General features: G+C 71.5%; 46 protein-coding genes. 21 read left to right on the top strand and 25 right to left on the bottom strand.

The annotated features are described in order from the left end of the window. Positions 1-55: 55 nt before the first annotated feature. The 3 genes from fdhF to ACLBYE_RS09455 form a co-directional block, all read right to left on the bottom strand. Positions 56-3025, bottom strand: a complete 2970-nt coding sequence (fdhF, locus tag ACLBYE_RS09465; protein ID WP_447693958.1) for a formate dehydrogenase subunit alpha — start codon at positions 3023-3025, stop codon at positions 56-58. A 55-nt stretch (positions 3026-3080) separates the two neighbouring features. Then, on the bottom strand, positions 3081-4799 hold the full coding sequence (locus ACLBYE_RS09460; protein ID WP_447693957.1) for an NAD(P)H-dependent oxidoreductase subunit E: 1719 nt from the start codon (positions 4797-4799) through the stop codon (positions 3081-3083). A gap of 62 nt (positions 4800-4861) precedes the next feature. Continuing rightward, positions 4862-5188 carry a hypothetical protein gene (locus ACLBYE_RS09455; RefSeq protein ID WP_447693956.1) on the bottom strand — a complete coding sequence of 109 codons (327 nt, stop codon included), beginning with the start codon at positions 5186-5188 and terminating at the stop codon, positions 4862-4864. A 250-nt stretch (positions 5189-5438) separates the two neighbouring features. On the opposite strand from ACLBYE_RS09455, the gene mobB reads away from it, so the two are divergent. The 3 genes from mobB to ACLBYE_RS09440 all read left to right on the top strand — a co-directional run bounded on the left by mobB (position 5439) and on the right by ACLBYE_RS09440 (position 7710). Continuing rightward, positions 5439-5957, top strand: coding sequence for a molybdopterin-guanine dinucleotide biosynthesis protein B (gene mobB / locus ACLBYE_RS09450; protein ID WP_447693955.1), 519 nt, complete (start codon positions 5439-5441; stop codon positions 5955-5957). Between the two features lie 4 nt (positions 5958-5961). Beyond that, positions 5962-7218, top strand: coding sequence for a molybdopterin molybdotransferase MoeA (locus ACLBYE_RS09445; protein ID WP_447693954.1), 1257 nt, complete (start codon positions 5962-5964; stop codon positions 7216-7218). A 138-nt stretch (positions 7219-7356) separates the two neighbouring features. Beyond that, a complete protein-coding gene (locus tag ACLBYE_RS09440; RefSeq protein WP_447693953.1) occupies positions 7357-7710 on the top strand; it encodes an avidin/streptavidin family protein in 354 nt (117 codons plus the stop codon). A 252-nt stretch (positions 7711-7962) separates the two neighbouring features. On the opposite strand, the gene ACLBYE_RS09435 is transcribed toward ACLBYE_RS09440, so the two are convergent. From ACLBYE_RS09435 to ACLBYE_RS09400, 8 genes are all read right to left on the bottom strand, one after another. Beyond that, on the bottom strand, positions 7963-9174 hold the full coding sequence (locus ACLBYE_RS09435) for an acyl-CoA dehydrogenase family protein (protein ID WP_447693952.1): 1212 nt from the start codon (positions 9172-9174) through the stop codon (positions 7963-7965). 309 nt (positions 9175-9483) lie between these two features. Further along, positions 9484-11637, bottom strand: a complete 2154-nt coding sequence (locus ACLBYE_RS09430) for a PAS domain-containing sensor histidine kinase (protein WP_447693951.1) — start codon at positions 11635-11637, stop codon at positions 9484-9486. Positions 11638-11794: 157 nt separating this feature from the next. Beyond that, on the bottom strand, positions 11795-13489 hold the full coding sequence (locus ACLBYE_RS09425) for an AMP-binding protein (protein ID WP_447693950.1): 1695 nt from the start codon (positions 13487-13489) through the stop codon (positions 11795-11797). Between the two features lie 62 nt (positions 13490-13551). Further along, entirely contained in the window at positions 13552-14466 is a 915-nt protein-coding gene (locus ACLBYE_RS09420; protein WP_447693949.1) for a hydroxymethylglutaryl-CoA lyase, read from the bottom strand. Next, positions 14463-16481, bottom strand: coding sequence for an acetyl/propionyl/methylcrotonyl-CoA carboxylase subunit alpha (locus ACLBYE_RS09415; protein WP_447693948.1), 2019 nt, complete (start codon positions 16479-16481; stop codon positions 14463-14465). Before ACLBYE_RS09415 ends, ACLBYE_RS09420 begins: the two co-directional genes overlap by 4 nt. 10 nt (positions 16482-16491) lie before the next feature. Further along, complete coding sequence (locus ACLBYE_RS09410) at positions 16492-17280, bottom strand: enoyl-CoA hydratase-related protein (RefSeq protein WP_447693947.1); 789 nt, start codon at positions 17278-17280, stop codon at positions 16492-16494. Positions 17281-17290: 10 nt separating this feature from the next. Beyond that, entirely contained in the window at positions 17291-18835 is a 1545-nt protein-coding gene (locus ACLBYE_RS09405; RefSeq protein WP_447693960.1) for a carboxyl transferase domain-containing protein, read from the bottom strand. A gap of 79 nt (positions 18836-18914) precedes the next feature. After that, complete coding sequence (locus ACLBYE_RS09400) at positions 18915-20084, bottom strand: isovaleryl-CoA dehydrogenase (RefSeq protein ID WP_447693946.1); 1170 nt, start codon at positions 20082-20084, stop codon at positions 18915-18917. A gap of 172 nt (positions 20085-20256) precedes the next feature. Between ACLBYE_RS09400 and ACLBYE_RS09395 the strand changes: the two genes are divergently transcribed. Beyond that, positions 20257-20859: a TetR/AcrR family transcriptional regulator gene (locus ACLBYE_RS09395; RefSeq protein ID WP_447693945.1), complete on the top strand. Its 603-nt coding sequence runs from the start codon at positions 20257-20259 to the stop codon at positions 20857-20859. Positions 20860-20889: 30 nt separating this feature from the next. Here ACLBYE_RS09395 and ACLBYE_RS09390 read toward each other — a convergent pair whose 3' ends face one another. Next, positions 20890-21087, bottom strand: a complete 198-nt coding sequence (locus ACLBYE_RS09390; RefSeq protein WP_056530425.1) for a hypothetical protein — start codon at positions 21085-21087, stop codon at positions 20890-20892. 270 nt (positions 21088-21357) lie between these two features. Here ACLBYE_RS09390 and ACLBYE_RS09385 point away from each other — a divergent pair, with 270 nt between their 5' ends. Beyond that, positions 21358-21576, top strand: coding sequence for a DUF6894 family protein (locus ACLBYE_RS09385; RefSeq protein ID WP_447693944.1), 219 nt, complete (start codon positions 21358-21360; stop codon positions 21574-21576). Here ACLBYE_RS09385 and ACLBYE_RS09380 read toward each other — a convergent pair. Then, positions 21564-21710 carry a hypothetical protein gene (locus ACLBYE_RS09380; RefSeq protein WP_447693943.1) on the bottom strand — a complete coding sequence of 49 codons (147 nt, stop codon included), beginning with the start codon at positions 21708-21710 and terminating at the stop codon, positions 21564-21566. The genes ACLBYE_RS09385 and ACLBYE_RS09380 overlap by 13 nt on opposite strands. 500 nt (positions 21711-22210) lie before the next feature. Between ACLBYE_RS09380 and ACLBYE_RS09375 the strand changes: the two genes are divergently transcribed. Next, entirely contained in the window at positions 22211-22579 is a 369-nt protein-coding gene (locus tag ACLBYE_RS09375; protein ID WP_447693942.1) for a response regulator, read from the top strand. Between the two features lie 119 nt (positions 22580-22698). On the opposite strand, the gene ACLBYE_RS09370 is transcribed toward ACLBYE_RS09375, so the two are convergent. Both ACLBYE_RS09370 and ACLBYE_RS09365 read right to left on the bottom strand, forming a co-directional pair. Then, entirely contained in the window at positions 22699-22905 is a 207-nt protein-coding gene (locus ACLBYE_RS09370; protein ID WP_020094825.1) for a hypothetical protein, read from the bottom strand. Positions 22906-23063: 158 nt separating this feature from the next. After that, positions 23064-23615, bottom strand: coding sequence for a PAS domain-containing protein (locus ACLBYE_RS09365; protein ID WP_447693941.1), 552 nt, complete (start codon positions 23613-23615; stop codon positions 23064-23066). Between the two features lie 476 nt (positions 23616-24091). Between ACLBYE_RS09365 and ACLBYE_RS09360 the strand changes: the two genes are divergently transcribed. Together ACLBYE_RS09360 and ACLBYE_RS09355 are read left to right on the top strand one after the other, a co-directional pair. After that, positions 24092-25987: a hypothetical protein gene (locus tag ACLBYE_RS09360; RefSeq protein ID WP_447693940.1), complete on the top strand. Its 1896-nt coding sequence runs from the start codon at positions 24092-24094 to the stop codon at positions 25985-25987. Continuing rightward, complete coding sequence (locus ACLBYE_RS09355) at positions 25984-26943, top strand: UDP-glucuronic acid decarboxylase family protein (protein ID WP_447693939.1); 960 nt, start codon at positions 25984-25986, stop codon at positions 26941-26943. The genes ACLBYE_RS09360 and ACLBYE_RS09355 overlap by 4 nt, the downstream gene beginning before the upstream one ends. Before the next feature lie 135 nt (positions 26944-27078). Here ACLBYE_RS09355 and ACLBYE_RS09350 read toward each other — a convergent pair whose 3' ends face one another. Further along, entirely contained in the window at positions 27079-27435 is a 357-nt protein-coding gene (locus tag ACLBYE_RS09350; RefSeq protein ID WP_447693938.1) for an ArsR/SmtB family transcription factor, read from the bottom strand. 106 nt (positions 27436-27541) lie between these two features. Between ACLBYE_RS09350 and ACLBYE_RS09345 the strand changes: the two genes are divergently transcribed. Further along, complete coding sequence (locus ACLBYE_RS09345) at positions 27542-28288, top strand: glucose 1-dehydrogenase (RefSeq protein WP_447693937.1); 747 nt, start codon at positions 27542-27544, stop codon at positions 28286-28288. 216 nt (positions 28289-28504) lie between these two features. Then, positions 28505-29011 (top strand): lipocalin-like domain-containing protein, encoded by a 507-nt coding sequence (locus ACLBYE_RS09340; RefSeq protein WP_447693936.1) that lies wholly within the window; start codon positions 28505-28507, stop codon positions 29009-29011. 143 nt (positions 29012-29154) lie between these two features. Here the strand turns inward: ACLBYE_RS09340 and ACLBYE_RS09335 are convergent, their stop codons facing one another. After that, complete coding sequence (locus ACLBYE_RS09335; RefSeq protein ID WP_020094818.1) at positions 29155-29895, bottom strand: glucose 1-dehydrogenase; 741 nt, start codon at positions 29893-29895, stop codon at positions 29155-29157. An 81-nt stretch (positions 29896-29976) separates the two neighbouring features. Here ACLBYE_RS09335 and ACLBYE_RS09330 point away from each other — a divergent pair, with 81 nt between their 5' ends. Next, entirely contained in the window at positions 29977-30672 is a 696-nt protein-coding gene (locus tag ACLBYE_RS09330; RefSeq protein WP_447693935.1) for a TetR/AcrR family transcriptional regulator, read from the top strand. Positions 30673-30894: 222 nt separating this feature from the next. Here ACLBYE_RS09330 and ACLBYE_RS09325 read toward each other — a convergent pair whose 3' ends face one another. Continuing rightward, entirely contained in the window at positions 30895-31308 is a 414-nt protein-coding gene (locus ACLBYE_RS09325) for a hypothetical protein (protein WP_091978554.1), read from the bottom strand. Positions 31309-32066: 758 nt separating this feature from the next. Between ACLBYE_RS09325 and ACLBYE_RS09320 the strand changes: the two genes are divergently transcribed. The 3 genes from ACLBYE_RS09320 (at position 32067) to ACLBYE_RS09310 (ending at position 34666) form a co-directional block, all read left to right on the top strand. Then, positions 32067-33989, top strand: a complete 1923-nt coding sequence (locus ACLBYE_RS09320) for a hypothetical protein (protein WP_447693934.1) — start codon at positions 32067-32069, stop codon at positions 33987-33989. Positions 33990-34091: 102 nt separating this feature from the next. Beyond that, positions 34092-34331, top strand: coding sequence for a hypothetical protein (locus ACLBYE_RS09315; RefSeq protein WP_042674370.1), 240 nt, complete (start codon positions 34092-34094; stop codon positions 34329-34331). A gap of 53 nt (positions 34332-34384) precedes the next feature. Then, complete coding sequence (locus ACLBYE_RS09310) at positions 34385-34666, top strand: hypothetical protein (RefSeq protein ID WP_447693933.1); 282 nt, start codon at positions 34385-34387, stop codon at positions 34664-34666. A 278-nt stretch (positions 34667-34944) separates the two neighbouring features. Here the strand turns inward: ACLBYE_RS09310 and ACLBYE_RS09305 are convergent, their stop codons facing one another. Continuing rightward, positions 34945-36642, bottom strand: coding sequence for a methyl-accepting chemotaxis protein (locus ACLBYE_RS09305; protein WP_447693932.1), 1698 nt, complete (start codon positions 36640-36642; stop codon positions 34945-34947). Between the two features lie 685 nt (positions 36643-37327). On the opposite strand from ACLBYE_RS09305, the gene ACLBYE_RS09300 reads away from it, so the two are divergent. From ACLBYE_RS09300 to ACLBYE_RS09290, 3 genes are all read left to right on the top strand, one after another. After that, on the top strand, positions 37328-38263 hold the full coding sequence (locus tag ACLBYE_RS09300) for a site-specific integrase (protein ID WP_447693931.1): 936 nt from the start codon (positions 37328-37330) through the stop codon (positions 38261-38263). A gap of 220 nt (positions 38264-38483) precedes the next feature. Next, positions 38484-39449, top strand: a complete 966-nt coding sequence (locus tag ACLBYE_RS09295; RefSeq protein ID WP_447693930.1) for an alpha/beta fold hydrolase — start codon at positions 38484-38486, stop codon at positions 39447-39449. A gap of 166 nt (positions 39450-39615) precedes the next feature. Further along, positions 39616-40035, top strand: coding sequence for a RidA family protein (locus tag ACLBYE_RS09290; RefSeq protein WP_447693959.1), 420 nt, complete (start codon positions 39616-39618; stop codon positions 40033-40035). On the opposite strand, the gene ACLBYE_RS09285 is transcribed toward ACLBYE_RS09290, so the two are convergent. Then, positions 40036-40830, bottom strand: coding sequence for an ABC transporter permease (locus ACLBYE_RS09285; protein WP_447693929.1), 795 nt, complete (start codon positions 40828-40830; stop codon positions 40036-40038). It abuts the gene before it with no gap. Positions 40831-41176: 346 nt separating this feature from the next. Next, the gene (locus tag ACLBYE_RS09280) at positions 41177-41758 is read right to left on the bottom strand and encodes a DUF308 domain-containing protein (RefSeq protein WP_447693928.1); all 582 of its coding nucleotides are present in this window, start codon (positions 41756-41758) and stop codon (positions 41177-41179) included. 165 nt (positions 41759-41923) lie between these two features. Between ACLBYE_RS09280 and ACLBYE_RS09275 the strand changes: the two genes are divergently transcribed. After that, complete coding sequence (locus ACLBYE_RS09275) at positions 41924-42823, top strand: AraC family transcriptional regulator (RefSeq protein ID WP_447693927.1); 900 nt, start codon at positions 41924-41926, stop codon at positions 42821-42823. Between the two features lie 40 nt (positions 42824-42863). Here the strand turns inward: ACLBYE_RS09275 and uraH are convergent, their stop codons facing one another. Further along, positions 42864-43229, bottom strand: a complete 366-nt coding sequence (gene uraH, locus ACLBYE_RS09270; protein WP_447693926.1) for a hydroxyisourate hydrolase — start codon at positions 43227-43229, stop codon at positions 42864-42866. 276 nt (positions 43230-43505) lie between these two features. Between uraH and ACLBYE_RS09265 the strand changes: the two genes are divergently transcribed. From ACLBYE_RS09265 to uraD, 3 genes are read left to right on the top strand one after another with little or no spacing between them, the layout of a single operon-like run. Further along, positions 43506-44765, top strand: coding sequence for a urate hydroxylase PuuD (locus ACLBYE_RS09265; RefSeq protein ID WP_447693925.1), 1260 nt, complete (start codon positions 43506-43508; stop codon positions 44763-44765). 40 nt (positions 44766-44805) lie between these two features. Further along, on the top strand, positions 44806-45762 hold the full coding sequence (puuE, locus tag ACLBYE_RS09260; RefSeq protein ID WP_447693924.1) for an allantoinase PuuE: 957 nt from the start codon (positions 44806-44808) through the stop codon (positions 45760-45762). Then, a complete protein-coding gene (uraD, locus tag ACLBYE_RS09255) occupies positions 45759-46268 on the top strand; it encodes a 2-oxo-4-hydroxy-4-carboxy-5-ureidoimidazoline decarboxylase (protein ID WP_447693923.1) in 510 nt (169 codons plus the stop codon). The genes puuE and uraD overlap by 4 nt, the downstream gene beginning before the upstream one ends. A 10-nt stretch (positions 46269-46278) precedes the next feature. Here uraD and ACLBYE_RS09250 read toward each other — a convergent pair whose 3' ends face one another. The 3 genes from ACLBYE_RS09250 to ACLBYE_RS09240 all read right to left on the bottom strand — a co-directional run. Further along, on the bottom strand, positions 46279-47208 hold the full coding sequence (locus tag ACLBYE_RS09250; protein WP_447693922.1) for a LysR family transcriptional regulator: 930 nt from the start codon (positions 47206-47208) through the stop codon (positions 46279-46281). Between the two features lie 238 nt (positions 47209-47446). Continuing rightward, on the bottom strand, positions 47447-48463 hold the full coding sequence (locus tag ACLBYE_RS09245; protein WP_447693921.1) for a hypothetical protein: 1017 nt from the start codon (positions 48461-48463) through the stop codon (positions 47447-47449). Between the two features lie 25 nt (positions 48464-48488). After that, positions 48489-49681, bottom strand: a 1193-nt coding sequence (locus tag ACLBYE_RS09240; RefSeq protein ID WP_447693920.1) for a c-type cytochrome, incomplete at its 5' end; no start/stop codon positions are given.

The raw sequence follows: 49681 nt of genomic DNA, 5'->3' as shown, positions 1-49681 counted from the left end.
ACCCCGGCGCAGGGTCCGGCGGCACGCCTGGGCGCGCCGCCGGAGGTCACGCCGCCTACTCGGCGGCCATGGCCGTGTGGACGGCGGAGGCCCGGGCCGCGCAGAACTTGAACTCCGGGATCTTGCCCATCGGGTCGAGCGCCGGGTTCGTCAGCAGGTTGGCCGCGGCCTCGGCGTAGCAGAACGGCATGAAGATCATGCCGACCGGCACGTCGCGGTCGGAGCGCACCTTCAGGTGGACCGCGCCGCGGCGCGTCTCCAGCTTCATCGTGTCGCCGGGCTCCAGCCCGAGCCGGTAGAGCTCCTTCGGGGCCATGAAGGCGACCGCCTCGGGCTCCAGCGCGTCGAGGACGCCGGCGCGCCGGGTCATCGATCCGGTGTGCCAGTGCTCGAGCACGCGGCCGGTCGACAGGACCATCGGGTATTCGTCGTCCGGCAGCTCGTCCGGGGGCACCACGGCGGCCGGGACGATCTTCGCGCGCCCGCTCTCCGTGGGGAAGCCGGCGTAGAAGATGATCTCGTTGCCGGGCTGGTCCGGCGCGTCGACCGGGTAGGTCACGGCGCCCTCGCGCTCCAGGCGCTCCCAGGTGATGTTGTTGAACGACGGCATCACCATGGCCATCTCGCGGAAGATGTCGGCCGGGCCGCCGTAGTTCCAGGGCAGGCCGAGGCGCTTCCCCAGTTCCTGGATGATCCACCAATCCTGCCGCGCGTCGCCCGGCGGCGACACCACCGGCTGCGAGATCTGCACGCGACGGTCGGTGTTGGTGAAGGTGCCGGCCTTCTCGGCGAAGGCGGAGGCCGGCAGCACCACGTCGGCGTGGAAGGCGGTCTCCGTCAGGAACAGGTCCTGCACGACGAGGTGGTCGAGCATCGCCAGGGCGTGCCGGGCGTGGTTCAGGTCCGGGTCGGACATCGCGGGGTTCTCGCCCTCGACGAACATGCCCTTGATCTCGCCGGCGTGGATCGCCCGCATGATCTCGACGACGGTGAGGCCCTTCTGCGGGTCGAGCTTCTGACCCCAGAACTCCTCGAACATCTCCCGCACCGCGGCCTTCTCGACCGACTGGTAGTCCGGGTAGACCATCGGGATCAGGCCGGCGTCGGACGCGCCCTGGACGTTGTTCTGGCCGCGCAGCGGATGCAGGCCGGTGCCGGGGCGCCCGATCTGCCCCGTGACGAGGGCGAGCGCGATCAGGCAGCGCGAGTTGTCCGTGCCGTGGACGTGCTGGCTGATGCCCATGCCCCAGAAGATGATCGAGGACTTGGCGCGGGCGTAGAGCCGGGCGACCTCGCGCAGGGTCTCCGCGTCGATGCCGCAGACCGAGGCCATCTTCTCCGGCGTGAACTCGACGATCTTCTCCTTGAGCGCCTCGAAGTTCTCGGTGTAGCCGGCGATGTACTGCTCGTCGTAGAGCCGCTCCTCGATGATCACGTTGAGCATCGCGTTGAGCATCGCCACGTCCGAGCCGGGCTTGAACGCGAGGTGCTTGTAGGCGTGCCGCGACAGCACCTGCCGGCGCGGGTCCATGACGATCAGCTTGGCGCCGCGCTGCTTCACGGCGTTCTTGAGGAAGGTCGCCGCCACCGGGTGGTTCACGGTCGGGTTGGCGCCGATCACGATGATGACCTCGGCGTCGAGCGCCGCCGAGAACGGTGCCGACACGGCGCCCGAGTTCAGCCCCTCCATGAGGGCGGCCACCGACGAGGCGTGGCACAGCCGGGTGCAGTGGTCGACGTTGTTCGAGCCGAACCCGAGCCGGACGAGCTTCTGGAAGAGGTAGGCCTCCTCGTTCGAGCCCTTCGCGGAGCCGAAGCCGGCGAGCGCCTTGCGGCCATGGGTGTCGCGGACCGTCCTGAGGCCGCCGGCGGCGCGGTCGAGCGCCTCCTCCCAGGTCGCCTCGCGGAAGTGCGTCCACGGGTTGGCCGGGTCGACTTGGTCGTTGGCGTCCTTCGGGACGTTGTCCAGGCGGATCAGCGGCGCCGTCAGGCGGTGGGGGTGATGGACGTAGTCGAAGCCGAAGCGGCCCTTCACGCAGAGCCGGTTGTGGTTGGCCGGGCCGTTCACGCCTTCGGCGTAGACGATCCGCTCGTCCTTCACCTTGTAGGAGACCTGGCAGCCGACGCCGCAATAGGGGCACAGCGAGGTCACCTCGCGGTCGGGATAGACCGTCCGGGTGTTGTGCTCGGCGTCGAGGTAGGCGGACGGCATCAGCGCGCCGGTCGGGCAGGCCTGGACGCACTCGCCGCAGGCCACGCAGGTCGAGCCGCCCATCGGGTCGTCGAAGTCGAACACGACCTTCGCGTCGGCCGAGCGGTAGGCCATGCCGATGACGTCGTTGACCTGGACCTCGCGGCAGGCGCGGACGCAGAGGTTGCACTGGATGCAGGCGTCGAGATTGACGCTCATGGCCGGGTGGCTGAAGTCGCCGGTCCAGCGCTCGGCCGCGGGGAAGCGGCTCTCGGACACGTCGAGGAAATCGGCCTGCACCCAGAAGTGCGATGTCGGGTCGTGCGAGGTCGCGCGCTCGGGCTGGTCGGCCACGAGCAGCTCGAGCACCATGGCGCGGGCCTTGGTGGCGCGCTCGGTCGCGGACTTGACCTTCATGCCGACGGCCGGCGTGCGCTTGCACGAGGCGGCCAGCACGCGCTCGCCCTCGATCTCGACCATGCAGGCGCGGCAATTGCCGTCCGGGCGATAGCCGGGCTCGGGCTTGTGGCAGAGGTGCGGGATGTGGGTGCCGAGGCGCTTGGCGACGGCCCAGATCGTCTCGCCGGGGGCGGCCTCGACCTGCTGGCCGTCGAGTTCGAACGCGATGGTCGGGGGCGCGGTCGGCCGCTCCTTCAGCTCGTGCAGGCCCGACGGCTCAGGGGCCGCCTGGCCGCCCGCCTTCGCCCCTTCCGAGTAGGAGCCGCCGGCCCCCGGCTTCGGGCCCTGGGCGGGGCCGCCCGCATCCTGAAGCCCGTCGGCCCGGATCTCGGCCTTCTCGGTCTTGTCGCCGCGCTGTTCGGGGGCGTTGCTCATGCGGCCGCTCCTGGCTCGGACATCGGGTTAGGGTTCGCCGGCACCATCGGTTGCCTCACTCGGCAGCCGCGGCGCGCGGGGCGGGGAACAGGTCCGGGAAGTACTTGATGACGCTGCTGAGCGGGTTCGAGGCGGCCTGGCCGAGGCCGCAGATCGAGGCGTCCCGCATGCACTGGGACAGTTCGCCCAGGAGCTCGGTGTCCCAGACGCCCTGCTCCATCAGGATGCGGGCCTTCTGGGTCCCCGAACGGCAGGGGGTGCACTGCCCGCAGCTCTCGTCCTCGAAGAACTTCATCAGGTTCAACGCGGCGCCGCGCACATCGTCCCGGTCGGACAGGATCACGACGGCGGCGGAGCCGATGAAGCAGCCGTACTTCTCCAGCGTCCCGAAATCGAGCGGGATGTCGTTCATCGACGCCGGCAGGATGCCGCCCGACGCGCCGCCCGGCAGGTAGGCCGCGAAGGTGTGGCCCTCCGCCATGCCGCCGCAATACTCGTCGATCAGTTCCTGGATGGTGAGGCCGGACGGGGCGAGCTTCACCCCCGGCTCCTTCACGCGCCCCGAGACCGAGTAGGAGCGCAGGCCGACGCGGTCGTTGCGGCCGTGGCTCTTCCACCAGTCGCCGCCCCGCTCGATCAGGTCGCGGACCCAGAACAGCGTCTCGATGTTGTTGATCAGCGTCGGGCGGTTGAACAGGCCGACCTGGAACGGGAACGGCGGCTTGTGCCGCGGCAGGCCGCGCTTGCCTTCGAGGGACTCGATCAGCGAGGATTCCTCGCCGCAGATGTAGGCGCCGGCGCCGCGGCGCAGGTGGATGCGCGGGCCGCCCGCGGGGAGCTTCGCGATCTCGCGCGTCAGGATCTCGCGGGAGATGGGATACTCGTCGCGCAGGTAGATGTAGACCTCCGGCGCCTCGACGACGTGGGCGCCGATCAGCATGCCCTCGAGGAAGCGGTGCGGGTCGGTGTTGAGGTAGAGCTGGTCCTTGAAGGTGCCGGGCTCGCCCTCGTCGCCGTTGACCGCCATCAGCCGGGGCCCGGGCTCGCCGCGCACCGAGCGCCACTTGCGCCCCGTCGGGAAGCCCGCGCCGCCGAGGCCGCGCAGGCCGCCGTCGTCGAGCACCTTCAGGACGTCGTCGACCGGAAGGTCCCCGCTGCGGAGCCGGTCGAGGGTCGCGTACCCGCCGGCGGCCCGATAGGCCTCGTAATCGACGTAGTCCGGGACGTGGGCGTGCGTGTCGCCGGCCTCGACCGCGGCCCGCACGGAGGCGAGGTCGGCCTTGTGCAGGAAGTTGTGCCCGACCTCGACGGCGGGCGCGTGGTCGCACAGGCCCACGCAGGGCGCGCGCACGACGCGGACGGCGTCGGAGGCGAGCTCCCGCTGGAGCGTCTCCAGAAGCTCGTCGGCGCCGAACATCGCGCAGGTGATGCTGTCGCAGACCCGGACGGTCAGCCGCGGGATGGCGGCGTCACCCTCCTTCACGACGTCGAAATGCGCGTAGAAGGTCGCGGTCTCGAACACCTCGGCGAAGGCCAGGGCCATCTCGTCGGCGAGCGCCGCCAGGTGCTCGGCGCTGATCTGGCCGTAGGTGTCCTGGATCAGGTGCAGGTGCTCGATGAGCAGGTCGCGCTGGCGCGAGCGGGAGCCGAGAAGCTCCTCGATCTCGACCTTCGCCCGCGGCTCGACCTGGCGCCCCTTGGGAACGCTGCGCGCCTTGTTCCGCCCCCGGCCGGGATGCGAGAAAGTCCTGACTGTCCCCGGTGCCTCACTCATGCGGTATCTGATTTCCAACTGCTGGGACGGGTGGTCGCGGTGTCCTGAGGTCCGGTCGGGGGCTACTGGCCGCCGAAGGCCCGGAGCGGCTGGCCGGCCTCGGACCGCGGCTTCATCGTGGCCGCGCCCGTCGCCTCGTCCAGGGACGTGACCCTGGGTCCGACGACGGAGCTGAGCTCGGTCTCGAACGCGTCGAGGGCGTCGTTCAGGCGGTCCATCAGGGAGCCCGGCGCGTCTCCGGCCGGCGACGCGACCGCCTGGGCGACCGCCTGGGCGAGCGCGTCGCGGACCCGGCCGGCGAGTTCCTGCGTGAGCGGCGGCTTCGCGTCGGCGCAGTAGGCGTCCGTCACGATGGCGGCCCAGTCCGCCGCGGAGGATGCGTCGCCCATGCTCAGGCCTGCGCGATCGAGGGACGGTTGAAGTCGTGCATGGCGTGCCCGTTCGGGTCCGTTGGCGTGGCGCTCGCTCGTGGCATACCAAATGGCAGCCGTTATAGCGGAGGTGTTATATCGTTTTTGAAGTCGTTTCAATTTGCGTGACGCCGGGGTCACGCGTCCCGGCGGCGCGGCCGACGCTTGCCCTGAGCCCCCGCGCGGGGCAGTGGGAACGGCACGAGGGGGGCTGTCAGCGGTGTCCGGCATGCGCGTAATCGGACTCGCCGGGTGGAGCGGGGCCGGCAAGACCAGCCTGCTGGTCCGGGCCATCCCCCTGCTCGTCGCCCGCGGGGTGCGGGTGGCGACCATCAAGCACGCCCATCACGACTTCGACACGGACTGGCCCGGGAAGGATTCCTACGAGCACCGCAGGGCGGGCGCGAGCGAGGTTCTGATCTCGTCGGGCCGCCGCTGGGCCCAGGTCCACGAGCTGCGCGACGAGCAGGAGGCGAGCCTGGGCCAGCTCCTGCGGCGGATCAGCCCGTGCGACCTCGTCGTCGTGGAAGGGTACAAGCGGGAGCCGATCCCCAAGATCGAGGTCCATCGCGCCGAGAACGGCCGCCCGCCCCTCCATCCTCTGGACCCCACCATCGCGGGCATCGCGAGCGACGTCGCGTTTCCGGCCTCGGGCATTCCCGTCGTAGATCTGAACGACGCGGCGGCGGTGACGGGGCTGATGCTCGACGTGGCCGTTCCCTTCGAAGACGTCCTCGGGAGGCTCTAGCCGGATGGCCCAGCTCAGCGACGACTGCTTCGCGTTCGGCGGCCCTCTGATGACCATCGAGGACGCGCACGCGCTGTTCGGCGAGCGCCTCGCAGCGATCGTCGGCACCGAGGATGTTCCCGTCCCGGACGCCGACGGGCGCGTCCTGGCCGAGGATTGCGTCGCGCCCATCGACGTCCCGCCGTTCCCCAACTCGGCCGTCGACGGCTACGCGGTCCGTTTCGCGGACCTGCGCGCCTCCGATGCGACGATCCTGCCGGTCGGCGCGGTCGTCGCGGCCGGCGCCTCCCCCGAAGGCGTGTCGGTGGCGGGCTCGGCCGCCCGGATCTTCACCGGGGCCCCGATGCCGGCGGGGGCCGACACCGTCTTCATGCAGGAGGACGTGCAGGTCCTGCCCGACGGCCGGGTGTCCCTGCCGCTCGGGCTGAAGCGGGGCGCCAACAGCCGCGACGCCGGCGAGGACGCGGCGAGGGGCTCGACGATCATCGCGGCCGGCCGGCGTCTCCGGCCGCAGGACCTGGCCCTGGCGACCGCGGTCGGCCTGCGAACGGTGAAGGTCCGCCGCACCCTGCGGGTCGGCGTGTTCTCGACGGGCAACGAACTCGTCGAGCCCGGAGCGCCCCTGGGGCCGGGCGCGATCTACGATTCGAACCGCGTCCTGCTGCTCGCTCTTCTCCGGCGGATGGGCGTCGCGGCGCGCGACCTCGGCGTCATCCGCGACGACCCGGCGGCCCTCGCGGCCAGGCTCTCGGCGGCGGCCGCCGAGCACGACGTGATCCTGACTTCAGGCGGCGTGTCGACCGGCGACGAGGATCACGTGAAGACCGCCGTCGAGAGCATCGGGCGCCTCGTGTTCTGGCGGCTGGGGATCAAGCCGGGACGGCCGGTCGCGATGGGCATGATCGACGGCAAGCCGTTCCTGGGCCTGCCGGGCAACCCGGTGGCGGTCTACGTCACCCTGCTGTTCGTGGTGCGGCCGCTCCTCGCCCGGCTCGCCGGCGAGGCCTACGCGCCGTCGCGCGGATTCACCGTCAGGGCGGCCTTCCCCTATCGGAAGCGCGCGGGCCGCAGGGAGTTCGTCCGGGTCAGCCTCGCCCGGGACGCCGACGGCGCCTGGGAGGCCCGGAAGTTCCAGCGCGACGGCGCGGGCATGCTGTCATCGCTCACCGAATCCGACGGCCTCGTGGAGCTGGAGGATGACCGGACCGAGGTCGTGCCGGGCGACGCCGTGCGGTTCCACCCGCACGGGGCCCTCTGGTAGCGGGGCCGCGCTCAGGGCCTCACGAGACGCGGACCGCGCCCCAGCATTGCCGGGCTGGCGCATCCGTTATATCAAATCTGCTATATCGCTTGTGATGGGCCGTGCGAGCGGCCGCTCGATCGGCGGGCTTGAGCAACGATGTTCGATGGTGTCTGGCGGAGCCAAGCCGGCGCGGAACTCCGCCTCCTCCAGATGGGCGAGGCGGTCTCCGGGACCTACACCGCCGCCGATCCCGGCTACGCGCAGACGCATCGAAGCCGCATCCTCGTCGGCACGGCCGAGGGCGACATCATCGGCTTCGTGACCAGCACGTCGTCGCGCCAGGAGATCACGGCCTGGACCGGGCGCCTCGTCCGGACCGACGAGAAGACGGCCGAGGCGATCCACGCGGTCTTCCACGCCGTCGAACGGTCCTCGCAGCCCAAGGCCGTGGCCGATCACGTCGCGCTCGAGACGACCATCTTCTCGAAGGTCGAGAACGCCTGTTCGTGATGCCAGGGCCGCTTCCCTCCTCGGTAGGGTCCTGAGGAACGGGGGCGACCGTGGCGCGAGGAGCCGGCGGCGCTAGAGACGTATCCGACCATGTTGCAACGGTCGGGAAGGACGGCGAGCCCGGTCTCGCCAGCCGCGCCAGGCCCCCTCTCCCGCACGGGAGAGGGGACCCGCGCCTCGTTCGGCACGGGCTCGCCCATCGCCTGCGTCCCAACCCGATCGGGAACGGCTCTAGCGTGATCGGCGACGGCTCTAGATGAACGGAGCGTCGGCTTCGAGGCCCAGAAGGATGCGGCCGGTCGGCACGAGCAGCCGGTCCTGATAATGCATGTGCTGGCAGGTCGCTGAGACATCGCGGAGCTGGCGCGCGAACGGCAGGTCTTCGAGGACGGCGGAACTGCCGGCCGCCTCGTACATGCTCGTGACCACCTGCTTCCCGACATGGCCCGCGTACCAGCAGGCCCGCCGAAGCTTGGCCTGCCACGCGGGCGTCATCGGACGGCCGTTCTCGGCTTCCCACCAGAATTCGGAGACCGTGTCCCGGGCGAAGGCGCGCGCGGCACCGAGGCTCGTCTCGGCACGCGCGATCGCGACCTGGACGTCCTCGCGAAGTCTCAGGGGCACCTTGCCGCCATGCGGCGTCTTCGTCTGCGCGAGATCGACGAACGCGTCGATCGAGGCCCGGGCGATCCCGAGGGGAACACCGATGGCGGCGATCGCGGCCGCCGATGCCATGGGCAGCATGTAGAGGGGCTTCCTGTCGCGAGGCATCATGAGGCTCGCGCCGGCGATGGTCTGCTCGTTCGGCACCCAGATGTCGGTGCACGCGATGTCGTGACTCCCGCTGGCCCGGAGCCCCCCGGCATTCCAGTTGCCGACGACCTCGACATCCTTCGAGGCGATGAAGACGCCGCGCAGCGACGGCCGCCCGTTCTCGTCGAGCTTCGGCCGCTCCCCCTCGCTCTCCACACACATCAGTGCGGACACGGAACTGTAGCGGCAGAAGCTCGCCCAGGACCAGCGTCCGTTGATCCGCCAGCCGGATCCGTGGCGAACCGCTGTTCCCGTCGGTTGGCCGCTCCCGCTGCCCGAGAACTTCCTGCCGGCAGGGATGAGCGAGCGCATCACGTCCGCGTCGATCAGGTCGGCGAAGCGTGACGGCCCCCCGGACGAGATCGCGGCGCACCAGGCGACCGAACCGTCGAGTTCCGCCAGAGCTTCGATCGCCGCCAGGACGCTCAGCGGATGCGCTTCAGGACCGCCCAGGCCCCGCGGAAGCCAGAGCTGCGCGAGACCGGCGTCGATGAGCGCCTCCGCGACCGGCTCCGGCAGGTCCGGGCCGACAGCGAGGACCGACCGGTGCTCCGCGATGAGGGGCCGAAGCGCCGCAACGGTCGCGAGAAACGCCGCGTCCGGATCTCCGGCTCGCGCGGCAGGGCGGATCGAGGGGGCGACACCGTTCATTCTCAGACCTCATGACTGTCCGAGATGCATATTAAGTTCGGTGATCGGCCGCTTTCGTGTCTGTCGGAAGAGTTTTTGGTTACGGTCGTAACTTAGAGGTCCGTCAGGTGAGATTGTCTGCCGAGTCGGGTGCGGACGATCGTGCGATGATCGCGGGCGTTGCGTTTTTCCGCGCTGGATCCGGATCGATGATGCTCGAATGCTTCGCGTGGTCGGTCTCATGACCGTAGAAGCCGACGACGGGCGTTGAAGTGCCGCGCGCGAACCGCCCCGAGCGACACGTGCAGGCGGTCGCGGCCTTCGCGCAGCCTAGGACACCGGCATCTCGATGCGGCAGCGCACGCCGTCGCGGTCCAGCGCGTACTCGACCGTGGCGCCCAGGGCATATGCCAGCGCCTCCTGGATCAGCTCGGTCCCGTAGCCGCGGCGGGTGACGCGCGCCGCCTGCTCGGGCAGGCCGCTCTCGATCCAGCGCAGGGCCAGTCGGCGGCGCTCGCGCCGGTCGCGCACGATCTCCCAGGTGACGCTGAGATGGCCGGTCCCGGTCTTGAGCACCCCGTGCTTGACCGCATTGGTCGTCAGCTCGTGGACGGCGAGGGCGAAGTTCTGCACCTGTCGCGCGGTCAGGTGCACCTCGGGGCCGGCGACGGTCATGCGGTCGGTCGCGCCGTCGACGTAGGCGGCCAGCTCGGCGCGCACCAGCGCGCCCACCTCGACCGAGTCGCTGCCGTACTGGCTGAGCAGGCCCTGCGCGCGGCTGAGCGCCTGCAGCCGCGCCTCGAACGCCTCGACCGAGCTGCCCTGCCGCAGTGTCTTGCCCGCCACGGCGCTGACGACGCCGAGGAGGTTGCGCGTGCGGTGCTGCAGCTCGTTGATCAGCACTTCCTGGCGCGCCAGCAGCCTGTGGTGGTCCGTGACGTCGATGTTCACCCCCGACCACTTGCGGATCGACCCGTCGGGGTTCGTGATCGGCACCGCGCGGACGTTCGACCACCGCCACGACGCGCTCGGGGCGTGCCACAGGCGATACTCGTGGTCGACCGCCGTCCGCGTCGCGACGGCCTGCCGCCACTTCGCTTCCGTGAGCGCCCGGTCGTCGGCGTGGATCGCGTGGACCCAGCCGCGCCCGAGCCACTCGTCCGGTCGCTGCCCGGTGAACGCGCGCCAGCCCGGGCTGTCGACCTCGATGAGGCCCTCGGCCGAGGCCTCCCAGCTGAACTGACCGAACCCCTCGACCAGCCCGCGGAACCGCTCCTCGCTCGCGCGCAGGTCGTCCTCCACCCGCTTGCGCGCGGTCACGTCGCTGGCGGCGCCGAACCACTCCCGGATCTCGCCGTCATCGTCGAGCAGCGGCACGGCCCGGGACAGCGCCCAGCCCAGGCTCCCGTCCGCCTGCCGGACGGGGTGCTCCAGCTCGAACATCGTCTTGGATCGGATCGCCCGCTGGATGGCCTCGCGCAGGCGCGGCTGGTCGGCCGGATCGATGTAGGCGGTGAGCCAGTCGTCGTTCGGGGTGACGGTGTCGGCCAGGAAGCCGCGGCCCTCCAGGACGCGCAGCTCGCTCCAGTCCGGGCTCATGCGGTAGATGACGTCCGAGCTGGCCGTGACGAGGGCGCGGAACCGCTCCTCGCTCGCGCGCAGCCGGTCCTCGGCGCGCTTGCGCTGGAGGATGTCCTTGAACAGGACCGCCACCTGCCGCCGCTCCGGCGCCCCGATGGGGAAGGCGTAGACCTCGTACCAGCGCCCGAGCGCGTCGGCGCGGTCCTCGAAGCGTTCCGCCTTGCCGGTTCGGACGATCCGGCCGTAGGTCTCGAACCAGTGCGGCTCGAGGTCGGGCGCCAGCGCCCGGACCGTCCGGCCGACCGCGTCGCGGAGCCCGGTCTGCTGCTCGAAGGCCGCGTTCACCGACAGGAAGCGGTAATCGACCGCCCGCCCGGCCGCGTCGAACAGGACCTCGATGGTGCAGAAGCCCTCGTCGATGGCGTCGAAGAGGTGGCGGTACCGGGCCTCGCTCGTCCGCAGCTTGGCCTCGGCGCGCAGGCGCTCACCGATCTCGAAGCCGGTCATGTGGACGGCCACCACCTGCCCGTCGGCGTCGCGCACGGGCACGAGGAGCGCGTCGAAGACGTCCTCCGCGGCGCCCTCGCCGCGGGTGTCCAGCGGCTGCCCGGCCACCTGCACGGCCTCGCCCGCGAAGGCGCGCGCGTAGAATTCCGCGACGGTCGCCCACCCCTCCGGGAACGTGCGCGCGAGCGGCCGGCCGAGACCCTCGGGGTGCCGGGCGCCGTAGAGCCGGGCGGCGGCGTCGTTGTAGATCAGGAGGCGCTCGGGCCCGCAGACGAGGGACGCGACCAGCGGGCTGGCGAGCACCTGCTCGACCATCACCTTGAGGCGCTCCGGCCAGCGGGCGGCCGGCCCCAGCGGCGTCCGCTCCCAGCCGAAGTCGCGGATGCGCGCGGCCATCTCGCCGTCGCCCTGTGGCCATGCCGACACTGATACGCCGCCTCGGTGATGTCGCGCGCCAGCATGTCCGCTCGCGGCGCGCGCAGCAACGTTCAAGCCCGATCGGACGACGAAATCTTCGTTCCGCCGGGCGATGACAGCATTCGCCGGGACCGGCTCAGGCCGTCTCGGATCGCGCGAGGCCCAGCTGCTCCTCCACGCACCGACGCATCACGAATTTCTGGATCTTTCCGGAGACCGTCATCGGGAAGGCGTCGACGAACTGGATGTATTTCGGGATCTTCTGATGCGCGATCTGCCCCTCGCAGAACGCGCGCACCGCCGGCTCCGACAGGGTCTCGCCGTCGCGCAGCCTGATCCAGGCACACAGCTCCTCCCCGTATTTCGGGTCGGAGACCCCGAAGACCTGGACATCCTGGATCTGCGGATGCCGGAACAGGAATTCCTCGATCTCGCGCGGATAGATGTTCTCGCCGCCGCGTATGACCATGTCTTTGATCCGGCCGACGATGTTGCAGTAGCCCTCCGCATCCAGCGTCGCGAGGTCGCCGGTGTGCATCCATCCGGCGTCGTCGAGGACCTCCGCGGTCCGCGCGGCGTCGCCCCAGTAGCCGAGCATGACCGAGTAGCCGCGCGTGCACAGCTCGCCGCGCGCGCCCCGCGGGGTCACGCGTCCCTCGGGATCCACGATCTTGACCTCGAGATGCGGGTGGATCCGGCCGACGGTCGTGACGCGCCGCTCCAGCGGGTCGTCGCTCGAGCTCTGGAAGCTCACCGGGCTGGTCTCGGTCATGCCGTACGCGATGGTGACGTCGCGCATGTTCATCTGCTCCACGACCCGGCGCATCACCGCGATCGGGCACGGCGCGCCCGCCATGATCCCGGTCCGCAGGGAGCGGAGATCGAACTGCGCGAAATCGGGATGGTCGAGCTCGGCGATGAACATGGTCGGCACGCCGTAGAGCGCGGTGCAGCGCTCGGCCTGCACGGTCTCCAGCGTCGCGCGCGGGTCGAACCCCTCGCCCGGGAACACCATGGCGCAGCCGTGGGTCAGGGCCGCGAGATTGCCCATCACCATGCCGAAGCAATGGTAGAGCGGCACCGGGATGCAGATCCGATCCTCGGCGGTCAGCCGCATCGCGCGGCCGACGAAGTGGCCGTTGTTGAGGATGTTGTGGTGGGTCAGCGTCACGCCCTTCGGGGCGCCCGTCGTGCCGCTGGTGAACTGGATGTTGGCGGCGTCGTCGAACTGCATCGCGTCGGCGAGGTCGCGCAGGGCGCCGGTGCCGGCCGCGTCGCCCCGGGCCGCGACCGCGTCGAACGGGACCGTCCCCGGGGCCGGCGGTCCGCCGATCTGGATCACCGTGCGCAGGTGCGGCAGGCGGGCGGCGGACAGCCGGCCCGGCCCGGAGGCCGCGAGCTCGGGGGCCAGGGTGCCGAGCATCCCGAGATAGTCGCTGGTCTTGAACGCCGTCGCCGTCACCAGGGCGGTGCAGCCGACATTGTTGAGCGCGAATTCCAGCTCCGTCAGCCGGTAGGCCGGATTGATCGTCACCAGGATCAGCCCCGCACGGGCGGCGGCGAACTGGGTCAGCACCCACTCGGCGCGGTTGAGCGACCAGATCCCGATACGGTCGCCGGGCCGGAGGCCGAGGGCGAGCAGGCCGGCCGCGAAGGCGTCGGCGCGGTCCCTCAGCTCGCGCCAGGTCCAGCGGAGGCCCTGGGCGTGCGCGACCAGCGCCAAGTGATCCGGCCACGCCGCGGCGGCGCGATCCAGGGCCTGGCCGATGGTCAGGCCGAGCAGGGGCTCGCCGGTCGCCCCGTGGACATAGCTCACCGCCCGGTCGCTCATGTCGTCCTCCCTCGTTCCTCCGAACGCGCGCGGCCGCGGCGCTGTCCGAGGCCGCCCTTCGATCAGGGTGTCGGCGGCGGCGCGGCGGCCAGCGCGCGGGCGACCTTCGAGGCCGGTTCCCGGCCGAGCTGGGACGCGATCGACCGCCCGGCCGCGGCGAGGGCATCGAGATCGATCCCGGTCTCGATGCCCATGCCCCGCAGCATGTAAACGACGTCCTCGGTGGCGACGTTGCCGGCGGCCCCCGGCGCGTAGGGGCAGCCCCCGAGTCCCGCCACCGCGGCGTCCACGACCGACACGCCGAGTTCCAGGCAGGCGAGGATGTTGGCCAGGGCCTGCCCGTAGGTGTCGTGGAAGTGCAGGGCGATGGCCTGCAGCGGCACGTCGGCGGCCACCCGCTCGACCAGCCGCCGGGCCGCGCGCGGCGTGCCGGTCCCGATCGTGTCGCCGAGGGCGATCTCGTGACAGCCCATCGCGTGCAGGGACGCGGCGACGCGGGCGACCGCCTCCGGCGCGACCCCGCCCTCGTAGGGGCAGCCCAGGACGCAGGACACGTAGCCCCGCACCTGGAGGTCTTTCGCGCGCGCCGCCTCCAGCACCGGGGCGAAGCGGTCGAGGCTCTCGGCCACCGAACAGTTGATGTTGCGCCGGGAAAAGCTCTCCGAGGCGGCGGCGAACACCGCGACGTGCCGGACGCCGGAGGCGAGGGCCCGCTCCAGGCCCTGCAGGTTCGGGACGAGCACCGAGTGGCCGACCTCGGGCCGGGGGCGCAGCCGCGCCACGACGTCCGCGGTGTCGGCCATCTGCGGCACCCATCGGGGCGACACGAAGCTGCCGGCCTCGATGCGGGTCAGCCCGGCCTCGGCCAGGGCCTCGATCAGCGCCACCCTGGCGGCGACCGGCACCCGCGCGGGCTCGTTCTGGAGCCCGTCCCGCGGCCCGACCTCGACCACCTGCACCCGGGCCGGATAGCTCATGCGGGCCGCTCCTCCGCCGCGAAGGCGACGATCTCGGTGCCCTCCTCGACCATGTCGTCGACGGCGTGGCGGATCTCGGCGACGGTGCCGGCCTGCGGCGCGCGGAGGGTGATCTCCATCTTCATCGCCTCGATCACCGCGAGCGGCGCGCCCTTCTCCACGGCATCGCCGGGCCGGACCCAGAGCTGGGTCACGCGGCCCGGCACGGGCGCCGTCACCCGGTCGCTGCCGGAGGCCTCGGTCCGGGGCGGGGCGAGGGGATCGACGTGGACCAGCGTCGCGTTCCGCCCGCCGACGATCACCGTCAGCTCCGCGCCGCGGCGGACCGCGCGCAGCCGACGCCAGACGCCGTCCAGCATCAGCCGCTCGCCCTCGGCGTCCTCGGCGAGCGCCGCCAGGACGGTGCCGCCCGGCAGGTCGAGGCGGGCGCTGCCGTCGGGGAGTGGGTACGCCCGCACGGCGACGGGCGGATCGTCGCCGTGGCGGAACTGCAGGTCCTGGTAGCCCGCCCCGTTCATCCGCCACGCATCCGGATCGGCCCAGGGCGACCACGGGTCGCCGCTCGCCCGCGCCTGCGCCGCGACGGCCGCGCGCCGGTCTCGCAGGATGGTGAGGGCGGCGGCGGCCCAGAGCGCGGGATCGACCGCGCCGGTCGCAAGCGGCGCCAGCAGGTCGTCGGCGTGGCGGCCGATGAAGCCGGTGTCGAGGTCGGCCGCGCGGTAGGCGGGGTGGCCGGCGACGGCGCGCAGGAGATCCAGATTGGTCGTCACGCCGACCACCTCGTAGGCGGCGAGCGCGGCCGCGAGCTGCCGGATCGCGGCCGCCCGGTCCTCGCCCCAAACGACCAGCTTGGCGATCATCGGGTCGTAATCCGGGGTGATCCGGTCGCCCTGCACGATGCCGGTCTCGACCCGCACCCGCCCCGGCACCTCCGGCGGCTGGCGCAGGTGGGCGAGGGTGCCGACCGCCGGCAGGAAATCGCGCGCCGGATCCTCGGCGTAGACCCGCGCCTCGATGGCGTGGCCGCGCAGGGCCAGGTCTTCGGCGCCGAGCGGCAGCCGGTCGCCCGCGGCCACGCGCAGCTGCCACTCCACCAAGTCGAGCCCGGTGACCATCTCGGTCACCGGATGCTCGACCTGGAGCCGGGTGTTCATCTCCATGAAGTAGAAGGTCTCGCCGTCGGCGATGAACTCCACCGTGCCGGCGCCGACATAGCCGACCGCCCGCGCCGCCGCGACCGCGGCCTCGCCCATCCGCGCGCGCCGGACCGGGTCCATCCCGGGGGCCGGCGCCTCCTCGATCACTTTCTGGTGGCGGCGCTGGATCGAGCAGTCGCGCTCGAACAGCGAGACGGTGTTGCCGTGGCCGTCGGCGAAGACCTGGATCTCGATGTGCCGGGGGCGGGTCAGGTACGCCTCGATCAGCACCCGGTCGTCGCCGAAGGACGCCTGCGCCTCGCGCTGGGCACCGGCCAGGGCGGACTCGAACGCCGCGGCGGCCTCGACGACGCGCATGCCCTTGCCGCCGCCGCCGGCCGAGGCCTTGATCAAGACCGGGTAGCCGATCCGGGCGGCCGCCTCCTTCAGCGCCGGGAGATCCTGCGCGGCGCCGTGATAGCCCGGCACCAACGGGACCCCGGCGCGCGCCATCAGCGCCTTGGACTCGGCCTTGGAGCCCATGGCGCGGATCGCCGCCGGGGGCGGGCCGACGAACACCAGGCCGGCCCCGGCGCAGGCGTCGGCGAAGTCCGCGTTCTCCGACAGGAAGCCGTAGCCCGGATGGATCGCCTCCGCCCCGGCGCGCCGGGCGACGTCGAGGATCCGCTCGCCCACGAGGTAGCTCTCGCGCGCCGGGGCGGCCCCGATCGGCCACGCCTCGTCGGCCATCCGGGTGTGGCGGGCGCCGGCATCCGCCTCGGAATAGACCGCGACCGTGCCGATGCCGAGGCGCCGGGCCGTGGCGATCACCCGGCAGGCGATCTCGCTGCGGTTGGCGATGAGGATCTTGCCGAACATGGCCGCCCCCTCAGTCCCGCCGCCACGGGGGCGGCCGCTTGTCGAGGAAGGCGGCGATGCCCGCCTGCCCCTCCTCCGAGGCCCGGCGCCGGGCGATGCGCCGGCCCGTCTCGCGCCCCAGGTCGGCGTCCACCGGCCGCCCCTCGCGCAGGAAGACGAGGTCCTTGGCCTCGGCCTGCGCGCCCGGGGCGCCCCGGAGGATGTCGCGCAGCACCTCCGCGCCGGCCGCCCCGAGCCGGTCGTCGGGCACCACCTCGTGCACGAGGCCGATCGCCCGGGCGCGCTCGGCGGAGAAGACCTCCGCGGTCTGGAACAGGCGCCGGGCCCAGCGCGGGCCGATCGCGTTGACCACGTAGGGGCCGATCGTCGCCGGGATCAGGCCGAGCCGCACCTCGCTCAGGCAGAACCGCGCGCTCTCGGCCGCGATGGCGACGTCGCAGCAGGCGGCGAGCCCGACGCCGCCGCCGTAGGCCGCCCCGTGCACGAGGGCGAGCGTCGGCTTCGGCAGCCGGTCGAGACTGTGCATCAGCCCCGCGAGCCCGGCGGCGTCGGCGAGGTTGCTGTCGAAGGACTGGCCAGCGATCCGGCGCATCCAGGCGAGGTCGGCGCCCGCCGAGAAGCTCTGGCCGGCGCCCGCCAGGACGACCGCCCGGATCCCGGGAGCGGCGCCCAGCCGGTGCAGGGACGCGGTGAGGGCGGCGATCAGGCCGTCGTCGAAGGCGTTGTGCTGCTCCGGACGGTTGAGCGTCAGGGTGGCGATCCCGCGCTCGTCGACCGTCTCCAGCAAGGTGCCGCTCATCCCGCGCCTCCTACATCCGGAACAGGCCGAAGCGGGTCTCAGGCGTCGGCGCGTTGAGGCTCGCCGAGAGACCGAGCGCCAGGACGCGGCGCGTGTCGGCCGGGTCGATCACCCCGTCGTCCCAGAGCCGGGCGCTGGAATAATAGGGGTGTCCCTGCTCCTCGTACTGCGCCCGGATCGGCGCCTTGAACGCCGCCTCGTCCTCCGCCGACCACGTGCCGCCGCGGCCCTCGACACCGTCGCGCCGGACCGTGGCCAGGACCGAGGCGGCCTGCTCGCCGCCCATCACGCCGATCCGCGCGTTCGGCCACATCCAGAGGAAGCGCGGCCCGTAGGCCCGCCCGCACATGCCGTAATTGCCGGCCCCGAAGCTGCCGCCGATCAGGACGGTGAATTTCGGCACCGCGGCGGTCGCGACGGCGGTGACCATCTTGGCCCCGTCCTTGGCGATGCCGCCGGCCTCGTAGCGCCGGCCGACCATGAAGCCGGTGATGTTCTGGAGGAACACCAGGGGCACGCCGCGCTGGGCGCAGAGCTCGACGAAGTGGGCGCCCTTCAGGGCACTCTCCGAGAACAGGATGCCGTTGTTGGCGACGATCCCCGCCGGGTAGCCCCAGATATGGGCGAAGCCGCAGACCAGGGTCTGGCCGTAGAGGCGCTTGAACTCGTCGAAGTCGCTGCCGTCCACCAGCCGGGCGATGACCTCGCGCACGTCGTAGGGCGTCCGGCGGTCCGCCGGCACCGCCGCGTAGATCTCCTCGGCGGCGTAGCGCGGCGGCTCGGGCTGCCGCAGCGCGAGCGCGGGGCGCTTCACCGCGTTCAGATTGGCCACGATGCGGCGGGCGATGCCGAGGGCGTGGGCGTCGGTCTCCGCCATGTGGTCGGTCACGCCCGAGATCCGGCTGTGCACCTCGGCGCCGCCGAGATCCTCGGCGCTGACCACCTCGCCGGTGGCGGCCTTCACCAGCGGCGGCCCGCCGAGGAAGATCGTCCCCTGGCCGCGGACGATGATCGACTCGTCGCACATGGCCGGCACGTAGGCGCCGCCGGCGGTGCAGGAGCCCATCACCACGGCGATCTGGGCGATGCCCTGCGCCGACATCGTCGCCTGGTTGTAGAAGATGCGGCCGAAATGGTCCCGGCCCGGGAAGACCTCGTCCTGGCTGGGCAGGTGCGCGCCGCCGCTGTCGACGAGGTAGAGGCAGGGCAGCCGGTTCTGCTGCGCGATCTCCTGCGCCCGGAGGTGCTTCTGCACCGTCATCGGGAAGTAGGTGCCGCCCTTCACGGTCGCGTCGTTGGCGACGATCACGCACTCGCGCCCCGCGATGCGGCCGATGCCGGTGACGATCCCGGCCGAGGGGACCTCGCCGCCGTAGAGGCCGTGCCCGGCGAGCTGGCCGATTTCCAGGAAGGGCGAGAACGGGTCGATCAGCGCCCGGATCCGGTCCCGGGGCAGGAGCTTGCCGCGGGCGCGATGCCGCTCCCGCGCGGCCTCCCCGCCGCCGAGGCGGACGCGGTCGGCGGTCGCGCGCAGGTCCGCCACCAGGGCGCGCATGGCCTCGGCATTGGCGCGGGCCTCGGGGGCGCGCGGATCCAGAGCGGATTCGATCACCGGCACGGCGCCCGCTCCCCGCTCAGGCCGTCTCGGCGAACAATTCGCGGCCGATCAGCATGCGCCGGATCTCGCTCGTGCCGGCGCCGATCTCGTAGAGCTTGGCGTCGCGCAGCAGGCGGCCGGTCGGATAGTCGTTGATGTAGCCGTTGCCGCCGAGCGCCTGGATCGCGTCGAGGGCCACCGCGGTCGCGCTCTCGGCCGCGAACAGGATCGCGCCCGCGGCGTCCCGGCGCGTCGCCCGCCCGCGGTCGCAGGCCCGCGCCACGGCGTAGACGTAGGCCCGGGCGGCGTTCGTCGCCGTGTACATGTCGGCGATCTTGCCCTGCATGAGCTGGAACTCGCCGATCGGCTGCCCGAACTGCCGCCGCTCGTGGAGGTAGGGCAGGACGACGTCGAGGCAGGCGCGCATGATGCCGAGCGGCCCGGCGGCCAGCACGGCGCGCTCGTAGTCGAGGCCCGACATCAGCACGCCGACGCCGCGCCCGACCGCGCCCAGGACGTTCTCCTCCGGTATCTCGCAGTCCCGGAACAGCAGCTCGCAGGTGTTCGAGCCGCGCATGCCGAGCTTGTCGAGCTTCTGCGCGGTGGAGAAGCCGGGAAAATCCTTCTCGACCAAGAACGCCGTGATCCCCCGCGGGCCGGCCTCGGGATCCGTCTTGGCGTAGACCACCAGGACGTCGGCGTCGGGACCGTTGGTGATCCACATCTTGGTGCCGTTCAGGACGTAGCGGTCGCCGCGCCTGTCGGCCCGCAGCCGCATGGAGACGACGTCGCTGCCGGAGCCCGGCTCGGACATCGCGAGCGCGCCGACATGCTCGCCCGCGATCAGCCTCGGCAGGTAGCGCCGCTTCTGCGCCTCGGTGCCGTTGCGGCGGATCTGGTTCACGCAGAGGTTGGAATGCGCGCCGTAGGACAGCCCGACCGAGGCCGAGGCCCGGCTGATCTCCTCCATGGCCACCGCGTGCTCGAGGTAGCCCATGCCGGCGCCGCCGTAGGTCTCCTCGACGGTGACGCCGAGCACGCCGAGGGCGCCGAGCTTGCGCCAGAGGTCCGCGGGAAACGCGTTGCTGGCATCGATCGCCGCCGCGCGGGGGGCGATCTCGGCGCGCGCGAAGCGCTCCACCTCGGCGCGCAGGGCGTCGGCCGTCTCGCCCAGGCCGAAGTCGAAATCCTGCAGGCCGATGGGCATCGCGCGTCTCCTCGCCTGAGAATCGGGCACTCGCCTCTCTGAAACGAACGTACGTTCGTTAAGCGGTGCTGGCAAGGCGATTTACGAACGGTTGTTCGTTAGCCTATAGCGGGGATCGGCGTGAGCATTCCCCGGTGTCTGTTGCGCTCTGAACTGTCTTCGGAGTGTCTTCGTGGGTCGCACCGCCGGATCGAACGGGCCGCGCACGGCCGCCGCCATCCGCCGGGCCGGGCTTCGGCTCATCTATCGCCACGGCTACGAGGCGATGACCCTGCGCGCCCTGGCGGCCGAGGTCGGGATCCAGGCGGCCTCGCTCTACAACCACATCCGCAGCAAGCAGGATCTGCTGTTCGACATCGTCCGCGACCACATGGAGACGCTGCTGGCGCGGACCGACGCGGCGCTGGCGCTGGCGTCCGGCACGCCGACGGACCGTCTCCGCGCTTTCGTGGCGCACCACGTCACGTACCATCTCGAGAAGAAGCAGGAAGTCTTCATCGCGAATTTCGAGCTGCGCTCGCTCGACCCGCCGCATTACGCGGCGATCGTCGCCCTGCGCCGGGCCTACGAAGACCGATTGGTCGCGCTGCTCGAGCGGGGATCGGAGGCGGGGGAGCTGGACGTCCGGGACGCGCGGGTCGCCGGCTACGCGATCCTCGGGATGCTCACCAGCGCCTGCACGTGGTACAGGCCCGACGGCCGGATGACCAAGGCGGAGATCGTCGCGCTGCACACCGACATGGCGCTGCGGGGTTGCGTCAGGCGTCAGCCATAGACCCCGTCGCGCCGGGGAACGGCGGTCGCCTCAGATCAGGCCGCCCGGCGGTGCGGCGGTGAGGGTCCTGCCGGCCCGCGTGACGAGCTTGGCGAAGGCCAGCGCGGCCGCCGAGGCCTGGGCTTCCGAGGGGAACGTGCGGTCCGATGTCAGGACCGGCATCTGCGTCGCATCGAGGAGGACCCAGGTCCACAGACGGGTGTCGGTCGCGCGGATCTCGAAATGCATGGCGAACTCGTCGGGCAATGGCACATGCCCGCACAATGCGCCCCGAAAAGGCCTGACGCGTTAAGAGCTTGACCGGCGCAACAACCTGCGTCAGCGCGCACCGGCCTTGCCCCCGACATCCTCGCAGATCACAGGCGTGAACCTGCGCCGCCCCGGGCGGATAGCGCGCCGGGCGGCCCCGACTTGGCATGCCAGCTTGGCTTTATCCGGCCATTCGATGCTACCCTCGCGCGGTCGGCATGCCGTGCCGACGGCGTGAGCAGGAGCGACATGGTAGAGCGGTACCATTTCCGCCTGAGGGGGCCGGGCGAGGTCATCGAGGACGAGGAGGGCGTGCTGGCAAACTCGATCGAGATCGCCGTGGCCGAGGCGACGCAGCTGATCGCCGAGATGCACGCACGGGGCGAGTTGCCCGATCCCGACGAGCGCTGGTGCGTGGAGATCCACACCGCCGACGGTGTCGTGCTCCGTTCCCTTCAGCTGTACTGAGCGCTGGGCGCGGGGCGCGGGAGCTTGCGCAGGATCAGGCGGATGTGTTCGCGGAGGATGATCGCCTCGGGCGGCGGACCGGCACCCGGAGGCTCGACCGCTATCTCCGGACCACCCAGCACCGAGGCGTACATCGAGCTCTCCACGCTTTTCGCGAGCAGTAACCATCAGCCGTAGCAAACCGTTGCAAGCATCATAAGTCAGGTTTCGCCCTACAGGACGCGGCCGCTTCTACGTCGACAGGGGCACCCGGCCCGATGGGCGACTTCCGGACATGAAGTCTCTCTCGGACGAGGCAAGCATTTCGGCGGCCGCGTGGCCGGCTGAGCGAGGTATTCGACCGGACAGGTCGGCGCGACACCGGAGGCGCGTGCCGCATCGGTCGAAGACGAGGCTGCGGCGGCGCCCGCTGATCTCGGCGGCGGCGCTCGGAAGCCCGGCAAGCGCGGCGATGACTGGCCGGATCGGCGACCGAAGCGTTCGGCCCGGGTCGCGCAGGGTTGGCCTCGTGCGCCGCGTGCGCGGTCGGGCGGTCGACCGCCTCCGGCGCGCAGGATCTGTCGACAGGGTCGCAGGCGTCGGAAAATTCCCGGCCACGCTGAAACAGGCGATCCGGCGATGCCGTTGCCGCTGCATGTCAGGACCTCGCCCCATCGCCGTCCTCGCCGAGGACGAAGAGTTCAGCCGCCTCGTCGCGGCCGACATGCTGACGGCGCTGGGGTTCGAGGTGCTGGAGGCGGAACACGCCCAGGGCGCGCTCCGGCATCTGGAGGCCTGTGACGGGGCCGTCCTGCTCTACACCGACATCAACATGCCCGGCACGATGGACGGCCGCGCGCTCGCGCACGCCGTCCGGGCACGCTGGCCGGAGACCCGGATCATCGTCTGCTCGGGCTGCGATCCGCGCGAGGCGACCGCGCTGCCCGCGGAGGCCCATTTCATCGCCAAGACCTGCGGGGAGAAACTGGTGCGCGAGGCGCTCAAGGCCCTGCACCTGCACTAGGGCCGCTGCCGACCGGGTCGGGCGAGGGGGCATGTCGCGGCTGCCTCGACCGGCGACACCTGTCCTCCCGCCGTCGCAGCACGGTCGAGAACGGCCCGAGTTGCGCTGTCAGGGCCGCCTCAGCTGGCGAGGAAGGCGGCCAGCCCGGCCAATCCCGAGAGGGAGGCGCGGCTTTCCTCCAGGCACCGCGCGTTCAGGTCCGCGGCCAAGCCGTCGAGCTTGGCCTGGAGCAGGCCGATGCTGGCCGGGGACAGGTTGCCGGGGAGCAGGACGATCACGTCGCCTTCGTCGAGGTGTATCGTCTCGCGGATCGCAGCATCAGCCATCGGAGCCTCCACCGGGAATACTGATCTCTCGGCCTGTCGGTAAGCTCTCACGGGCCGAGATCTCCGGCCGTGCTCCGGCACACACGCTCGAATACGGACCCGTGTTCGTGGCAATCCGGGGAGATCCGCGCCGGCATCCCGCCGGCAGACCCGTCCGGCTACGCCCGGGCGCGCCGCGCCAGCGCTCGCCCGACCTCGAACAGCGCCAGATCCGACACCTGTTGCAGCCGCTGGTGGCCCATCGCGACGATCGCCGCGCGCGCCTTCAGGAGGTGATCGATCGCGAGGACCATCGGGTCGTCCGCCGGCAGATCGCCCGCCGCGCTCGGCAGGAAGGGGACGCGGTGGCTGTCCGTGGTGTCGATGATGATGCCGCGACCGCGCATCCGTCCCGCCGGATCGGGCGTGAGGCTGCCACGGTCGAGAACCCATCGAACCTCGCCGCCGTCCGTGAGGACGCGGTACTCGGCCGAGACGGGCCCGCCGGTCTGGCGCACCCGGGCGATGCGCGCGAAGACCCAGTCGCGATCGTCCGGATGAGTGCATCGAAGGGCGATCTCGATGGGCAGCGGGCGCCCGGCCAGGGTCGCATCCCCGGCGAGCAGCGCCGCCGTCCCCTCGTCGAGGAGGGATTGTCCCGCCGACACGTCCGCTGTCCAGGCGCCGACATAGCCGGCCGCGCGCAATGCAAGATCAGCCGTAGTCTGCAACAGCCTGGCCTCCTTCGGCGCAAATCGGTTCGCACAAACCCGATCTCTGGTAGCGATATACCAAAATCGATATTCGATACCAGTATCATACCGTCGGTGCCGGAAATTTGGCAACTTCTAGTATCGGTGTGACCCGCAGATATACAACTCTCTGCAGCAGATCGCGTCGGGCAAGATCGGCGCGACGCGCGGCAAGAACTCCACGGCGCCGCCGCAACAACGTGCCGGTGCTGCCGGCGCCCCAACAGCGCTGTCATCGATCGAAGAGCGCCGCGGCACCCCGCTCTGCTATGTCGGCGGGACAGGTGATCGCGGGCCGCCTAGCAGCCTTCGCCCTCGACGGGACGCGGGTCCGCTGCGGGCGCGTCGGGTGCATCCGATCGGATCGGCCTGTTCCGGGGGCGCGCCCACGGGCCTCCTTGTGGCAACGCCCGAACTTCGACAAACCCGGACGGAGCTATCGAGGACGGGCGCCCATGATCATCCGCCACACCCGCAGGCTGCAGCGATCGGGCGAGGCGGTCGCGAGCCGCGATGGTCGGCTCGTCGCGCCTGCCCCGACGGAGCCCGACTGGGATGTCCTGGGTCTGATCGATCTCGGCGGGCGCGCCACGGTGGTCGCGCTCCTGGGTCCGAACGACGCGCGCGCGTTCCGATTCCTGAGCCCGGACGGCACGCCGCTGGCGTCCTGCGCCGCGGACTTCCTCGCCGCGCCGTGGGACGGCGCCGGCCCGCTCGACTGGCAGGCCGAGGCGCTCCACACCGACGACGGCGACGCGTCGAGCACGCAGGCCATGATCGAGGATCTGCACCTCCTGATCGAAGCCCTCGCGCGCGCGGCTGCCGCGAGCCCGGAGCACGCTGTCCGGGTCGTCACGGGCGGCGGTTCCGATCCGCGGGCGCAGGCGATGCACGCGGCGCTGGCACGGCTCAACGCCGCACCGGCGGGGGCTCCGCCCCACCTGCCCGAACTGGTCACGAAGGCGATCGTCGCGCGCGGCGGCCAGGAGACGGCCCATCCGGACGGCGGCGATCTGCGCTTCTCGATCTACCTGCCCATGCCGGGCTTCCGCTTTGTCGGCTACGCGGCGGACCGGAACGAGACGCTGTGCACGCTGATCGGCAAGAACTCGCGCCTCTCATCGGCCCTGCTGGACGTTCGCGCGAACACGGCCTACGCCCGGCCGAACCTGGGAAGCGTCGGGTTCGACGCCGCGACCCTGGTGCAGGTCCGGTTGTGGCGGCAGTACCTCCTGCCGGCGCTGATCGACGGCGCGGCGCGGTCGACGCGCGTCGGGGTGGTCTTCGAGCACGCACACATCAGTCACGCCATCTGGAACGAGCTGGCCGCGGTCGACGACGTGCTGTCGCTCGGTCGCGCGCCGGCGGTGTTCCTGTTCGCGAGCTGCAACGAGCCGATCTCTCCGGTCGACGCCGTCTTCCCGGAGCTCGCCGGGCACGTGTATCGCGGGATCGAAGGCCCGCTGCCCCTGCTGCAGGCTGCCGTCGCCGGCGCGGCGACCTTCCTGCCCTTCCGTTCCTACCGCGTGAGCCAGCGATTGGCCGATCGTCTCGCGGCCCTGGCGCGGAGCGCGGAACCCGCTCTCGATGCCCGCCTGACGGACGCGGCGCGCCGGGCCACGATCGTCCTGATCGGGCTGCGCCTGGAGAACCGCCAGTGGGTCCGGCAGCTCGACGGGTACGTGGCGCTGATCCGACGTCTCGGCCGGCGGCGCGGCGAGAGATTCCTCGTCATCGTCGACGGGCACAACACGCTCGCGGGCACGGAGGGCGGCTACGTCGAGAGCTACTGCGAGAGCCTCGTGCCCGCGGAAGGGGCCGTGCCGTCCATCGTCCGGAAGGAGCTCGACCTGATCGGGGCGCTCCGCGCACGGGTCGCCGATGTCTCCAACGTGGAGTTGCTGCCGCTCGTGCCCTGCTCGATGGGGGCGAGCCTCGTGGCCGCGCTCCACACCGACCTGTTCGTGACCCATTTCGGGGCCGGGCTCGCCAAGTATAAGTGGGTCGCCAACGCGCCCGGATGCGTCATCTCGAGCCGATCCGTGCTCAGCGGGAAGGACGATCTGCGCATCTACGACACCGAGATCTTTCGCGAGAACGTGTCGGCCTGTCACTACTTCCCCGCCGAGCGGGTGACGGACCTCGACACCTCGACCAACGCCCTGCATGTTCCCGGCAGCCGGGAGCGCGAAGATTTCGATCTCGACCTCGAAGAGTTCGCCAGTTTCGTCGAGCAGAACCTGCCGAAGCGGCGCGCCGCGCGCCCGCACTGGCTGAGACGGCTCACCCTCTTCAGGACTCGCGCCGCCGCCGACGCGGCCGGCTCTGAGCGCCGGGAGCATCACGGATGAGCGATCGGATCCTGATCACCGGCGGCGGCGGCTTCATCGGCTCGCACCTGAGCGAGCGCCTGCTGGAGCAGGGCCACGAGGTGCTCTGCGTCGACAATTTCTTCACGGGCAGGAAGAGCAATATCGCCCACCTGTTCGACAATCCGCGCTTCGAGCTCATACGGCACGACGTCACGCACCCGCTCTTCGTCGAGGTGGATCGGATCTACAATCTCGCCTGCCCGGCATCCCCGATCCACTACCAGTTCGATCCGGTCCAGACGACCAAGACCAGCGTCATGGGGGCGATCAACATGCTGGGGCTGGCGAAGCGGCTCCGCGTGCCGATCCTCCAGGCCTCGACCTCGGAGGTTTACGGGGACCCGCTCGTGCACCCGCAGCCCGAGGGCTACTGGGGGAACGTCAATCCGCTCGGCCCGCGCTCCTGCTACGACGAGGGCAAGCGCTGCGCCGAGACCCTGTTCTTCGACTATCACCGACAGCACCGCGTCCCGATCAAGGTGGTGCGGATCTTCAACACCTACGGCCCGCGCATGCATCCCAGCGACGGGCGGGTCGTCTCCAACTTCGTGGTCCAGGCCCTGCGCGGCGCGCCGATCACGATCTTCGGCGAAGGGCATCAAACCCGCTCCTTCTGCTACGTCGACGACCTGGTCCTGGGGCTGCAGGCGATGATGGCCACCGACACGGAGATCACCGGCCCCGTCAATCTGGGAAACTCGGACGAGTTCACCATCCGGCAGCTCGCCGAACTCGTCGTCGACTTGTCGGGCTCGCGCTCGAAGCTCGTGCACGCCGCGCTGCCGGTGGACGACCCGCGCCAGAGGCGGCCCGACATCGCCCTGGCCGCGCAGTGCCTCGACTGGCGCCCGACCGTGCCGTTGCGGGACGGGCTCATGAGAACCATCGCGTATTTCGAGACGCTGCTGGCCTCGGAGCGGAGCGGGCCGCGATGATCCGGCGCGCGTGACGCCGAGATCGGCCGCCCCGCCGTGTCTCGGCGGGATCGGTCCTGACCGACCGCCGGGCCGCTTCGGGCGAGCGGCCGCGCGCGCTCGAGGCGTCCGCGGCGCCCGACCCGGGCCTGGCCCCTATCGCGGTCCTGCGGCCTCTGCGGCGGGGCCGGCCTCCGCCGCGTAGGCGTTGATGATGCCCATCAGCAGGCCGGGAAAGCGCGCCTCCACCTCGGCGCAGCGGGAATGGTTGCGCACCTCGACGCCGTGACGCTCGCTGCGGATCAACCCGGCCTCGCGCAGCACCTTGAAGTGGTTGGACAACGAGGATTTCGGGATGACGCGGTCCCCGAGCGCCGACACGGCCGAGCAGGCCTCGACGCATCCCGCCCGCATGATCCTGGCGAAGATGGCCGCGCGGCTCGGGTCGGCGAGGGCGTGCAGGATGGCCTCGGGTCGCACGTCCTCGATGGCGGGGTGAAACAGCGGTCTCATCTTTCGTCCATATGGGGTCTTGAACGACGCTCCGTTAGTTCCGAAGTTCCGAACTATGGGACTCAGGCCGCCATCCCGCGGCCGGCCCATGTCGGAGATAGGACACATGTCGAAGCTTGCGGGCAAGGTCGCCGTCGTGACCGGGGCATCGAAGGGCATCGGTGCGGGGATCGCCAAGGCGCTGGCGCGGGAAGGCGCCGCCGTGGTGGTCAACTACGCGTCCAGCAGGGCAGGGGCCGACGCCGTCGTGGACGCGATCACGTCCGCCGGCGGCCGGGCCGTCGCCGCACAGGGCGACGTGTCCCGAGCTTCCGAGGCGCAGGATGTGATCGAGGCCGCGATCCGCGCGTTCGGGCGGCTCGACGTGCTGGTCAACAATTCCGGCGTCTACGAGTTCGCGGCGATCGAGGAGGTCACCGAGGAACACTACCGCCGCCAGTTCGACGTCAACGTGCTCGGCGTCCTGCTGGCGACGCGGGCGGCCGCGAAGCATCTCGGCGAGGGCGGGAGCATCGTGAACGTCTCCTCGGCGATCACCCACGTGCACACGCCGGCGGCGGCGGTCTACGCGGGGACCAAGGGGGCGGTGAACGCCATATCGGGGGTGCTCGCCAACGAGCTGGCGCCGCGCAAGATCCGCGTGAACGTCGTCAGCCCGGGCTACGTGGTGACCGAGGGCACGCACGCCGCCGGGATCTCCGGCTCGGAGATGGAGGCCGGTATGGTCGCGCAGACGCCCCTCGGCCGGGCCGGTGAGCCGGACGACATCGCCACCGTCGTGGCCTTCCTCGCCTCCGACGACGCGCGCTGGCTCACCGGCGAGAACATCACGGCCAGCGGCGGCATCCGCTGATCCACGGCGCCGGCCCCTGCGCGCGTGTCGGTGCCCGACCGCGTGCCGGGGGAGCGCCGCGGCCGCGCGGGCCGGGAGCGGATCGCCGCCGACACGCCCCGCGGAGACGATGACGCGACGACGATGGCGCCTTCGTCCACGGGGGCGGCTAGGGTGGAGCGCCGTGCCGTGCATGTCGGTCGCGGTGCCTGCCGCAGGCAGAAGGGGAGGGGAGGGATGATCCGATCGAGATGGGGCCTGGCCGTGCTCGCGGCGGCGCTCGTGACGGCGCTCGCGGCGTCGACCGCCAGCGCCGAGCCCGCCAACCAGGTGCTGGGAACGTGGCGCATGGTGTCCGCGCGGCTCGACCCGGAGGGGCGCAACGCGCCGGCCTACGGCGCGCGCCCGAGCGGGCTTTTGGTGTTCACGCGCGACATGCACTTCGTCGAGGTGCTCACGGACGCCGACATTCCCCGGTTCGCCTCGAGCGCGCGCGGTCAGGGGACCGCGGAGGAGAACCGGGCGGCCATGGCCGGCAGCATCGGGTTCTTCGGCACCTACACGGTGGACGCCGACGGCGTGTTCAGCGGCAACCGCGTCGAGGGCTCGACCTTCCCGAACTGGGTCGGCGACGTGCGCACGACCGAGCAGCTTCGCCTGACCGTCGAGGGGGACCGGCTGAGCGAGAGCTTCCGACGCCCGGACGGCACGCGGATCGCCATCACGTGGGAGCGCGTCCGCTGAGCCGGAGCCGTGCGCGACCCGGGGCTTCAATCCTGGAGGGCCGCGCGGGAGGGCCCCGCAGGACGGCAGCCCCGACCGGGGGCGGGGCGGCCATCGGCGGACCGACGCGACGGAGCCCGCGTCCGTCGGTCCGCCGCGGAGGTTCACGCGTTGGCGCCGCCATCGACCGTGAGGGTGGTGCCGGTGATCTGGCGCGCGGCCGGGCTCGCCAGGAAGGCCACCGCGGCCGCGATATCGTCCGGCGTCCCGTAATGGCCGAGGGCGGTCATCGCCCGCTGCATGTCCGCCTGCGCCCCGTCGGACGGGTTCATGTCGGTGTCGGTCGATCCCGGCTGCACGAGGTTCACCGTGACGGCGCGCGGCCCGAGTTCGCGCGCCAGACCCCGCGTGAACGAGAGCAGGGCGGATTTCGACATCGAGTAGACCGTCACCCCGGGGAACGGGACCCGCTCCCCGAGACAGGAGCCGATGGAGATGATCCGGCCGCCCTCCTTCAGGTGCGGGATGGCCGCCTGCGACGCCAGCACGACGGAGCGGACGTTGACATCCAGGATGGCGTCGATGTCGGCGAGACTCATCTCCGCGACCGGGCCGCCGCGGGCGATGCCGGCGTTGTTGACGAGGATGTCGAGCCCGCCGAGGCTCTCGGCCGCCTCGTCGACCGAGCGCTTCACCGCCGCGGCGTCGGCGCTGTCGGCCTGGATGGCGCGCCCGCGGCGGCCCTTCGCCTCGATGGCGCGGACGATCTCGGCCGCCCGCTCGGCGGACCGCTCGTACGTGATGGCGACGTCCGCGCCCCGGTCCGCGAGCGCCAGGGCGATGGCCGCACCGATGCCGCGTGATGCGCCCGTCACCAGGGCGCGCTTGCCTGCCAGCTCACTCACGTCCGCCTCTTTCTGTAATGAACGACACAGAAATGGCTAGATGCGTTGCCGGCCCGGGTCAAGCGGTTTATATAACGATCGATGCAAAAATCCGCTTCGATCCAGGCAGGGGACCGGGCAAGGGACCGGGCAGGGGACCAGGCGGCGCGCGGCCGCGGCCGGCCCCGCGCCTTCGACCGGGAGGCGGCGCTCGATCAGGCGATGCAGCTGTTCTGGCGCCGCGGCTTCGCCGCGACATCCATCGCGGATCTCACCGCGGCCATGGGGATCGGGTCGCCGAGCCTCTACGCGGCGTTCGGCTCGAAGGAGGCGCTCTACGCCGAGGCGCTGCGCCACTACGGCGATCGGTACGGCGGGATGGTCTGGGCCAACTTCGACGCTGCCGCATCGGCGCGCGGGGCCGTCGAGGCGCTCCTGATGGATTCGGCCGCCGCGCTCACCGGCGCCTGCGGCCGCATCGAGCCGCTCGGCTGCATGGTGACGCTCTCGGCGGCCGGCAGCGAGGGGCAGGCGGAGCTCGGCGCCTTGCTGCGCACGGCCCGCGCCGAGGGACGCCGACGGGTCGCGGAGCGGCTCGCGCGCGCGGTCGCGGCGGGCGAGATCGGCGCCGCCGTCGACGTCGCCGCGCTCACCCGCTTCGTGCTCACGGTGCAGAACGGCATGTCGCTCCAGGCCCGCGACGGCGCGACCCGGGAGGAGCTCGAGGCCGTCGCCCAGCTGACGCTGTCGGGGTGGGACGCGCGCGTCGGGGGCGCGGGCGACCGTCCGCTCCGGTGACGGTTCGGCACGCGCGGCCCGAGCAGCCCGATCGTCTGGGGGAGGGCGCGCGGCGTCCTCAGGCGTCCGGCGGGACGTCGACGATGCCGTCTTCGATGAGAAGCTTCGAGCCGCTGAGCGATATTCGCATAACAAACATTATGGAATGCTGAGATGTGACCCGAATGATCGGCGCTTATACTACGATCTGACGCTCGGAGTCATCGCGAAGTCATCGCGAAGTCATCGCGAAGGACGGCTGCAGCCCGCGACCAGGGCGGCAAGACCGGTCCGGGCGCCGGCCAGAGGGATCCGCTGCGTGTCGCCGGAGAGCGTCACGCGAAGGGTCTTGCCGGACAGGATCCGCACCCAGTCTTGCGTCAACGTTGTCGTGGTCTGGAGCACGATCTGGTCGTCGAGTTCCAGCTGTTTCGCCCGCATCGGCAGTGAGAGCGTGCCGCCCTCCGAGGCGAACTCGACCTCGGCCCGGGTGCCGTCCCGAGCGCGGTCTCTGTCGTCGTAGTAGTCGACACTCAGCTGTCCGCCCCGCGTGTCGCAGGTGAGCGCGAGGCTCTGCGCGCCGCTGTCCGGAATCTCGTAGGCAAGATGGACGCGACCGTCCCCTTCCCGCTTCTGCCAGCGCATCTCCTGCGCCATTGCGGGTCCTCCAAGACAAGACCCTAGAATTGCCACGGTAAGAAAAGTGATCTCACGGCGCATGGCCTTCGATATCCTCACGCTTCGTCCATGGAGATGCTGCATGATGGGTAGGTTCTGTTCCGTGCGTGTGTCCGGCGGGTGGCGCGTGCTCGAAGACGTGTGCCTCGGGCAATCCGGGGGGCCGCCGTCGGTCGCGCGGAGCGCCAGAGCCGTCACGATCGCGTCCGGGAATGCGCCGAACCGTCCTCGTTCCTGTCACACGCGCCCCGCGGCGGTACGGCTGCGCGCCGGCGTTGCCTCACGGTGGCGCTCCCTCTGCCATGCGTACCGCAGCCAGCAGAACAGAGCCACGGTGCCCGAACCTGTCCGATGGCATCGTCGGAGCCGGTGGCCCTGTCCAGAGGACTAGCTCATCGCCGCGCCGTGACGTTCGCTGCAGCGCGGGGTACCATACGAGGGCGCTCGACATGGACAAGCTCGGTGCTTTTCCGGCGCAACACCGGCCGGACCCGGAGCCGCCGGCACGGATGCTGCCGGCGCGCTGCGCGGGATGGATGAAATCTTTGAGAAGGCGTCCGGGGCGCGTCGGCAGGATCTCGACAACGGTGCAGGACCGGCTCACCGCCCGCCCCTCGATCCGTGCGAGGCACGGGGAGATACCGGTCACAGCGCCCTCCCCTCCCCGCGGCCATCGGGCGTTTCCGGAGGGCGGCGGGCCCGTCGACCGAACCTTCCGGCGCTGACGAGGAGCGTGCATGCCCCGTTTGGCGATCACCGGCACGGAGCAGCGATACAACACGGTCGCGGCCGTCGAAGACGGCGGGCGGTGGCGCATGATCCTGCCTTTTCCGCAGGAATCGATCCGGGCCGCCGCCCTGGTCGGCGCTGCGGGACTGGTCTGCCTGTCCGATGACGGGGAACTCTGCCTGATCGACTGGCGGGCGGGCCGGGATCGCGTGCGCCGCCGCCTGCCGGGCGAGGGACCCTTCAATCACAAGCTGTTCGTCACCCGCGATGCCGACCGGATCGCGGCCTATCGGAGCCATGGGCCGACGAAAGACGAGCAGTACCTCGACGACATCGTCGTCCTGCGGGCGTCGGATCTCGAGATCCTGCAGCACGGGCGCGGACTCGTCTGGCATGCCGATGGCCCGGTCGGGTCCCTGTCGCCCGAGGAGGCCTATCCGCCGCGCCCGGACGGGCCGGCCATCCTGACCATTCACGGCGACCTGTTCGAGGATCCCGGGGGGCGGCTGGCCTTCATCGGCTTCCGGTGCGGGCCGGGCGGGTCGGCCTACGGGCTGTGTCGGCTCGAACGGGCCGGCGCGACGCTGCGCTACGACCCGCTGCCGGACGCGGTGAAGCCCTACTGGTTCAGCCCCAGCGGCCGCTACGCCGTCACGCCGCACTCCGATCCCGCGCGCGGGGGCCCACCGGAGGCAGCGGCCGATACGGGGGACGCCGGCCCTCCCCGCCTCGGACAGGCCGTCGAACTCTGGACGACCGGGCCCGTCGCCCGCGCGGCGACGCTCGTCGCGCGGCCCGGCTCCGAGCCTCCGCGCGCGATCACCGAGGTGGCCTGGGAGCCCGACGAGCGGGCGTTCTGGATCAAGTCGGGGTATTTCTGGGATCGGACCACGGACTTCCAGCGCATCGGCCTGGACGGCACGCGCTCGCCCGTCTTCTCCTTCGCGCGCTACGACGGCGCGAAGGCCGTCTCCGCCTTCGCCGACGTGGCGGATGCGGAGCGGGTCGAGATCCGCTTCTTCAGCGACTCCGTCTACATCCCGCGCGCTCGGTGCGCCGACGCGGCGCCCGCCCGGACGATCACCCCGGAGGAGGACGGCTATCGATCCCGGCCGTCGGCAGGCCCGAGCGCGTCGGCGGTCCGGCGCTTCCTGGCGCGCTCGCAGCCGGTGGTCACCGTCGCGGCGTTCTCGGCCGCCGCCATCGCCGAAGCCCTGGACTCGCTCACCGGCCGGATCCGAGCGGATCTGGGGGGACTCCTGCGGGGCGACGTGCTCGCGTTGACCTTCGAGGTCGGCGGGCGGGCCATGACGGAATCGGCCTTCTTCGCGCGCATCGCCCGCGAGCGCGTTGCCGTGGTTCCGGCGCTGCGCGCACTCCTCACGACTTATCTCACGGTCCAGCCCGGGGTGGTGGAGGCCAGGAAGCTGTATCGCCAGATCTGGGGGTCCGAGGACGATCAGGGTGCGCTGGCGCCGGCCATGCAGGCGCTGCTCCACCTCGATCCGACAGCCCATGACGTTTACCGCGACTACCTCGCCCAGCGCGACGGGGAGCACGAGGCGTACTCCACCGGGGCGATGATGAGGACCTACATCGCCGAGGCGGGCTGGCGCGACCGGGCCATGATCCGGTTCGGCGTCTACTTCGCGCTGATCCGGTACAGGGATGGCCTGATCACCCTGAGTGGCGGATTCCTCGAGGAGTACGGCGTCCTCGATGCCGCCGAGGGCCTGCTGGAGCCCGCCGACTTCGCCGCGCTCATCCTCGAGGAACTCGACGGGTTCGCGGCGCGCCCCGATCTCGACTGTCGCCTCGGGAGGGACGACCTCTACCGCGAGCTCCGCGCGAGCCTCGCGACCACCGCCTACGGGCGGGCGGTCCTGACGGCACTCGCGGCCCGCTCCGCCGCGCCGTCCAGCCCCGCGTGAACGACCCGGCGCATCGTGCGCGGTTCAGCACGCGCGGGGCTGCCGACCGAACCGACCTGTCCCCACTGACGTCCGGGCCGACAATCGATACGGTGGCGGGCGATGTACAAGCTCCCGCCCGGCAGCCTCTACCGGCTCCGCACCCTCGCGCAGACCGGCGCCCGCTTCTATCAGGTCAGCGGCTACATGCGGCGCATGGAGGTCCTGGGACTGGTTCTCGCGACGGGTCGGACGGATCCGGACACGAAGACCGTCGAGTACCGCATCACCGAAGCCGGCCGAGCGGAACTCGAGGAGCGTCACGGTCCGGCCTGGCCCGGCTCGGCCGAGGACGAGGCCTGACGCGCGGCGGTGGCGCGACCCGACGGCGATGACCGGTGTCGCGGCCGCCGGGCGTGGTCTCCAGAACCCATCGTGCCGGGATCGGCAGTCAGGTCCACGAGCCGCGCGGCGCGCAGCGATTCAGGGAGAGGCCGCCGGCAACGGGGCCGCCACCGGGCCCGTTCCGGCGGATCGTCGATGGCTATCTGCTGCTGCCACCGCTGCCGCCCTGCGGCGACGGGCGCTCCGGCTGGTTGGCGTTGCCCGCGGCTGAGGAGCTGTTGGAACGCGTGTCGGCGGCTTGCCCGGTCGGCGACCCCGTCACCGCGCCCGGCGCGCCGGTCGAGCCCGACTGAGGCGTGACGACGCCCGAGGAGGTCGGCGGCGCGCCCGGCGCGGTGGCCGGTGCCTGCGCGTAGGCTGTCCCGGCGAGGACGGCCGCGAGCGGCGCAGCGGCCGAGAGACTACGCAAGAGAGTACGGTATTTCATCGGGACCTCAATCATGGATTGAAGTCTTCAACGCCGGATGCGGGAAGAAGGTTCAGGGCGGACGAGAGCCCCCTTAGCGGAACTCGGTTCTGAAACGGCCCCGACCGGCGACGAGCTGGACGGGGCTCGTGGGTCGCCCCCGGATCAGGCGGCTCGGACGGTGGCCATGAAGCGCCCCACCTCGGCAGCGAGATGCTCGGATTGGCGCGACAGCTCGGAAGCCGCTCCCAGAACCTGGCTCGCCGCCGCGCCCGTCTCCTCGGCCGCGCCGGCCACGCCGGCGATGTTGCTGGTCACTTCGCCGGTGCCCATCGCGGCCTGGCTGACGTTCCGGACGATCTCCTGCGTCGCCGCGCCCTGCTGCTCCACGGCCGCGGCGATCGAGGTGGCCACGTGGCTGATCTCCTGGATCCGCACGGTGATCGACCCGATGGCCGATACGGCCTGACCGGTGGAGGCCTGAACCCGGGCGATCTGCCCGGTGATCTCCTCGGTGGCCTTGGCGGTCTGCTCGGCCAGAGCCTTCACCTCCGTCGCCACGACCGCGAAGCCGCGGCCGGCGGCACCCGCGCGGGCCGCCTCGATGGTGGCATTCAGGGCGAGCAGGTTGGTCTGGCCCGCGATGGTCGAGATCATGCCGACGACGTCGCCGATGCGCGCGACCGACGCGCTCAGTTCCTGCACAAGCGCGCCGGTCTGGTCGGCCTCGTTGACCGCCACCCGCGCCATATCGGCCGAACCGTCGACCTGCCGGCCGATCTCCTGAACCGAGGAGCCGAGTTCCTCGGCGGCGGCGGCGACCGTGTTGACGTTGCTGGCGGCCTCCTCGGCCGCGGCCGCCACGGTGGTCGACTGGCTGGCCGTCTCGGTGGCCGTCGCCGTCATCGTCTGTGCCGTGGCCTGGAGCTCGGTGGCCGAGGACGAGACCATGCCGATGATCCCGCCGACCGCGCGCTCGAAACCGTCGGCGAGTTCGACCATCGTCCGCTTGCGTTCGACGGCCGCCGCCGCGTCGGCGATGCGCCGGATCTCGGCCTGCTCGGCGGCCTTCTGGGCCACCATGGCCTTGATTCCCTCGACCGCCTTGCCGACGGCACCGATCTCGTCGCCGCGGGCGGCCTCCTCGATCTCGGCGTCGACCTCGCCCCTGGCCATCCGCTGCAGCACGCCGACGAGGCTGGCCAGCGGCCGGTTGATCCCGAACAGCACGATCCCGCCGAGAATCCCGAACGCGACGAGAAGGCCCGACGCGGCGATGACCGTGAGCGTCAGCTTGATCTGCTCGGCGACGGCGACGGCGTGGTCCCTGGAGGCTCTGAGTTCCCTGGCGTTCGTCTCGGTCCGCATCTGGACGCCTTCCAGCACTTTGGCCCGCGCGGGGCGGCCCTCGTCGACCGAGATCGTCCGGGCCCCTTCGGCATCGTTCTTCATGCCCAGGGCGATGGCGCGGTCGGCCGCCGCGAAATACGCGCCCATATCGACCTTGATGGCTGCGTTCGCCGAATGCCGAGCCGGGGTGTCCGCGAGGGCGATGAGGCGGTCGATCGCCTCGTAGGCGAGCGTCCGCTCGCGCTGGAAGTGCTGACGCTCGGCTGCCATCGTGGCCGCATCGGTCTGTATGATGATGTTCTTCTCGGAGATCGTCGCGTTGCTCATGGCCAGCGCCATCTGCAGCGCTGTGACGGCGCGAACGGCGGCCACATCGACGATCTGCTGGGTGTTCTTCTCGAGCTCATCGATCGCCGACCGCGCGAAGAAGACGATGCCGACGGCGGTCGCGAGCAGTAGGGCGGCCGGTATCGCGATCTTGGTGCCCAATCGCAAATTGCGAAACCGACCCATGGCATCCCCTCCAGTGTTCAGGATCGCAGAGAGCTCCGCACGCTGCTCAATGCGGAGAGCGTTGAGCCAAGATGCCGATACAGAACTAAATGCAGGTTAATGATCGCGATCTTATTGCTGAGGATATCCAATAGTGATTTGAGGTTGCGCGCTCGGCGCCAGAGTGCGATCAATAAAAAGCGCAATCGTCCGGGATTAAAGTTCCGCGGCGTGCTTCACAACCACCGAATGAACTTCCGTCGAGCGCGCGATTTCAATCGCGGACACCTCCCGCGGTGATGTTCCAGCGTCGCGACCCGGGCGCGGCGACGCGCCCGGAGGGTGACCATCCGGACGAACCGGAGAAGCACTGCCGGCGGGCCGGGCGGCTGGCTCGGACCGTTGGCGGACCGTCTGCCCGGATGTGGAGGCGAGGAGCGCCATCCCCGATCCGATCACACGGTTCCGCTGGACGCTCCGACGCGCCGCAGCGGGTGATGCCGGGCCGCAGATCCGCGCGATCGCGCGCCGTTCCCGACCCGTCGCGGAGCGGGAACGTCCTGTCCCCTCGTGACCGTTCGCGAGGCATGCAGCCCACCCTCCTCCACGTAGCGGGAGGCCCGGGCCGCGCCGCATCGGCCAGCGTCTGATAACCCTTTCTTATCAGACGTAGCGCCACGCTCAGGCGCGACCGAGGGAGAGAGCCATGACGCTGCCCGCCACGCTTGCCGCCCGCGCCCGCGCCTTCGCCGACGAGGCGCTCTCGGAGAATTCCCGTCGGGCCTACCGCGCCGACTGGCAGCACTACGCGCGCTGGTGCAGCGGCCACGATCTCGCGCCCCTGCCCGCGGGCCCCGAGCAGGTGGCGAGTTACCTCACCTCCATGGCCGAGACCCACAAGCGCGCGACGATCGAGCGTCGGCTCGTCACGATCGGTCAGGCGCACAAGCTCCAGGGATTGCAGTGGATCCCGGCGCATCCGGCCGTCCGGGCGGCGCTGCGCGGGATGTTCCGGCGCTACGGCAGGCCGAAGACGCAGGCCGCCGCGCTCGGCGTGCCCGAAACGCTCCGGATCGTCGCCGCCTGCGACGGGACGGTGGCCGCGCTCCGGGACCGCGCCCTGTTCCTGTTGAGCTTCGCCGGCGCGTTCCGGCGCTCCGAGGTCGCGCGGATCCGCCACGAGGATCTCGCGTTCCGGGACGGCGCCGTCGATGTCTTCCTGCCGCATTCGAAAGGTGATCAGGACGGCGAGGGCACGATCGTGACCGTCCTGGCGGGCGGGAGCCCCGCGACCTGTCCGGTCGCCGCGCTCCGGCGCTGGCTGCAGGCGGCTCCGGCCGACGGCTACGTCTTCCGGGCCGTCCGGGCGGACGGCACCGTGATGGACGACGGGCTGCATCCGGACTCGGTGGGCCGCATCGTTCAGAAGCGCGCGGCGGAAGCCGGCCTCGTCGCCGGACCCCGCGAGCGCATCTCCGCCCACGGGTTCCGCGCGGGCTTCATCACCGAGGCGTACAGGCGCGGATCGCGCGACGAGGAGATCATGGCGCATTCCCGCCACCGGGATCTCAAGACGATGCGGGGCTACGTCCGCCGGGCCAAGCTCGCCGACGCGCATCCGGGCCGCGACCTCGGCCTCTAGCGCCGGGGCGGCGCTCCGGGCCTTCGGGAAGCCCGCGATCGCCGCGACGGCCGCCGATCGTTTCGCGGCAGGGAATGGTGAATTGCGACGACTGGCTGTTCCGGAGCGCGCCGCGTCCCCGCATCATGGTCGCGCCGTCCGACCCGGCGGTGACGATCCCGACGCATGCCGTCCCGCCAGGCTGAGGCGCGCCATGATGCGACACACGCACGGAGACGAGATGACGGGGCTCGGACCGGCCCGCGCGACGCGGCGGCGTGTGCTCGCCGGCGGCGTGCTGGCGACGGGCGCGGCGGCGTCGGGCACCGTGCGGGCGGAGGTCCACCCGACGCGGGCCGGAGAGGTCCGCCACGGCACGGTCCGGGCCGACGGCGTGGACGTCTTCTACCGGGAGGCCGGTCGCCCCGACGCCCCGGTCATCCTGCTGCTGCACGGCTTCGCCAACTCGTCCTTCTACTTCCGGCACCTCATGCCCAAGCTGGCCGATCGCTTCCGCCTGATCGCGCCGGACCTGCCCTCCTTCGGGTTCACGCACGTCCCGGAGGATCGCGCCTACGTCTACGACTTCGCGTCGCTGTCGCGCACGACGGAGGCGTTCGTCGGCGCGCTCGGCCTCGACCGCTACATCCTCTACACGTTCGATTACGGGGCGCCGGTCGGATGGGACCTGGCGCTCGCCCATCCCGACCGGGTCGCCGGCATCGTGTCCCAGAACGGCAACGCCTATCTCGACGGGCTCGGCGACGCGGCCTGGGCGCCGCTGCGGGCCTACTGGGCCGCGCCGAACGCGGCCGCCGTCGCGGCGATCCGCGCCCGCATGACCCTCGACGGCGTCAGGGCCGCCTACGTCCAGGGTGTGCCCGACCCGTCCCGCATCGAGCCCGAGGCCTACACGCTCGACGCGGCCATCCTGGCGCGGCCGGGCAATGCCGACCGGCAGGTCACGCTCAAGCTCGACTACGAGCGCAATCTCGCGCGTTACCCGCTGATCCAGGCCTTCTTCCGCGCGCGCCGCCCGAAGCTCCTCGCCGTCTGGGGGCGCAACGACGCGTTCTTCATCCCGCCCGGCGCCGAGGCGTTCCGGCGCGACATCCCGGAGGCGCGCGTCACCTTCCTCGACACCGGGCACTTCGCCCTGGAGACGGACGGCGACGCGATCGCGGAGGAGATCCGGCGCTTCTTCTGACCCTCTCCACCGGGCAGGGCGCGGCCCGGACCCGACCGCCGCATCCGACACTATCCCCGGCCTGATCGTGACCCTACGGTCGCGGACCTGGATCACGGAGATCGGGCGGGTCGCGCCCGTCGAAAGGGAGATCGCGGTGCCGCAACCCCAGTCAGCCTCGTCGGCCATGCTGTTCCACATGGTCTCCGGCGGGCCGCAGCCGGTCGCCCCCTTCAGCCACGCGGTCGAGGTCGACGGCTTCGTCTTCGTCACGGGTCAGATGCCCGACACGCCGGACAGGCCCGGCGTCCTGCCCGACGGGATCGAGGCGCAGACCCGCAACGTGATGGCCAATCTCGCGACGGTCCTGGCCGGCCTCGGCCTGGGCCTCGAGAACGTCGTCGTCGCGCGCGCGTTCCTGACCGAGTTCAAGCGCGACTACGCCGCCTTCAACGCCACCTACAAATCCTACTTCCCGTCCGACCGGCTGCCGGCCCGGACCTGCGTGGGCACGACGGGGCTCGCCTACGACGCCCTGGTCGAGATCGACCTGATCGCCCACCGCGGCGGCGCGACCTCGCCGTCGTCGGCCGCGCGATCGGGCTGATCAGCCTCGCAGCCGGCCGCCGCCGCGCACGACCAGGCCCAGGCCGACACACGCCGCGGTCAGGCCGAACACGACGACGTAGAGATGGTCGACCTGCAGCCCGGCAGCCGGGTAGTAGGCCGACCTCATCCATTCCGCGACCTGCAGGGCCGGATTGAACTTGGCCCAGTAGTACAGCCGTTCCGGCAAGTAGCTCGGCAGGAAGAGGACGCCGCTAGACACGTAGAGGATGATGCTGAACAGGGCGTAGCCGATCAGCCATCCGGGGAAGAAGCCGATGATCGCGACGTTGATCGTGCCGATCCCGATCCCGAGCGCGATCGCGGCGAGATAGCCGCCCACCGCCGTCAGCGGGTCCGCCGGGACCGGGTTCGTGCCGAGCGCGACCAGGACACCGCTCACGACCAGCAGGGCCAGGAAGCCGGTCACGATCTCGACGAGCACGCGGGAGAACACCAGGTCGAACAGCCTGACCTGCGGGTAGTAGGTCAGCGGCCGGTTGACGATCACGGACTTCATGACTTCGCGCGAGATGTACTGGAAGACGAGCACGGGCACGGCGCCCGTCGCGAAGAACAGGGCTCTGTCGTCGCCGAGCGGCGCGGGCAGCTTCTGAACCGTGTAGATCGTGATCAGCACGAAGACGTGCACGCACGGCCAGAGAACGACGACCCCGTAGCCCCACATCGACGCGCCGAAGCGGGTGCGCATGTCGCGCAGCATCAGCGCGTGCAGGACGTGGAGGTAGGCCTCGACCGCGTTCCTCCGCGGCTTCACGCTCGTTGGCGCGCCCATGGAACATGGCCTCTGCTGTCCGACGGCGGTCGGGAGGGGACGACGGTGCGGATGTCCGGAGGGGCCGGGGCGTAGAGCCGTTCCCGATCGGGTTGGGGCGCAGGCGATCGGCGAGCCCGTGCCGAACGAGGCGCGGGTCCCCTCTCCCGTGCGGGAGAGGGACAGGGTGAGGGCTGAGAACAGTCCGGACGAGTCGCGGCCTGTACGCGCATCGGCGGCCTGTTCAGTCCTGATCCTTCGCGTCCCTCACCCCACCCCTCTCCCGCACGGGAGAGGGGGCCTGGTGCGGCTGGCGAGACCGGGCTCGCCGTCCTTCCCGACCGTTGCAACAGGGTCGGATACGGCTCTAGGCGGCGCGCGCCCGCGACGCGTCCCGCATGCGCGTCACCGTCAGCCAGGCCGCGGAGACGAGGAAGTAGAAGGCGCCGAACGCCGCGTAGGGCGCGACATCCACGATCCCGGGGACCGCGGCGCCGGCCGCCTGCCTGATGAAGAAGCCGCCGGCGAGCGCCGATTGCGCGCCGCTCAGGACCATGGCCCACTGGGCGCCGGCCCGCCAGCGGCGCGCGCCGGTGAGAAGCTGGAGCAGTCCCGAGAGGATGGCCCAGGCGCCGAACACCGCGAGCACCGCGTTCGGGCCCCGTCCGAGGGCGACCGCGACCGCGAGCGCGGTCGCCGCGCTGATCGCCGCGTTGAGGGCCTGGCTGGGACTGCCCGCGAGGCCGCCGTTGCGCCGCGCGTCGGCCAGGTTGGCGAGCGCGTCCCAGGCGGGATAGGCGACCAGGAGCGTCGCGGCGACCGCCGGCATGCCTCTCCCGAAGCCGAGCGCGGCGGCCACCCAGGCGGCGGCGACGCCGGCACGCACGAAGTAGTAGGCGCTGAGCCAGGGCAAGGCAGGACCGCGATCGCGCTGCGGGTCGGTTCTCATCGTCGGCTCCTTCGTGTACTGAGCGCGGCTCGACGGACCGGATCTATTCGTGAACAAGGCAGATGGACACGATAGATGCCGATTTATAGCTTCGTAGATCCGGATGCGCCGAGCGAATACGCGCTTCGATGGGCCCACGTTTAGGATCGGGAGCCGGCGCCAGCCATGTCGGAAACGCTGGAAAACTTGACCGATCTTCCGGAGGGCGGGCCGCGCAGCGCCGCGTCCGGCGATCTGCTGTCCCACGTGCTCGCGCAGATCCGCCTCACCGGGGACCGCGTCGAGTCCCGGTCGGTCGCGCCGGGCGAGCGCCTGGATCTGGATGCCGGCGCAGGCCACGTCCTCGTGGTGATCAAGGGCGCCCTCCGCCTCGAAGGCGATGGCGAGTCCCTCTCGGTCGGCGCCGGCGACCTGCTGTTCCTGCCCCACGGCCTCGGAACCGGGCGGCTGGTCGCCGCCGAGGGCGCGGACGTCGTCGCCTGCCGGTTCTGGTTCGATCCCTACACGCTCCGCAGCATGATCGCGCTCCTGCCGCGGCACATCTGCATCCGGCGCGAGGAGGGCGCCGGATGGATCGACGGCCTCGTGCATTTCCTGCTGGTCGAGACGACCGACGCCGAACCCGGCGCGGCCCTGATGATCTCGCGCATCATCGACCTCGCGGTCATACGCACGCTGCGGACCTGGGTACATCTCGGCCGGACGTCGGGGTGGCTGGCCGGCCTGGCCGATCCCCGCATCGCCCGCGCCCTCAAGGTCATGCACGAGAGGCCGCTGCAGCGCTGGGGCGTGGAGGCCCTGTCGGACGTCGCCGGCATGTCGCGGTCGAGCTTCTGCGAGCGGTTCAACGCGCTCGTCGGTCGCTCACCCCTGCGCTACCAGAACGAGTGGCGCCTGAACCTCGCGCGGGACATGCTCGCCGCGGGCGACGCGCGCGTCGGCGAGATCGGGCTGCGCGTCGGATACGAGTCGGAGGCGGCGTTCAGCCGGGCCTACAAGGCGCTGTTCGGCCATTCGCCCCGGGAGGCGACCGGTCGCGCCGCCGGGGGGCGGCCGGAACGCTGAGTTCCGGCGCTCCGGCGACGTCCCGCCCGGGGTCGCGGTCTCAGCTTCCGCGGTAGGTCGAGTAGCTCCACGGCGTGATGAGCAGCGGGACGTGATACTTGGCGTCCGGGTCCGAGACGCAGAAGCGCACCGGCACGCGGTCGAGGAACGGCCGCTCGGCGCCGGCACCCGTCCCGGCGAAATAGGCGCCGACGGCGAAGACGAGCTCGTAGGTCCCGGGCGTCAGGGCGTCGCCCGCGAGCAGGGGGCCGTCGGTCCGCCCGTCGCCGTTGGTCGTTGCTGACGCGACGGTCTCCCCGGTGCCGTCCCCGCTGCCGTCCCCGGCCAGGCGCCGGAGCTCGAGGGTGACCCCGGCCGCCGGCTTGCCGGCGGCCGTGTCGAGGACGTGTGTCGAAAGATGGCCCATCGGCGTCCTCCCGGACGGAAAGGCCCGCGCCCGCGACCCGAGGCGGGCGAAGGTCTGTCGGGCCGAAGGAGACGGTGGAGACGAGCACGGGGCGGGGGGCTCGGACAACCCGAAAAGCGTCCGGCATTTCCCGAATGATTTTGAAGGTCCTTGGCGCCGGGGCGGGTCGCTGCCGGCCTCGGTTCCGGGCACACCCGGGGCAGCGGCTCGGGCCGAACCACGAGCCGACATCGAGGCCGAACCCGGCCCCACGACAGATCGCGGAGGATCCGTCCCATGTATCCGATCCTGCACGAATGGGGCGGGTTCCTCATTCGATGGACCCACGTCGTCGCCGCGATCGCCTGGATCGGCGCGTCGTTCTACTTCATGCATCTCGACGCCAGCTTGCGCGCCATTCCGGCAATCCCGGCCGGCAAGGGCGGCGAGGCCTGGGAGGTGCACGGCGGCGGCTTCTACCAAGTGCGCAAGTATCTCGTCGCGCCCGACCGGATGCCGGAGCACCTGATCTGGCACAAATGGCAATCCTACTCGACCTGGCTGTCGGGCTTCTCGCTGCTGTGCTGGGTCTATTACGGTCAGGCCGACCTCTACCTGATCGATCCGGCGGTCCGCGTGATCACGCCGATGACCGGGGCGGCCATCGGCCTCGGCGCCCTCGCCCTCGGCTGGCTGATCTATGACGGGCTCAACCGCTCGCCCCTGGCCAACCGGCCGCCGCTGCTCGCGGCCGCCGTGTTCCTCACGGTCGTCGCCTTCGCGTACGGCTTCCAGCAGGTCTTCTCCGGCCGGGCCGCGATGCTGCACACGGGCGCGGTGATCGCGACCTGGATGACCGGCAACGTCTTCTTCGTCATCATGCCCAACCAGCGCAAGGCGATCGCCGAGCTGGTCGCGGGCCGGGTCCCGAACCCCGCCTGGGGCAAGCAGGCGAAGAACCGCTCGTCCCACAACAACTACCTGACGCTGCCGGTGCTGTTCTTCATGCTGTCCGGCCACTACCCGATGGCGTGGTCCTCGCCCTACAGCTGGACCATCGTCGGCCTCGTGGTGATCGCGGGCGGCGTCGTCCGCCACTACTTCAACGTGCGCAACGCCGGCGGGGGCGACCGCTGGTGGACCTGGGGCGTCGCCACGGCCTGCGTGGCGGTGGCGGTCGCGATCAGCGTCGCCTCCTCGCCGGGCGCCCGCGAGCGGTTCGGCCTGTCGGCCGCCGCCGAGGCGGCCCCGGCCTCGGCCCCGGCGATCAGCCTCGCGGCGGCCGGGACGGGCGCGCTCGAGGGCCCCGCGGTCGACGACGCCGTGATGGCCGTGGTCGGGACGCGCTGCGCCATGTGCCACGCCGCCGAGCCCCTGTGGCCGGGCATGACGAGCCCGCCCAAGGGCGTGCTCCTCGACAGCCCCGAGCACGTCGCGCGCTTCGCGCCGGCCATCCGCCTGCAGGCCGTCCTGACCCACGCGATGCCGCCCAACAACATCACCGACATGCAGCCCGAGGAGCGCGCGGCGCTCGCCCGCTGGCTCGCCGCGCGATAACCGTCGGACCCCGTTTCCGCGCCAACGCAGGATCCCGCCCGTGACCGCACCGGATACAGACGGCCCCCCGCGCGACTTCGTCGGCTACGGCGAGGCGCCGCCCGACGCCCGCTGGCCCGGCGGCGCCCGCGTCGCCGTCCAGTTCGTGCTGAACTACGAGGAGGGCGGCGAGCGCTCCGTCCTCGACGGCGACCCCCACGCCGAGATCTTCCTCTCCGAGATTGCCGGGGCGACGCCCTTCCCCGCGCGGCACATGAGCATGGAGAGCCTCTACGAGTACGGCGCGCGCGCGGGCGTCTGGCGGATCCTGCGCCTGTTCCGCGAGCGCGGCGTGCCCCTCACGGTGTTCGGCGTCGCGCAGGCGCTCGCCCGCAATCCGGCCGCCGTGGAGGCCTTTCTCCGCGACGGCCACGAGATCGCCGGCCACGGCTGGCGCTGGCTGCCCTACCAGGACGTCCCGGAGGCGATCGAGCGGGAGCACCTCGCCCGCGCGGTCGAGACGATCCGGAGCCTGACCGGCGAGACGCTCCTCGGCTGGTACACCGGCCGCGACAGCCCGAACACCCGGCGGCTCGTGGTCGAGCAGGGCGGCTTCCTCTACGATTCGGACAGCTACGCCGACGACCTGCCCTACTGGGTCCGCGTCGCCGGCCGGGACCACCTCGTGGTGCCCTACACCCTCGACACCAACGACATGCGCTTCTCGATCCCCGGCGGCTTCCCGTCGGGCGAGCAGTTCTTCGCGCACCTGCGCGACGCCTTCGACTGCCTCTACGAGGAGGGGGCGAGCGCCCCGAAGATGCTGTCGATCGGGCTGCATTGCCGCCTCGTCGGGCGCCCCGCCCGCCTGCCGGCCCTCGCCCGGTTCCTCGACCACGTCCTGGCCCGTCCCGACGTCTGGGTGACCCGGCGGATCGACATCGCCCGGCACTGGGCGGCCCACCATCCTCCCGGCGCCCCGGCGGCGGGACCGACCCCGGAGAGGACAGGTCCGTGATCACCATCGCCGCGCTCAACGCGCTCGCGCGCGACGCCTTCGTGGACCTCCTCGCCGAGGTCTACGAGCATTCCCCCTGGGTCCCCGAGGCGGCCTTCGACCGCGGGCCCTTCGCGGCGCGCGCGGACCTGCACGCGGCGATGGAGGCGACGGTGGCCGGCGCCGACCGGGTCCGCCAGCTCGCCCTGCTGCGGGCGCATCCCGAACTCGCCGGGCGGGCCGCCCAGCGCGGCGAGCTCACCGCGCATTCCAGCCGCGAGCAGGCGGGAAGCGGATTGCTGGGCGGCCCCTCCCCCGCGGTGACGCGGCTGCAGGACCTCAACCGGGCCTACGCCGAGCGCTTCGGCTTCCCGTTCATCATCGCGGTCCGGGGCCTCGACCGCGACGCAATCCTCGCCCGCCTGGAGCAGCGGCTCGGCAACCCGCCGGAGACCGAGCGGGCCGAGGCCCTGCGGCAGGTCGGACGGATCGCCGCCCTGCGCCTGGACGCCCTCGTCGCGGCCTGAGGCGCCCGCCTCAGACCGCCCGGCCGCCGATCAGGGCGAGCTGCTCGCTCACGTGCTGGCGCAGGGCCTCGTGCGTCATGTCGACGAAGGTCTTGGTCCGGGCCGACAGCATCTTGCGGGACGGGTAGAGCAGGCCGAGCGTCACGCTGGTCGGCGGGGTGTGCTCCAGGACCGGGACGAGCCGGCCCTCGGCGAGGTGCGCCGCGACCTCGAACAGCGGCTTCAGGACGATGCCCTCGCCGGCGAGCGCCCAGGCGGTGAGCGTGTCGCCGTCGTCGGCGTCGATGTGCCCCGAGACCGGCAGGGTCACGGTCTCCTGGCCGTCGACCAGGGTCCAGCGGAACTGCTCGGAGCCGGGATAGCGCAGCAGCAGGCAATCGTGCTGCAGCAGGTCCGCCGGCTCGGCGGGCGCGGGGTGCTCGGCCAGGTAGGCCGGCGCCGCGCACAGGACCCGCTCGACCTCCGCGACCTTGCGCAGGGTGAAGGTGGAATCGCGCATCTGCGACAGGCGGATCGCGACGTCGACCGCCTCCTGCACAAGGTCGAGGAGGTGCTCCGACAGGCGCAGGCGGACATCGGTCTCGCCGTGGCGGGCGCGGAAGCGCGGCACGAGCGGCGCGACGACCCGGCGGCCGAGGCCGAGCGGCGCCGTCACCTTCAGCACCCCGCGGGGCACCGCGCCCGCGGTCTCGACGCTCTTCTCCGCCTGCTCGACCGCCGCGGTGATGTCGAGGCAGCGGTCGTAGAAGATCCGGCCGGCCTCCGTGAGGCTCATGCGCCGCGTCGTCCGGGTCAGCAGCAGGCAGCCGAGATGCTCCTCCAGGGTCTGGATCCGGTAGCTCACCACCGACGGTGACAGCCGCAGCGAGCGGCCGGCGGCCGAGAAGCTCCCCGTCTCCGCCGAGCGCAGGAAGATGCGGATGCTCTCCAGGGAAATCATGGGCGGGGATCGTCAGGAGCGGTTCGGAACTGTCAACGGACTGTCCCGACAATGTGAACTCGGCGTCCGACCCGATCATCCCCCGCGGCGCGACGTTTCGGTCGGTGCAGCCCGCTCCGTCATTGCGCGCGCAGCGAAGCAACCCAGGGCTGCGGGACATCGGGGAACGTGGCGCCGGCCGGATCGCTTCGCTCCGCTCGCAGAGACGGCGGCACCGATCTGATCGACCGAAACGGCATCAGAAGACGTGGAACGCGACGCCGGCGAGGAAGCTCTTCTCCTCGGTGCCCTTGAAGGTCGCGGTCTCGACGTTCCCGAACTTGTTGTGCCAGTACTGGAACCCGACGAAGACATCGACCCGGTTGGGCTGATCGTAGACGAGCTTGCCGAGATCGAGCACGAGGTTGGTGCGCGACAGGAATTCGAGCCCGCGGGGCGGGTTGAAGGCGAAGGCGGCCGGATTGCGCACGCCCCGCCCCTTCGGCAGCACGATGTTGTTGAAGCCGACGAGGCTGAGCGGCAGCCCCGTGAAGGTCAGGGGAAAGTTGTAGACCAGCTCGAATTCCGGGACCGTGTCGAAGCTCTGGTCGCGGTCCGGCTGGAGATTGAACCCGTTCCGGTTCCACTCCTTGTAGGCTTGCACGGAGAGGTTGAGAAAGCCCGCCGGCACGTCGAAGGCGAAGTTCAGGCCGCCGACGATGTCGCGCTTCTTCGAGCCGAAGGCGTCGTTCTGGGCGTTGGCGTCGAACCCGAAGGCGAGGGACACCTCCTTGACGAGGCCGGGAACGGTGAAGGCCTTCGTGCCCGTGAGCGCGTTGAGGCTCAGCGTGCCGCGATACAGCCCGTAGGCTTCGGTGTTGCCGTAATCAGCGAAGAACGGGGCGGCGACGGAGCCCGGCGCGTTGGTGGTGCCGGCCGGGAACTGGGACCCGGACTTGAGGATGTCGAGGGAGAAGAAGTTCGTCCCGTAGGCCCAGGCATCGGCGTGGGAGATGTTCAGGATGTGCTTGGGCGCCTCGCGGGAGACGAAGCTGCCGTCGGGGCGCTGGATCTGGACGCCCGGCGAGACGGTGGGGAACTGGTAGCGGTAGCTGATCTGGGTGTCGGCGAAGAGGAAGAACGGGCCGTCCTCCACCACCGTCGTGGCCTCGGGCGCCACCGGCGCCGAGGAGGCCGTCCCGAGGTCCTGCGCCCCCGCCGCGCACGTCATCCCGAGCGGCAGCAGCGCGGCCGCGATCCGACAAGCCATGGTCATGTCCGCCCCCTCCTCCCGGCCGCCTTCAGTTCGAAGCGTCGGCCCGCAAACCCGCGCGCTGGCGCGCGACCTCGTCCGGCGTGACCGCCTGACCCTGCCCGCCCCATTCGGCCCGCATCCAGGTCGCGAGGTCGGCGAGCGCCGCGTCGTCGATCAGGGCGGCGAAGGGCGGCATGGCCTCCATCCGCTCGTTGCCCGGGAAGCGCTGCGCCGGGAGCCCGACGAGGATCGCCCGCAGGAGGCCGCCCGCGCCCGCGACCCGCATCGCGGTGTTCGTCCGCAGCGGCACGGAGACGTGGGGGATCCCCTCCCCCGCCCCGCCGTGGCAGCCGGCGCAGAGGCCGGCGTAGCTGGCCCGTCCCCGGGCCGCGACCGCCGCGGGGATCGCCGCGGGGGTGGCGGCGACCGGCGTCCCGGGCTCGGCCGGCAGGGCGTCGCGGTCGAACAGGTAGGCGGAGAGCGCCGTGAGGTCGACCTCGTCCATGTGCTGCGTCGAGAAATGCACGACGTCGAACATCTGGTGCGTCGCGCCGCCCTGGGCCGAGAGGCCCGTGCGCATGAAGTCGCGCAGGCCGTGCGGGGTGAAGCCCATCCGCGCGAGGCCCGTCGGCGTGATGTCGGGCGCCTCGACGCCCTCGATCGTGGCGCCGCGATAGACGGCGTCCGGGCGCATGGCCTGGATCACGGTGCGCGGCGTGTGGCACTCGCCGCAATGGCCGAGGGCGTCGGCGACGTAGCGGCCCCGGTTCCACAGGGGGGAGCGGCCCGGATCGAGCGCGGCGACCGTGGCCGGCAGGCTCAGGAGGTTCCAGGCCGCCAGGGTCCAGCGCTGGTCGAACGGGAAGGCGAGGGTGTTGGCCCGGTTCTCCACCGCGACCGGCGCGCGGGTCATCAGGTAGGCGTAGAGGGCGTCGACATCCTCCGGCGCGAGGCCGCGATACGACGTGTAGGGCATCGCCGGGTAGAGGTGGCGGCCGCCCGGCGCGATCCCGTCGCGCAGGGCCCGGTGGAAGTCGGCGCGGCTCCAGCCGCCGATGCCCTGCGGGCTCGGCGAGATGTTGGTGGCGTGGATCGTGCCGAAGGGCGTCTCCAGGGGCAGTCCCCCCGCCCAGGGGGCGCCGCCCCGGGCCGTGTGGCAGGCAAAGCAGTCGGCCGCGGCGGCGACCTTGGCGCCGCGGGGGGCGAGGGCGGGCATGGCCTCCGCGCCCAGCGGGGGCT

Source organism: Methylobacterium sp. A52T, from assembly GCF_053346095.1.
Note: the sequence above shows the minus strand (reverse complement) of the source record. Positions and strands in the feature narration are given on the sequence as shown.

Coding starts and splice junctions, on each gene's coding strand:
- ACLBYE_RS09390 (WP_056530425.1), bottom strand. CDS start 21,087: ATGCATTTCGAGATCCGCGCGACCGACACCCGTCTGTGGACCTGGGTC.
- ACLBYE_RS09295 (WP_447693930.1), top strand. CDS start 38,484: ATGACGGGGCTCGGACCGGCCCGCGCGACGCGGCGGCGTGTGCTCGCC.
- ACLBYE_RS09425 (WP_447693950.1), bottom strand. CDS start 13,489: ATGAGCGACCGGGCGGTGAGCTATGTCCACGGGGCGACCGGCGAGCCC.
- ACLBYE_RS09360 (WP_447693940.1), top strand. CDS start 24,092: ATGATCATCCGCCACACCCGCAGGCTGCAGCGATCGGGCGAGGCGGTC.
- ACLBYE_RS09455 (WP_447693956.1), bottom strand. CDS start 5,188: ATGGGCGACGCATCCTCCGCGGCGGACTGGGCCGCCATCGTGACGGAC.
- ACLBYE_RS09440 (WP_447693953.1), top strand. CDS start 7,357: ATGTTCGATGGTGTCTGGCGGAGCCAAGCCGGCGCGGAACTCCGCCTC.
- ACLBYE_RS09370 (WP_020094825.1), bottom strand. CDS start 22,905: ATGGCTGATGCTGCGATCCGCGAGACGATACACCTCGACGAAGGCGAC.
- ACLBYE_RS09285 (WP_447693929.1), bottom strand. CDS start 40,830: ATGGGCGCGCCAACGAGCGTGAAGCCGCGGAGGAACGCGGTCGAGGCC.
- ACLBYE_RS09410 (WP_447693947.1), bottom strand. CDS start 17,280: ATGAGCGGCACCTTGCTGGAGACGGTCGACGAGCGCGGGATCGCCACC.
- ACLBYE_RS09280 (WP_447693928.1), bottom strand. CDS start 41,758: ATGAGAACCGACCCGCAGCGCGATCGCGGTCCTGCCTTGCCCTGGCTC.
- ACLBYE_RS09315 (WP_042674370.1), top strand. CDS start 34,092: ATGTACAAGCTCCCGCCCGGCAGCCTCTACCGGCTCCGCACCCTCGCG.
- ACLBYE_RS09275 (WP_447693927.1), top strand. CDS start 41,924: ATGTCGGAAACGCTGGAAAACTTGACCGATCTTCCGGAGGGCGGGCCG.
- ACLBYE_RS09385 (WP_447693944.1), top strand. CDS start 21,358: ATGGTAGAGCGGTACCATTTCCGCCTGAGGGGGCCGGGCGAGGTCATC.
- ACLBYE_RS09405 (WP_447693960.1), bottom strand. CDS start 18,835: ATGCGCGCCCTGGTGGCGGACCTGCGCGCGACCGCCGACCGCGTCCGC.
- ACLBYE_RS09250 (WP_447693922.1), bottom strand. CDS start 47,208: ATGATTTCCCTGGAGAGCATCCGCATCTTCCTGCGCTCGGCGGAGACG.
- mobB (WP_447693955.1), top strand. CDS start 5,439: ATGCGCGTAATCGGACTCGCCGGGTGGAGCGGGGCCGGCAAGACCAGC.
- ACLBYE_RS09380 (WP_447693943.1), bottom strand. CDS start 21,710: ATGTACGCCTCGGTGCTGGGTGGTCCGGAGATAGCGGTCGAGCCTCCG.
- ACLBYE_RS09325 (WP_091978554.1), bottom strand. CDS start 31,308: ATGGCGCAGGAGATGCGCTGGCAGAAGCGGGAAGGGGACGGTCGCGTC.
- ACLBYE_RS09330 (WP_447693935.1), top strand. CDS start 29,977: ATGCAAAAATCCGCTTCGATCCAGGCAGGGGACCGGGCAAGGGACCGG.
- ACLBYE_RS09430 (WP_447693951.1), bottom strand. CDS start 11,637: ATGGCCGCGCGCATCCGCGACTTCGGCTGGGAGCGGACGCCGCTGGGG.
- ACLBYE_RS09415 (WP_447693948.1), bottom strand. CDS start 16,481: ATGTTCGGCAAGATCCTCATCGCCAACCGCAGCGAGATCGCCTGCCGG.
- ACLBYE_RS09340 (WP_447693936.1), top strand. CDS start 28,505: ATGATCCGATCGAGATGGGGCCTGGCCGTGCTCGCGGCGGCGCTCGTG.
- ACLBYE_RS09350 (WP_447693938.1), bottom strand. CDS start 27,435: ATGAGACCGCTGTTTCACCCCGCCATCGAGGACGTGCGACCCGAGGCC.
- ACLBYE_RS09375 (WP_447693942.1), top strand. CDS start 22,211: ATGTCAGGACCTCGCCCCATCGCCGTCCTCGCCGAGGACGAAGAGTTC.
- ACLBYE_RS09265 (WP_447693925.1), top strand. CDS start 43,506: ATGTATCCGATCCTGCACGAATGGGGCGGGTTCCTCATTCGATGGACC.
- ACLBYE_RS09435 (WP_447693952.1), bottom strand. CDS start 9,174: ATGAACGGTGTCGCCCCCTCGATCCGCCCTGCCGCGCGAGCCGGAGAT.
- fdhF (WP_447693958.1), bottom strand. CDS start 3,025: ATGAGCAACGCCCCCGAACAGCGCGGCGACAAGACCGAGAAGGCCGAG.
- ACLBYE_RS09300 (WP_447693931.1), top strand. CDS start 37,328: ATGACGCTGCCCGCCACGCTTGCCGCCCGCGCCCGCGCCTTCGCCGAC.
- ACLBYE_RS09400 (WP_447693946.1), bottom strand. CDS start 20,084: ATGCCCATCGGCCTGCAGGATTTCGACTTCGGCCTGGGCGAGACGGCC.
- ACLBYE_RS09420 (WP_447693949.1), bottom strand. CDS start 14,466: ATGAGCTATCCGGCCCGGGTGCAGGTGGTCGAGGTCGGGCCGCGGGAC.
- ACLBYE_RS09445 (WP_447693954.1), top strand. CDS start 5,962: ATGGCCCAGCTCAGCGACGACTGCTTCGCGTTCGGCGGCCCTCTGATG.
- ACLBYE_RS09305 (WP_447693932.1), bottom strand. CDS start 36,642: ATGGGTCGGTTTCGCAATTTGCGATTGGGCACCAAGATCGCGATACCG.
- ACLBYE_RS09355 (WP_447693939.1), top strand. CDS start 25,984: ATGAGCGATCGGATCCTGATCACCGGCGGCGGCGGCTTCATCGGCTCG.
- ACLBYE_RS09460 (WP_447693957.1), bottom strand. CDS start 4,799: ATGAGTGAGGCACCGGGGACAGTCAGGACTTTCTCGCATCCCGGCCGG.
- uraH (WP_447693926.1), bottom strand. CDS start 43,229: ATGGGCCATCTTTCGACACACGTCCTCGACACGGCCGCCGGCAAGCCG.
- ACLBYE_RS09290 (WP_447693959.1), top strand. CDS start 39,616: ATGCTGTTCCACATGGTCTCCGGCGGGCCGCAGCCGGTCGCCCCCTTC.
- ACLBYE_RS09345 (WP_447693937.1), top strand. CDS start 27,542: ATGTCGAAGCTTGCGGGCAAGGTCGCCGTCGTGACCGGGGCATCGAAG.
- ACLBYE_RS09245 (WP_447693921.1), bottom strand. CDS start 48,463: ATGACCATGGCTTGTCGGATCGCGGCCGCGCTGCTGCCGCTCGGGATG.
- ACLBYE_RS09320 (WP_447693934.1), top strand. CDS start 32,067: ATGCCCCGTTTGGCGATCACCGGCACGGAGCAGCGATACAACACGGTC.